This window comes from Acinetobacter sp. RF14B, from assembly GCF_006864105.1.
Lineage (GTDB): Bacteria > Pseudomonadota > Gammaproteobacteria > Pseudomonadales > Moraxellaceae > Acinetobacter > Acinetobacter lwoffii_C.
In genome coordinates this window covers 1-46,557 of the sequence record NZ_SMTB01000009.1, presented here as the reverse complement: position 1 = coordinate 46,557, position 46,557 = coordinate 1, and the positions used below count along the sequence as shown (strand labels likewise).

The window sequence follows — 46,557 nt, the reverse complement described above, 5'->3', positions numbered from 1 at the left end:
CCGTACGGAACAGAACAGAACCTTCTGCATCTTCAACAAAACCTTTAGATTCGCTTTGCTCACTGGCAAATGCGGTTGAGACTAGGGCAGATTGAATTAAAACTGCCAATGCTAATTTTTTTTTCTGAGAAATTACCAAAGCCCCTGAAGCGGCGCCTAAAATTGCCATCGTGCCTTTTAGTCAAGACCAGAGTATTTATCCGATTGTAGAAAATGACCTGAATCGTTCTGGAAAATTTACCAGTGCTTCAAAAAACCTGCCTGCGACAGCGACCCTCAACACCCCTAATGCAGAAGCTTGGGCATCTGCTGGCGTACCTTATGTTGTAACGGGTTCATCTAAAACCAATCCTGATGGTTCGTTTAGCATCCAGTATCAACTCTATGATGTTGAAAAAAGACAATATTTACTCAATGAATTACTGACTGTTCCCGCCTCGCGTACCCGCCAGGCAGCGCATATGATCAGTGATGCAATTTATCAGGCATTAACAGGAATTGCAGGCGACTTTAGCGGCCGTATTGCCTATGTGCTGCGTAACCCGGCCACGCCGGAACAGCGTTATACCCTGCAAATCGCCGATACCGACGGTGAACAGCCAAAGACCATCTTGACCTCACGCGATCCGATTTTGTCACCAGCCTGGACACCGGACGCGAAAAAAATTGCTTATGTGTCTTTTGAGACCAAGCGCCCTGCTATTTATGTACAGGAACTGGCTACAGGTCAACGTGAAAAACTGGCCAGCTTCCGTGGCTTAAACGGCGCGCCAAGCTTCTCGCCAGATGGCAAAACTATGCTGTTTACTGCCTCCATGCACGGTAATCCGGAAATCTATCAGATGAGTCTGGAAACACGCCAGTTACAGCGTATGACCAATGATAGCTCAATTGATACCGAAGCCCGTTATGCACCAGATGGCAAATCCTTTATCTTTACATCAGACCGTGGGGGTTCTCCGCAGATCTACCGTTACGACCTGGTCAACCAGACCACCAAACGCTTAACCTTTCGGGGTGCCTTTAATGCTCGCGCAACTTTAAGTGCAGATGGGAAAAAGCTTGCCTTGGTACATCGCCCAAGCGGCAGTAATTATAAAGTAGCGGTACAGGATATAAATTCTGGTGTAACCAATATTCTGACCCCAACCAGTCTGGATGAATCGCCAAGCTTCTCACCAAATGGCCAGATGGTGGTTTATGCCACACGCGAAGGCGCACGTGGTCTGCTGTCAATCATGACCTTGGATGGCCGCTTTCGCATGAATTTACCAAGTGAAACCGGTGAAGTTCGTGAACCGGCTTGGGCACCCAAATAACAGTTTAATATTTAAAAATGCTTTACCCCATAATCAACCTTCATGGAGATGAAGATGAACAAAGTAAAATTATTTGCGCTTCCTTTACTTGCAGCAGCCGTAGTGATGACGGGTTGTGCAAGCCGCAAGCCTGCCGCTGAAGTACAGACCGGCAACCTGGATACTAGCGGTAGCACGACCGTCAATACTCAAGGCTTGAGTGAAGATGCAGCATTAGGTGCACAAAACATGGCTGGCGCATCATCCAAAGGGGTGACGGCTGAGAATAAGGCTTATCTTGCAAAGCGCGTTGTACACTTTAACTATGACAGTAGCGAACTCAGCAATGACGACATTCGCACGCTTCAGGCCCATGCCCAGTTCCTGATGGCCAATGCTAACTCCCGTGTAGCTTTAACCGGTCACACAGATGAGCGCGGTACACGTGAATACAACATGGCACTGGGTGAACGCCGTGCTAAAGCGGTTGAAAGCTTCCTGATCACCACTGGTGTCAATACCAACCAACTGGAAGCGGTCAGCTATGGTAAAGAAATGCCGGTGAATCCAGGCCATGACGAAAGTGCCTGGAAAGAAAACCGCCGTGTTGAAATCAATTACGAAGCCGTTCCGCCATTGTTGAAATAATCATTACCACACTCTAAGCCCAATAAAAAAGCACTCAATCGAGTGCTTTTTTATTGCATGAAGATTTGAAGATGAGATCATCCCTGCTCTTCCTCAGCAGGTTGCATCGATTCAATCATGTCATGCTTATTGAATTTTTTATATTCAGGCTTAGCCTCATAATCCTTCCAGGCTTCTTTCATCTTGTCTTCGGAAATCTCATCAAGATTAATTGCCTCTCCTGGCGTCGGAGTCGCATCAAACTTTAATACCGTCATCTCTGTGCTCCTATATACAACTTTTTCCTTTGCCTTCAACATAGCACTTTCCAGCAGAGTTGCAAGGGCAAAATCACAACAAATAACCCAGTTTAATTGTTCTTTTCAAGCGTTCTCATCTAAAATGTAGCCGCATATCGTTTTGATCATTTTTTCCTGATTTAAGTCTTGGAGCTTTTCTCTTATGTCATACCGCACCTTATCCCAGTTTTTACAACAACAAAGCGGGAACCTCACACCTGAACTTGCACAAGTAATTGAAACAATTGGGAATACATGTAAGCGTATTGATCAACTTCTGCAAAAAGGTGCTTTAGCAGGTATATTGGGAAGCGCCCAGCTTGAAAACGTTCAAGGCGAAGAGCAAAAGAAACTGGATGTCATTTCCAATGATTATCTGATTGATGCTTTGCAACAGCACCCACATGTCGGCGGTCTGGCCTCGGAAGAACTGGATACCTTTACGCCTGCACAAGAAAATGGTCAATACCTGGTCTTGTTCGATCCACTCGATGGTTCAAGCAATATCGACATCAATATGTGTGTAGGTACTATTTTCTCGGTTCTGCCTGCAAAAAATGCTGTAACTCAGGCGGAAGATTTCATGCAGGCTGGTGTACATCAGGTTGCAGCAGGTTATGTACTCTACGGTCCTTCCACCATGATGGCGCTGACTGTGGGTACCGGTACCGTATTCTTTACTTTTGATCCGGAAAGCCAGGAGTTTTTACTGACTTCTGAAAATATTCAGGTCGCAGCCGATACCCAAGAATATGCAATCAATGCTTCAAATCAGCGTCACTGGGAAAAACCGGTACAACGTTATATTGATGAACTGCTCGCGGGCAAAACTGGCCCACGTGAAAAAGACTTTAATATGCGCTGGGTGGCCTGTATGGTAGGTGATATTCACCGTATTCTGTGCCGCAGCGGGATTTTCATGTACCCATACGACCTGAAAGATCCTAAAAAAGCCGGCCGTCTGCGTTTAATGTACGAAGCCAATCCAATGAGCATGCTGATGGAACAGGCAGGCGGTACATCAACAACGGGCCGTGTACGCATTCTCGAAATCGAACCCACAGATTTGCATCAGCGCGTGCCTGTGATTATCGGTTCAAAAAACGAAGTTGAGCTTGTCACCAGCTACCATCATTAATTTTTAAACGGCAGTTGATGATCCGATCGACTGCCGTGGACTTTTCCCTATGCCAACCATCTTCCTTGAATCCAAAGACAATCCTAAAATTAAACACCTGCGTGGTTTAATTGAGCAGAATTCTTATCGTAAAAAACAAGGGCAAACCGTGCTTGAAGGTACGCACCTGTGTCTTGCATGGTTACATGAAAATAAAAAAATCAACTCCATTTTCACAACTGAACACGCCTTGGAACATCCTGATTTCGATACGATTTTAAAAAAATACTCAGGCGTGGTATTCGTGATTGGTGAATCACTTTATAAAGATTTAAGTACCTTAGGTACTTCTCTGGCCTGTCTGGCGATTGTAGATATTCCAAGCTCAAGTCAGACCTTGGACTACACGGCAGACACCCTGATTCTGGAAAATGTGCAGGACCCGGGCAATGTCGGCACCCTGTTACGTTCTGCTGCCGCGGCCGGAATTGATCAGGTAATTTGCACCAAAGGTTCAGCCTCACTCTGGTCACCCCGTGTACTACGTGCAGGTATGGGCGCGCATTTTTCTTTGCAAACTTTTGAAAATATTGCCCTGGAAGAGGTACTGCAAAACTTCAAGATTCCAGTGTATGTCACCAGCTCACATCGTTCTAGCAACCTGTATAGCAAGGATCTGCGTAAAGCCTGTGTCTGGATTCTAGGCAATGAAGGCCAAGGGGTATCAGATTATGCCCTGCAACATGCAGAAGCCGTGGCTATTCCGCAACCGGGTGGACAGGAATCCTTAAATGTTGCGATTGCCGGGTCAATCTGCTTCTTTGAAATGGTCCGTCAACGTATCTAAATGAGTATTTAGGTTACATTGTTTTAATTCCAACCCGTGTATTTGTAAAATAGATTACACTACAAAAATAATAAGTTTTATTGTCAACCAAATCATTAGTCCCAGCGTTATATATATAAAGTTGGGAATAATGGTGGGTGTCGAATGACAGGGTTTTCCATCTCTATGGATTTAGCACCAAAACCGTTACAGTCACAAGAGGCAAGTATTCTAAAGAGTACCGCTGAGTCTCGCTTAAAGAATTTCATGCAGGATGTGACTGGTCGCGCTTTGGTCATGATGGAAAGTGCAACTCAGGATCAGCATGGCATTGCCATGGATCTGGTTCAGGAAGCCTTTATTGCCTTGCATAAATCCTATGCTGAAAAAAGCACTGAAGAATGGTATCCCCTGTTTTATACGATCCTTAACAACAAGTTGCAGGATTGGCGCCGGAAAGAAGCGCGTCGGCGCCAGCCATTTTCCTTTTTTAAAAAAGTCAGCCTCGATGACGATGAGATTGAATTCGATCATTTGGTAGATGAATCAACACCATCCCCACTCGAGTTTTTGGATCAGGCGGTTACTGCTGAAGAAATTCAGGAGGCCATTGCCAAGTTACCGTTACGTCAACAACAGGCATTTATGCTTAGAGCTTGGGAAGGCTTTGATACTCATACCACGGCACAAATTATGAACTGCAGTGAAGGAAGTGTAAAAACTCATTATCACCGTGCTATTCAAGGACTGCGTGCCTCTTTAGCACATTTAAATCCATATCTGGGAGGGTCATCCGAATGAAAGAAGATGATTTCTTAAAGCAAGTAACTTCCAAACTTGATGGACTGGCACAACACCATAAAGACAAACCGGTGGTGATGCACCATGTTCTTGAAGAAATTCAGGAATCTAAACATTCACGTTTTGCATTTCTAAAAATGTCTGGTTTTGCTCTGGCAGCCGCAATTGCAGGTGTAATCGTTTTACCGAATATTGCTACCCAGCATGAGCCACAAACCCAAACTGTTTCAGTACCCAAACTCTCTCCACAAATGCTGGAAGATTTAGAAATGCTAATGGTTTTAGGTGAGGACAAGGTTCCCCATGGCAGCTAAAAGATTAGCGATTGCGTTCTGCGCATTTAGCTTTTTACAAACCAGTTTTGCAGGGGTTGAACGTTTCTGGATTTTTTCCAAGGACGCGCATACTCAGGTCAATGATACCTGGGAAGATCTGTCTGATTCTGAACAACTGGCCTTGATTAAACGCTATCAGGCCTTGAAGGAAATTCCGGAACAGCAACAAATTAATTTGCAGCAACGTCTAGACTGGTTTACTCAGCTTCCTGAGACTGAAAAACAGAAAATGCGTGAAACCTGGCAAATGATGAGCAGCCAGGAACGTAAAGAGTTAGGTTTACGGATGCAAAAGGCGAAACCTGAAGAACGTCTGGCCATTCGTGAAGAATATATTCAAAAATATCAGCAATTGACTCAGCCCAGCTCTCACTGAAATCTAAAGAATATTAAAAGCCTCTAAATAGAGGCTTTTAAAATATCAGAAGGTTGTGATTATTTCTTCCAGCGGCGATAGCCAACTAAACCAACCAAGCCAAGCAGCCCGAAAATACCGAAAGAGCCGCCACCACTAGAAGTATTATTGGTGTTCTTCAGCGTATTGCGTAGTAAAATCTCTGCATCAGCAGACATCAGCCCATCGGCATCAAATATATTATATATAATCGTATAATCTGCCTGACTTAAACTATTTTTCACTTTAAAAGTCAGTTGGCCGCCATAGCATCTCTCACCTTGATAATCACCTGGGCAAGGACCTTCACGTTCAGCACTGACACTTACTCCTGCCGGCATTTTAATCCGGATAGGAATTTCTAGCCCGTCGTTATTCCGATAAAAAGCCGGTTTGCCATTAATCGCAGGTCCATCCCCATCATCACTGTCATTTTCCAAAGGATTAACAGTTACGCTGAGATACTTATCAGGGCTAATGGCATAGACATCACTCTTGATAATGGGCTGAATATTGGCAAAAGTAACCTTTAAAATTCCCGAGCTACTCGCTCCTGTCTTCTTATCTTTCAAGGTGTATTTACAGAACTCCATATCATTAGCATCTGTTACTTTCCCATCAGTACGATACATGATGATCCGTTGAAGATCCGGCTTCCATTCACACTTTAAATTCGGATCTTCCGGATGACCTGTTACCGTAAGTGAATCCCCCTCACCTGTTAATCCACCTACGCCCAAAGACTTCACTTCAACATCATAGTTTTGTGCATTAAGCGCTTGAATGATAATTTCTTTGGCTTCCAAGTTTTCCTGTGGCATCGCCAGCTTAAAAGGGTCAATATAAATAGCGCGATATTTTTGGTGCTGCTTGGTATATTTGAGCAGCTCTTCAAACTCTCTTAACTCTTCTTTTAAACCTGGAAGCTCTTCTGGCAAAGTATCCTTGTGATTCAGAATAGATTGAAGATCATCAATATTTTTTTGGTAAGAATCCAATAGCTCTGTTAACGATACATTTTTAAGTCCGACTATATCTGCTGCAGTAAAACGCCGCATTTCAATCGAGCCAATGTCACAGGTATTTCTTGCAGCTGGATTGAAAAGTAAAGTGGCATCAACGACACGCTCAATCCCGCGCTGATCGTTTTCAATACAATTTTTGTCTCCAATATCAACCAGGTCTGTATCAGTTTGATTATCAATTGGATAATACATACCTAGATAACGATTATTGATCGAAGGCTCTATAAAAGGCGTCAACAGCTTTTCAAGCGCTGTATTGGATACATCAATATTGGTTGAGACCTTTTCTTTCTCCAGCTCTGGCAATACACACCTTGATTCCCCAGTTTGCTCTATTGCATTGAAATCGCTCGTGAAAGAAATTTTTGGTGCTGGGGGAGGATTTCCTGCATTCAATGCATATTCACAAGATAAACCTTTATTAAATGCCAAAACATTGTGTTTAAGCGTTTTTACTCCCAAGTCATCATAATATAAAACTGATTTTGCTACGTTTTCTACAATTGTATTGTTAGAAGCATTGAGCACTGAGCTACTGGCTAAAGGCCGGCTTAAATGATGGGCCATACGCAGAATATAGCCTTGGGCACTGGCGGTATTTTGGGCAATAGTTGAATTCTGGATATTTACTTTAGCTGCACCACAAAAATCTAGAATACTCGCTGTATGACTGGAACCATTTTCAATCAGACTGCTTCGGATAATATCCACCCCCGTGTGGGTACTGCCTAAATTTCCACTGCAATCCATGGCCAAGATGCTGCCGTACGTATTTGCCACATTGTTGCGAATTAAAGAATCTACTATCTGGATATTTTTTTCATTATTCAAGGCAGTCGCATAAATTGCTCCTCCTTCTGCCTCTGCTTTAGACCCTACAATTTCACTATTAATCACGCCTAAAGGCCCCGCGACATAAAATGTGCCCCCATTGCCCTGATCATAAGAATTTTTCGTCGCATAACCATCCTTTAATATAAGGTTCTGAATGTTTAAGCTCACCTGACTTTCTAAGGTGTTAAATAGTCGGGTCTTACTTTGACCAGAAATGGTGGTTTTCAGCGCTTCACGGGTAGGATATAAAAAAGTGATCGGGCTTTTTGTATTATAGCTATAGGGGGATTTACCATAGATCTTCACTGCTGACTCTACAATCAGTTCACGGTCTAGCTTATATTCACCTGCCTCAAGCTGAATGACATCAGCTGCACTCCCATCCAGTCGGAGTGTACGTCCAACATTACACCCCCCATAAGACTTATCCAGCTTTGCAGTTTTAATCGCTTCACGTAAAGAGCAAGCTTTAGAATTTTCCCCATCTTCATCTAACAGTGTGGTGACATAAATAGTTTTATCTTCAGCTGCCATCAAACTCATGGCAGATAAAATCATGACTGCAAGCAACCCTTTTTTATAATTTTTCATGATTGTTCCTTAATCTTTCAGAGAACGTTGTAATCCTATTAATCCCAACAAAGCAATTAGCCCACCAAAACCCCACGCACCTCCAGAAGTTTTAACTGACTTGTCTTGCATTTCATTTTTAAGCTCTTGCACAATCTGTGTACTCAAAACCAGATAAGGCTTGGATTTATTAAAGCGTGTAGAAGACGTCACGACCTGAATTTCAAAAATATCTGCGCCATGCCAACCAGAGTCCGGGGTATAAGTTACATTCCCTTCAAGATCAATGGTGGTTTTACCTTTTGATTCTGTTTTGGTTTGTACAATTCTCAAACATCCATCTTGCCAGCTTTGTCCTGATGCAGGTGGGCCTACCAAAATGCTGCATTGTTCTTTAGGCAAGAGGTCACTATCGCCAAGATAGGGCTGTATTGAAAATTTGGCCACCTCACCTTTCAGCAAATCCTGGCCGACCAGACTCGTAGAGGTTGGAACAATCACTTCAATGGCACCGCGGTCACAAAACTGGTTATCCATCAAACGGTTATTATTCCGCTGGTCAGCTTCTGCACAGCCAATCAGATTATTATCTACCTTATTCGAAGGCAGGCCTTTATTTACGATAGGCGAGTCTTCTACCACCGCATGACTCAACAAAATACGCGGCCGTATATACCCTAAGAACTGGTCTTTTGGTATGCTATAAGGGCATAAAATTGCTGTTGTATTTTCTCTGAAATTTTGACAAACGCCTTCACTCTGATTCGTTTTTTCTGCAAATAGATGGGTTCCAGTCCAGATCTGGTTTGGATAACGGGCTTCTCCGGCTCCACAACTCCCTACTAGATTATTTTGAACAGTTGTTTTATCTGTAGCGGTAATCTGACAATCCTGTGCACCATTTTTCAAGATAATACTATTGGCTACATAAGCTTTAGCATGCGGCGCTTCCAAACGTAAGGCTGTATCTGCATTATCGACAATGGTCAGGTTATTTAGTCCCATTCCATCCACTACATTAATCAGCACTCCGCTGTTTTTAAGTAGCGTACTGCTGCTCATTTCTGCATTTTTTCGTTCAATAGTTTCAAGATCAGCGACCTGACCGGCTGTATAGATATTGGCACTACTCAGATTTGAGGTTTGATTGTCTCTTAGTACACTTTGCGTGATAAAGAAAAATGGCAACTTTGTATAAAGAATGCCCCCTTGTTGTGCTTTGTTATTCTCAATCAGGCTATTTTTGATAATTACACTGCTCATCAGATTGTCACCAAACTGACCAGCACTATAAATTGCGCCTCCTTTTATAGCCGCGCCTTTAAACAAACGGCTGTGCTCCAGGCTTAATCTACCTTGGTTATAGATCAAGCCCCCTTCCTCAGCACAACTGGCCGCTCCACAGCCTTCTAGGTCTAGCTCTTTTAAAGTAGCAGTAATCCAATTTTCATTGTTAGCAATCCGGAACAGGTTATCTGTACCTTTCATCTGAATACGGGCATTTTCCCTGCCCCGCACCTGCTCGGTAGAGCTCCAGTTTCCATCATTTTCAGCAACAGATCGAATGGTCAGGGATTTTTTAACCGGAATGTGCTTATTCAGGACATAGGTGTTGTTTGCTTTTAATAAAATGGTGGTTGTAGAGTTCTCTCCTCCACATCCCAGGTAGCCTTCTTTGCCTGCCTCTCGGTTAATATATTCAATGGCTTCTCGAAGGGAACATTCCTTGTCGTCTTTTTCAATATCTTCTGTAGTGGTTACAACAATATCTGCACCATATGCCTGCCCTGCTATACATAGCAAAGCCACGCCTATGCCCCTCTTGAGCATAACCTTCTCCTTAGTTTTTTATTTATTTGTTTTTTTTCTAGAGTTGCATAATCCGTGCAACAGCGAATAATTTTGCCTTACTTTGGCATAGACTGAGTAATTACTCAAGATTTTTTATAACTTATCGATATTCGTCAATTAATGCATAAATCTGTCTTAAATTGGCATGACTTACCTTTAACTTTTCTCCTTTTAATAGCTGGATAATCTGCTCCAGGGTCTGCAATAATACCGAGGTTTGATGAGATCCGTAGTTGAGTAAATAATCAAAAATTTGTGGATCGAGATGTATCCCGCGACGATCCAGAACTGAAGAAACCAGCGCATAACGGTCAGCATATAGACTACCATTGGGTACTCGAACACTGACCGCCTGGGTCAGACGAGATTGCAGATCTGGTAGTTCCAGTTTTAATTCAATAGGCGCGAAACGCGATGAAAACACCAGCTGACCGCCCCCTTCATTATTATAATTAATCAAATGAAAAACGGCGCGTTGCCAATGCGGTACGCCACTGATGGCTTCAATATCATCCAGCGCAATCAGATCAAAACGGTCCAGAGAGGTAATGGCTTCAGTGGGTGCATCTAGCAGCTCTAATAAAGAAACTTGAATGGCCGACTTACCGATCTCCAGATAAGAATCACAAATCGCAGACAGTAAATGGCTTTTACCTGTACCTGCCCCACCATATACATAAAAATGGTTAATTAATCCAGCATGTAACTGTCGAATGGCATCAATGACATGCCCCCAGCCCGGACCCGAAAAATCACTGATTCGGGCATCGAGTTGAGGTTCTATATCTAACTGCAATTGACGCATATAATATTAATGGCCTTATGAGTCTTTATTAAAAGAGGCATCCATCTTACTGGATTTTTCATCAGCCTGCAGTGATTTTGCTTCTGGCTTTTTCATTTCAATATCAACGTCTACGTCTGCAGTCTCAACACTGATCGACCCTGTCGAAGCATCTCTGATCACCCGGGTTTTATAACCATAAAAATCCGTATGCTCATAATACTCCCGTATATGTCGCAATAACACTACAATTACAGCAGCAACCGGCAAGGCGATCAGCATCCCTAGAAAACCGGCCAGTTGCGCACCTGCCAATACCGCAAACACCACAGCAACTGGCGATAAACCAATTTTATCCCCGAGCAAGAAAGGCTGTAGCACATACCCCTCTACGGCCTGCCCCACCATAAACACCACACCGACCAAAACCAGCTGCCACCAGTCAATCCCAAACTGCAAGAAGGTCGCGACCACCGCTGCAATGATCCCGACAGCAAAACCCAGATAAGGAATAATACTGGCCAGACCTGCCACCATGCCAATAATCAGGCCCACTTCAAGTCCAATTAGTTGCAAACCGACTGCATAAACAATTCCTAATAAAACCATGACCAGGAACTGTCCTTTGACAAAAGCCCCCAAAACATTATGGCACTCAGATACGATCTTCAAGGTACTTTTTTCATAAGGACGTGGGATCAAGCGGCGCAAGCTTTCCAGCATACGGTCCCAATCCAGCAGGAAATAGAAGGCAATAATAGGAATCAGAACAATCATCCCGCCAATCTGTAAAAAGTTAATCCCGGATTGGGCCAAACGCAGTACAAAGGCCTGGATACTATCTGCACTATAATGGGTCTGTACATAGTCCATGACCACAGTGGAAATCTGGTTCGTATCGACTTCCATTTCAACCATATTAAAGGTATTCGACAACCAGGGTAAAAAGCTTGAATTGATCCATCCAATTATCGCCGGGATGTTGTCACGTGCATACATCAGCTGCTGCCAGATTAATGGAATCAGATACCAAATGGCCAGGGTCACCAGGATACCAATTCCAATAAACACGATACTGATTGAAAGCCAGCGCGGTAGTCCGGCGTCATGAAACTTATCGACCAGCGGACTTAACAGATAGGCTATCAAAAATGCCGCAACAAATGGAATAACAACAGGTTTAAGTAAATACAACATCCACAGCAATAAAGCTATCGCAGCTAGGATAAACACGCGACGCAATGTGCGATCTATCATAAATTTTGACCTTTTCTCTATTAATCATTATAAAAAGTAAAATATTTCCACAAAGATAGCATTTTAAGCCACAAATACCATAAGAGTTTTGCATATTCGGGTTATAATCCCTGCCGCGAATGCGGAGACTTCATTATGAGCAACTCAACTTCTACCCCAAACACTGGTTTAAGCTACAAAGATGCAGGTGTCGATATTGAAGCGGGCGACGCGTTAGTCGACCGAATCAAAACTGTCGCAAAGCGTACTTCCCGTCCTGAAGTGATGGGCGGTCTAGGCGGCTTTGGTGCACTTTGTAAAATCCCTAAAGGTTATGAAGAACCTGTTCTCGTATCTGGCACAGATGGTGTTGGTACAAAATTACGTTTAGCCCTGAACTTGAACCGTCATGACACGATTGGTCAAGATCTGGTGGCCATGTGTGTAAACGATCTTCTGGTATGTGGCGCAGAGCCACTGTTTTTCCTTGATTATTATGCCACTGGCCAGTTGAATGTCGATGTTGCTGCCAATGTCGTCACTGGTATCGGTAAAGGCTGTGAACTTGCCGGCTGTGCATTGGTAGGCGGTGAAACTGCTGAAATGCCAGGCATGTATGAAGGTGAAGATTACGATCTTGCAGGTTTCTGTGTGGGTGTGGTTGAGCAAAGCAAAATTATTGATGGCTCAAAAGTAAAAGCGGGTGATGTATTGATTGGTGTGGCTTCTTCAGGCGCCCATTCAAATGGTTACTCTCTGCTTCGTAAAATTCTTGACGTAAAAAATGTTGATCTGAATCAAATCGTAGATGGCCGTCCACTTGCCGATGTGGCAATGGAACCGACCCGTATCTATGTAAAATCTATTCTTGAACTGTTAAAACACGTTGATGTGCATGCAATGGCACACATTACCGGTGGTGGTTTACCAGGTAACCTGCCACGCGTATTGCCAAATGGTGCACAAGCGGTAGTGAATGAATCGTCATGGGAATGGCCAGAGCTGTTCAAACTGTTACAACGCGAAGGTGGTGTAGAACAGTTTGAAATGTACCGCACATTCAACTGTGGTGTTGGTATGGTACTGGTTGTTGATGCAGCTGCTGCAGATCAAACCATAGAGCTTCTAAATAGCTTCGGCGAAAAAGCATGGGCAATGGGTCATATTGTCGAAAATGCTGAGTCTGTTGCAGACGCTGACGAAAAAATTCGTGTAGTTTTCGCTTAAGCCCTAGATGATTAAAATCGCTGTTCTTGTTTCAGGCAATGGATCAAACCTGCAAGCCCTGATTGATGCAGATCTGTCAGGGAAAATTGTCGGGGTACTTTCCAACAAACCTGAAGCATATGCCTTAACGCGTGCACAACAAGCAAAAATTGCAACTGCGGTGATTGAACACCAGCAGTATCCAAGCCGTGAAGCATTTGATGATGTTATGCATCAGCAGCTTCTGGACTGGGAGGCGGACCTGATCGTACTTGCAGGCTTTATGCGAATTTTAAGTAAAAAATTTGTAAAAGCCTGGGAAGGGAAAATGCTGAACATTCACCCTTCTCTCTTACCGTATTACAAAGGTATGCATACGCATCAACGTGTATTAAATACCGGAGACGTATTGCATGGCTGTACTGTGCATTATGTGACTGCCGAGCTAGATGCCGGTCAGGCACTGGCTCAAGGTGTACTTAAAGTCAGTCATCAGGACACTGCAACAACCTTGGCAGAGCGAGTTCATAAGCTGGAACATCTGATCTACCCACAAGTGGTGGAATGGATCTGTAGCGGAACCCTTCAGCCTGCTGATACTGGGGTCTATTACCAGGGTAAATTGATGCATGAACCGGTTCAATTCTGCAAGTTTTAAAATTTCAAATAAATAAAAAACGCCTTTTCGAAGGCGTTTTTTATTTATTCTGTTAGAAAAACCAGCTGATAAATTATTCCAGCTTATCCCTGGATGAACTGTCTGACTTTCTCTGCGACTTTTAAAGGCTGCTCCAGAGGAAACATATGTCCACCGGCGAATATCTCAAAGGGAATACCGAATTTTTTCTCAATCTGTTGAGGGAATCGACGCTCGAGAAAAGGGCCTTTTTCAGCCACCAGCACTTTCACTGGAACTTGAGGTTTAGACTGAGGCAGCCACCAAAGTGATGGATTGGTCCTGAAGATCTCGACTTCATCCATCTTCGGAATAGTCAGCTCTACACCGCCCCGCACTGGATCAGTGCTAAGACCATGATCAATATATGCCTGAAAACAGTCTGCATCAAAATCTCGATAAAAACCTTTGGGACGAAGTAGCTCAGCCGCCTGTTCACGCGAGTCCCAATGATCACGACGGCGTTTGGATAAACCAGCCGGTGACATTTGATCCAGCGCCTTTAAACGCAGTATTTTTGCAGCATGTAATGCCAATACTTCTTTACCCATCATCAAGGGTGGATCCAGCATAATCACTTGAGAAAACAGTCCCGGACGTGTTAAGGCTGCCTGAAAACTCAATACTGCACCCAAAGAATGGCCTAAACCGATCACTGGCCTGCCATGCGCCTGACGTACAATACTATCAGTCACTTGCTGAGTCAGGCTCCGCCAGTGATTGTCTACCGGATAACGTTTATCTGGACCTAGAGCCTGAACATAAATAATATCAAAGTCCGGTTGCAGTGCATCGAACAGCTTTTGATAGACTTTGGAGGGCACGCCATTGGCGTGCGCAAAATGGATTAAAGGCTTCATTGCAGCGATGTATGATTCTCTGACTGGAGTTTCTGGGCAACCGAAGTGGCAATTCCTTCACCGATTGATGATCCCATACGGCCAAGCACTGACTCAAATGGGCTATATTCGATGGTATAGTTCAAGGCTTTATCTGTTTTCAATTCACGTTTTAATGTGTTCAGACTACCAACACGATCTGCAATACCGAGTTTTACTGCCTGCTCACCTGTCCAGAACAAACCAGAGAATATGGCAGGATCAGTTGATTTCAGTTTGTCGCCCCGGCCCTGTTTTACCGCCTGAATAAAATGACCATGCACATTATCCAGCACACCCTGTACATGTGCTTTTTGCTCAGGATCTACTGGCTGAGTCATGGAGAGCAAGGCTTTATTTTCACCAGAGGTCATGGTGCGGTCTTCAACTCCCATTTTCTGTAACAGGCCATTTAAGCCATAATTTGGCATAATCACCCCAATTGAACCCACCAGACTGGATGGATTCACAATGATTTCATCGGCTGCCGAAGCAATATAATACGCACCAGATGCACCGGTATCTCCAATCACTGCATACAGTTTTTTCTCCGGATGCTGCTTTTTCAGATACTGGATTTCCTGCCAGATTTCATCTGATTGCACCGGTGAACCGCCTGGCGAGTTAATATTCAGCACCACTGCCTTACTCTGTTTATTTTCATAGGCTTTTTTAAGTGATTTAATCGTATTGTTGCTATTTACACTCTGTTTGTCAGCAGCAATCGTGCCCACAATGTCGACCACTGCAAGATGCACACCTGCGCCTGAGCCGGCCTCAGAAGAGGCTACACTACAACTTTTACCGAGTGCTAAAATAATAATCAGCAGATAAGCAAAAGTTAGAAATTTAAAAAAAATTCCCCAGCGACGGGCACGGCGCTGTTCTTCTACAGAAGCTAAAACTGCTTTCTCCAGCAGCTTCCATTCCGGACCAGTGGGTTGCACTGGCTGTGATGACTGTTGTATTTGGTTTTCAGGTTTTGGTGGCCAATCGGACATAAACAACCCAATAAATTGATTTATCTTGAACCCATTATATACACTGAATAAGGTAATTCTGTCTAAACAAAACGTTTTCGCCTATAATAAATTTTATTTTCTTTCATTTTACCTATTAACACTCAATGACTGAACGAAGCTCGCAGAATATTGCTTATAGTGTATTAAAGTTTGTTAGCCGTCAGCCGATTCAATTTTCACGTTGGATTGCGCAGGCTCTGGCTGGTTTGGTCAATATTTTAAAAATTTCAAAAACTTCCAATACTATTCGATTAAATCTGGAAGTCAGCTTGCCTGAGCTTTCCAAGGAGCAACGGGAACAAATTACCCGCGCAGCCATCCGTAATGAACTGATGTCTTATTTTGAGTTCTTTAGTATTTGGGGTTCCAGTAACGAAAAAAACCTGTCCCGCATCCATCAGGTTCATGGTCAAGACATCTTTCAGCAGGCTTTAGCTGAAAATAAGGGACTTGTGTTAATTGTGCCGCATTTTGGGACTTGGGAAATTATGAATGCCTATTTTGCCCAGTATACCCAAATGACCATCATGTATAAGCCAGTTAAAAATCCAGCTGTTGATCGTTTTGTACATCTGGCACGTAGCCGTGAAAAAGCCCATCTGGTTCCGACCAATGACTCCGGTGTCCGTCAAATCTTTAAGGCACTTAGACAAGGAGGGACGACTGTTATTCTGCCGGATCATACCCCAAGTATAGGGGGGGAATATCTGCCTTATTTTGGTATCCCGCTCGCTACCAGCAATTTAAGTGCCAAACTTATTCAAAAAACCAAAGCCGAAGCCTTGTTTTTATACGCTTTACGTAATGACAATGGCGGCTTCGATATGCATATCGAAGCGATAGACGAGCAGATCTATGAAAATGATGCAAATTATGGAACACAGGTCATTTTTAAAACTCTTGAAAACCTGATACGGCGCTATCCTGAGCATTATCACTGGAGTTATAAACGCTTCAAGGCCAATCCAGAATTACGCGGATTGTATACCATGGAGCATCAACAAGCCTTGGCCAAAGTCCAGCAGATCAGAATAGCAGCTCAACAACAAAATAAATTTATTGCACCTATTTAAATCTGGGTTTAATTCCGCTTAAGCCAGAAAAATTTGTCACGGTAGGCGTGTACTAACATATTCTGCTCCTGTTTTGAAAATTCAATTGTGCCTTTTTCAATAGTCGTAATCAGAGGAATCTCCAGGGCGTCCAATCGAGCTTGAGTCATACCACTGGGATGCCCATAACGATTAAAACGCCCCGCAGAAGCAATCGCAAGTTTAGGCTGGTAATGTTTCAGAAATTCATAGGCGGAACTATGCTTGCTTCCATGATGCCCCAATACAAGCACATCCACTTTGAGCGCCGGATAATGCTGCAGCAGATAGAATTCTGTTTGCCATCCCGCATCACCCATGAGCAAGAAATTCTGATACGGTGCCCCACCCTGTATTTCGATATGTAATACGCATGAATTTTCATTTTTATTTATAGCAGCTTGTGAAAGATGCTGAATTGGAGGAGATAGAACAGTAAACTTAACTTGCTGTCTCCATTGCCATTGCATACCTGCATGACAATACTGAAATGGGACAGACTGATCACCCTTAAGGGTCTCGTTGGCATAAATTTCTTTGACTTTAAGCTGATTTTTAATACTGTAATACGCTCCACTATGATCTTGGTCCAGATGGGTCAATATCAGTTGATCAAGCTGAGCTACGCCTTGCACCGATAAAAAAGGCATAATAATTTGCCGACCCACACTAAATTTTTCTTCATCATAATATCCGCCCATATCCACCATCATACTGTGCTGACCATTCCGGATGAAAATCGCCTGCCCTTGCCCCACATCAAGTATCGATAATTGAAAAGGTGCAGCATAAAACTGCGGAATGCAAAGCGGTACACAACTTAAGGCAGCCCAGGATTTGGGTAACACCCCTCTTGGCATAAAGACAATCAGAACGGCCAATATCATCAGGCCGATCATCCAGATATTCATGGCGAATGGAATGAGCTGCGGCTTGAACCAGTAATCCAGTACATTCAAAAAGGCCAGCAGTATTTGCAAGAGAAGATCATTCAGTTGAAATAGCACGCTTGAAAATGGCTCTGCAATAAAAAACATTACCGCAGCCAGAATATCCAGAGGAACAATCAACAGGCCAATCCAGGGAATGGCGACGAGATTACTAAAGGGAGTAATCCAGGCAAGCTGCTTAAAGAACAGCATCATTAAAGGGAATAAGGCCAGAAAAATCTTCCATTGGGACTCCACCAGCACTTTGCCTGCCAGAGACAGGCGCTGCCAGGTACTGGGCTGGAGTTCACGCGGTTGTTGCTGGATCGTCTGGTAAATCCTGAGCAAGACAAAACAGGCGCCATAAGACAGCCAAAACGCGGCCGATAAAATACTGAAAGGGTCAAATAAGAGTAATAAGGCCGCACTTAAAATCAGCAGTTTTAAAGCTTGGACTTGCTGTCTCAAGATCATCGTGATGATTCCAAGTACACAGATCAGCATAGTTCGCATTGCGGGCACTTCAAAGCCCACAAAGGCACAATAAAGTAAAACACAGAGCAGGAAAGGCACACTTAAAAAATACTGACGCGGCCAACGCAAATAAAGCAGAGGGGAATATCTTGACACCATCCACTGCAAAGCTGAACAGCACATCAAGGCAAAAATCAGCACATGCGGGCCAGAGATAGCCAATAGGTGACTCATTCCAAAACGCCGGAACTGCTCTTGTGTGGCGGATTCCAGTAAACTCTCATCGCCCGTTAGCAAGGCCAGTAACAAGCCTTTATTTTGCACAGGCTGTCTAAGGATAAATGCTCTTAATTGCAGTCGCTGCCTTTCCACCCAGAGTAAAAAGCGCGATTGGAATGTTCTTTGTTCCCGAAGATGCCTGCCATAGCCCAGTGCATACACAGCAGCAGGATCGAGTTGCTGAATATTCTGGATCCGAAAACCAGCCATCACATTCTGCTCTAAAGCCCACTTTTCTGCATCAAAAGCTCCCGGTGTTGCATAACTGTGGGTTGGTCGAACTTCTCCCTGCAACAGATAATAACGCCCCAACTCAAGCGTAGAGCCATGAGTGTTCTGAGTATCCACAGCTTTCTGTAGAGAAGATGGCGCTAAAAACCCCATCCATTTTATAGCGTCGCCTTGCGTTATCAGTACTTCTAAAGGCTGCTGAATCGAGCTGTTTCCCAGCTTATTCAGGTTTTTGATATAGACCACAACTTTTTTCTGCTGAACTTTATGCTCAACATTCAGGAGGCGCTGACTAAGCTGCTGATTGGCATAGCCCTGCCCCAACATCATGCCGATGATACTCATCAGGCACACGATAACAAAGCGTCGTAGCGGTGTATTCAAAAGCGGGTTAAATATAGTGCAGCCCAGGTAGCAAAATGCCGCAATCAGCATAATGAGTGAAGTACTCAGCTGAATATTCAGAATATTTCTTCCCATAAAGGCCAGACCTGTAATCCAGCCCACACACAGCCACTGCAACATGAATTATTCTATCTTGTTATTGTTTTCAGGCCATCATAAAGCCCACCGGAGTGGGCTTCAATTAAAGAAGATTTTTCTTGTAATTTAGTTCTCCAGCCACAGACCATCCTGCATATGTAAAATTCGGTCTGCTGCATGTGCCAGCTGTTCATCATGGGTAACGATCAGCATCGCCATATTAAATTCACGACGCAGCTCTGTCAGCAGTTCAAATATTTTTTCCGCTGTTTTACGATCTAGGTTGCCAGTCGGTTCATCGGCCATCAACAGCTTGGGTTTAGTCACCACAGCCCGTGCCAATGCGACACGCTGGCGCTCCCCGCCTGACAGCTCACCAGGCTGATGCGTCAGGCGATGAGACAGTCCGACACGTTCCAGCAGATATTCAGCCTGCTGTTTGGCTTCCTTAAAGCTGGTTCCTTTGCGTAGCATCAAGGGCATGGCCACATTTTCCAGTGCAGTAAACTCTGGAAGAAGATGATGAAACTGGTAAACAAAGCCCAGATGTTCATTTCGCATATAGCCACGCTCTGCCTCGGACAGATTATCAAAGCGGCGACCATTGACCATCACCTGCCCGGCAGTCGGGCGATCAAGCCCGCCCAGTACATGCAATAAGGTGCTTTTACCGGAACCACTGGAGCCAACAATTGACACAAATTCACCAGCTTGGACCTGCAATGAAATTCCCTTAATTACTTCAACAGTCGATTTTCCATCTGTAAAAGACTTCTGAATACTCTGGGCATCTAAAATCAGATTACTCATAACGCAATGCCTCTGCCGGTTGAATTTTCGCTGCTCGCAAAGCCGGATAAATGGTAGCAACAAAGCTTAGCGCCAGTGACAGACCGACAATTACAAGCACATCTTGCCAGCGCAGATAAGAAGGTAAATAGTTAATAAAGTAAGCATCAAACATATTTAAACCGAATGCAGTATTTAACCAGCCAATAAAACTGCTGATACTGGTCGCACTAATAATGCCCAGAATTGCCCCAGCACACGTACCAATAACTCCAATCACGGTACCTTGCACCATAAAGATTTTGGTAATTGTGGCAGGTGAAGCACCTAAGGTCCGCAAAATCGCAATGTCTGATTTCTTGTCAGTCACCACCATGACCAGCGATGACACAATATTAAAAGCTGCCACCAGAACGATCAGAAAGAGAAGCAAACTGACCATGGCTTTTTCCATCTGGATCGCGCTGAATAGATTGCCGTGGGTATAGGTCCAATCAGAGGCATAGAAATTAGCTGGCAAATCACGTGCAATTTCCTGCGATACTTGCGGAGCAACGAAAATATCATCCAGCTTCATGCGTATCCCCTGCGCGCCATCTGGCAAACGCAGTAAGGTCGAGGCATCATTCAGGGCGATATAGCCCATCATCGAGTCTACTTCGGCACCAATACTAAAAAGGCCAACCACCTTGAAACGCTTAAAGCGTGGCACCACTCCTGCCGGCGAAGGTGTGGCTTCAGGTAAAACCAGGGTAATGTTGTCATTCAGGCCAACCCCCATGGCATCGGCCATCTGCTTACCTAAAACAATCCCGAATTCACCCTTTTTCAGCTGATCAATACTGCCCTCAACCATATGGTTTTGAATGATCGAAACCTTCTTTTCATATTCTGGTTCAATCCCGGTCACCATAATTCCGGCGACCTGTCCCTGAGCGGTCAGCATCCCTTGTAACTGGGTAAATGGTGCTACCCCCTGAACATGCTCATGCTGTTCAATTTTGTTTGCAAGTTCAGGCCAATTTGTTAAGATTTGTGTTGAAGAAACAGTTGCTTGAGGTATCATTCCCAAGACACGGTTTTTTAGCTCGCGATCAAAACCATTCATCACAGATAACACTGTAATGAGGACGGCTACACCGAGTGTGAGACCGATCATTGAGACCAGTGCAATAAAAGAAATAAAGTGGTTACTACGCCGTGCGCGAGTATATTTCAACCCTATATACAGCGAGATTGGTTTGAACATACCATCTAGTCCGAGGTAATAAATTATGGAAAATGTCCAGCATCCAAGCGGATTCGCGGAAAGACGCGTCATGTCTCGAATCGATGCTGCCTTACGAATCAATTATCAGATTATTTCCGATGATGTTGCCTTAAATGACCCTTATGACTCTAATTTTGTCTTGCCTCGCTATTTTCTACTACTTGCCGAGTTAGATCAATTTGATCATGCTGTTAACTACGAATTAGAACAATTGTCTGAAAAAGATCAACAAATTTCTCGAATATTATCCTTATTTAATCAAAAATTAAACCTTATTACTGGCTCTTTATACGATGCCATTGTACAAAGCCTGTTGCCTATACCGGAACAGGTCAACTTTTCGGAGACCGGTTTTAGCTTCTTTAGCAACCATCTGATCAATGAAGGCACTTATCTGCATGTGACCTTAAGCCATCCTGAGAACTTTTTCCATATCGCGGCAACCGCACAGGTGGCCTATAGCCGTGAAGAAGAAAATGGCAAATACCGGACGGGAGCTTATTTTATTACCTTACATCCGCAGGATCGCGTCAAGCTGGGTGAGTCGGTCAAAAGCAATTTCAGTCAGTAAAATGTAAATCTCAAAAGTCTTCCGGAAGGCGAGCAGAATAACTTGCCTTAATCGCTTTAGAAAAATAAACCAGTAAACCTAACAGTAAAATAACCACGCCTACCAGCGCCATAAACGACAATTTTTCATCATTCAATATCACCCCGACAAACAGGGCAAACATCGGGGTGACCACTGTCGTTAAAGAGAGTGTGGTTGCCTTAATTTTTTGTACCAGTTTAAAGTAGCAGAACATAGCGACCAGTGAGGCCATAATCACCGTATAACTGAGCCCGATAAGGGATTTGGCCTGAGGGATTTCGGTTGGTGCAAATTGCCAGATAAAAGGCAACATAGCACCAGCCAGTAGTGCCGAAACTGCAATCGAACCGGCCGCCTGCGTCATTGGCTCAAGTGGTGCATTGATCTGCTTCACCCAGAACATGGAAGCACAATAAATAACCACACTGAGCAACATCAGCCCAATACCCACAGGCTGAATATGCTGGTCTTTACCGCCAATACAAATAATACCAAGTCCCAACAGGGCAATCGCCATACCTAACCACTGTGAAGGATAAAGCTTGAGCTGAAACACAAAACGACCAATCAGGCCGGCAATAATCGGAGACAGCCCGAACATCAGCGCGATAATCCCAGAGCTTAAATAGCTCGTCGCCAGATAGGTAAAAATCTGTGAGCCAATAAAGCTGCATGCCCCGGCCAGATAACTATGCAGGGAAATCCGGTCTAAAGAAAATCGGCTTTTAAATATCCACAGCAGTACAAAAGCAAACGGCAAGGCCAAGAAAAAGCGCAAGGCCAACGCCCAAAGTGGATGCAAGTCTGTGACACTCCAGACAATTGCCAGCGGTGTTGTTGCCCAGATAAAAACCAATAAGGCATAGGTCACAATCATATTGGTTTGTATAGGCATGAAATAAAGCTCTTAGAGAACGGAAGTTTTACGTTTCTGCTTTTGAATGGTTTGGTCTAATGAACTGGAAAATTCACGCTTATCCCGTTCAGAAATGGGGGGTGGGCCACCCGTCTGCACCCCTGCGCCACGCAAGGTATCCATAAAATCACGTAAATGCAGACGTGCCCTCACATTGGCTTCGGTATAGATTTCCCCGCGTGGATGAATGGCAATTCCGCCCTTCTCTATCACCTCTGCAGCCAAAGGAATATCCTGGGTAACTACAATATCATGCGCTTTCATACGATCCACAATTTCCTGATCCGCTGCATCTGCTCCGCTCATGACCTGAATCGAGTTAATCCGTACTGAAGGCGTAATTCCTATAGGCTGATTGGCTACAAAAGTCACTTCCAGCTGGTAGCGATCTGAAGCACGGATAATCACATCTTTCAGGATACGAGGCAATGCATCGGCATCGACCCAAAGTTTAAATGGCAACACAAAGCTTTCCATAGAGGGAGAAATCCCGATTAGTGTAGCAAATCATCCGCTCAAGGTTGAAGATTAAAAATATGGTTCTGGCTTTTTCTATGCAGAAAACTAAGACTGTAATCCTTGTACAGCTGGCCTTCAAGAAAAAATAGATTTCATCCGATTTACATTTTAATTTTAAAATTCATTCAATTGACTTGAAAAATCGTAATAACCCTCGATTAACATAAATAAGTCATCCAAGATCAATTGTGTATATGAAAAAACAGAATAGCCCAGAGATCATTACCATTGATGATCAGAATTTCGGTAGTCATGTCGAGCATTGGACCTTGCTGACCGAAAATCCAGGCACAGATGTTCCCCAATGGTTAGGCCAAGCTCTTGACGCGCCTGTTATGCCCATGGGCCTGTGTACGCAAGAAGGAGAAATGGATGAAACGACCTGGCTGATTCAGGGACCTAGCAAAGCTGCAGTGCAGTTGAGTCAGGTAATTGCGGTAGAAAACAACAAGCCTCAGGCCGTAAAAACCGCATTCCCATGTTTTGAAAGCCCGTATCAGATCAAAGCCAGCATTGACCGGATTATTTCCTGTAAATCCAATACCCAAGCTGTGCTTTGCCTGAATCTTGGTGCCAACAGTATTATTTATGCTTTCGATAACCTGTATAGCGTTAATCGGCAGCATTATGAAAAAGACCAGTCTTATATCGTCAACCTGAATGCCTGGGCTTATGAGCTTGAGGCCGTCGGTGATCACGAACATCTGGTGGTAGATGATCCGGCATCCATTAAACATCACCGTGCCTTAAATGATATTCTGGCCGCCAATAACGGTGTGGCTCCTGAGAATTTGCAGGAACAGATTGATGCATGGGAACCAAAAACCGAAGAAGATAAAGAACCCGTCACTGTCGATTTTTCCAAAATGGTGGCCTATCTCTACGGCGAAACCTTGGGGCAGGAAGATGAAGCCTGGTTCCAGGGCAATATTGTCGGCAAAACCACCATGCAATTTATGGCTCAGAACTATACTTTATACGATGTCACCCTGCTTCATGATGAAGGCCAGCCCGCCACCCTCATCCGGATTGCTACTCGCAATACCGAATATAAGGATTTTGAAATCGGCCAATATATTCGAGGCAATCTCTGGATTCAGGCCAGTATCTATAAAAAATCAGCATAACTTGCAAAGAGGAGATATTCACTTATAGCCGAATATCTCCTGATTATTTTTAATTTAATTTTTTCTATTTTCCGATTATTTTTAATGGGTTGATTGAAGCGAAAATAATGAATTTCGGCTTTATTTTACTTTGTTTTATAAAAGCTTTTAAATCCAATGAAGCGTTCTTGTGAATTTGTTTAATTAGGCTTTTGAGATTATAAAAATTATGAAATTAAAAAACTTAGAATAAATCTTTAGATATTTAACCTGGTTATTTAAACAATACGAACTTTAACAAGTTTAGCTCGGAATGTTCTTTATTTAATCAACTTTTTATGATAAAAATACGGTCAACAAATAATGATTTACGATAAATAGATCGGACTATAAATATCTATGAAAATCGTGCAAGAAGAAAATTTACAGCAAGTCGAACATCGACTTGGTTCCCGCTATGATCTCGATATGATGTCATGTGTGTTTTTTGCACTGGGCATGCTGATCTGTGGTTTTATCCTTCATACTTTTATTTTTTAAACTATAGCTGCACAAAAAAACCCGGCCATTGCCGGGTTTCTGCTTTTCAGGCATTAAGCATTGCGTTGAGCGAAGTCATCCATAAAATTCACCAATGCCTGCACCCCTTCCAGAGGAACAGCATTGTAAATGCTGGCGCGCATACCGCCAACTGAACGGTGGCCGGCAAGATTCAACAAGTGATTGGCTTCAGCTTCTTTCAGGAACTGTTTTTCAAGTTCTGGATGAGCCAAGGTAAATGGCACATTCATGATTGAACGGTTTGCCTTAGCAATCGGATTCGCATAAAAATCGCTGGCATCAATATAGCCATAAAGCAAGTTTGCTTTTTCCATATTCCCTTTATGTATAGCCTCTACACCGCCATTTTCTAGCAGCCACTCAAATACCAGACCTGACAGGTACCACGCATAGGTCGATGGAGTATTGACCATAGAGCCATTTTTAGCCTGATCCGCATATCTCAGGATGCTTGGAATCTCAGGTTTTGCCTGATCCAGCAAGTCTTCACGGATAATCACCAACGTTAAACCGGCAGGACCAATATTCTTTTGCGCACCGGCATAAATCAGACCAAATTTAGACACATCCAGTGGCGCAGACAGAATACTTGAAGAGAAGTCACATACCAGTGGCTTATCTGTTTCTGGAATATCCGCAAATTGCAGACCGCCAATGGTTTCATTGTCGGCATAATGCACATAAGCTGCGTCATCAGACAATGTCCATTCGCTTTGTGCGCTAATGGCATATTTACCCTCAATCTGGGTACCAGCTTCAACGACATTAATATCGCCATAGCGCTTTGCTTCTTTCAGGGCTTTTTCAGACCAGATCCCCGTGTGAATATAGTCAGCTTTGTTTTTTTTACCTAGCAAATTCAAAGGGATCGCCGAGAATTGTAAGGATGCTCCACCCTGCAAAAATAATACTTTATAATTTTCAGGAATATTCATGAGCTTACGTAAATCAGCTTCTGCTTTTTCAGCCACCGCAACATAGTCGGCACTACGGTGACTCATTTCCATGATCGAAAGCCCCTTACCGTGCCAGTCCAGCATTTCAGCTTGAGCTTTTTCAAGAACGGCAGTAGGTAATGCAGCAGGACCAGCACAGAAGTTGTACGCGCGCATGATTTTTCCTTTCAGAGTGAAACACAATAAAATGATGGCATTTAACCATATATCAGCCTTCCTTGCACAAAATTATTTCAATCCAGGAAGTGAAATACAGTCAAAAAATCAATCTAGATTCAAAGGATAATTTGAATTTTTTCCATTTTTAGTTTTTAAATTCATGATTTCACTGCATAGAAGTTATATAGATAAAATATGGCCGCACTCAACTCTGAACTTATTTTAGGATCGGGGGAAGTTTGGGAATAGAAATAGTATAATTTTTCAATTTGTGCTTGTTTAGACGCGATCAGGGTAACAATCAAAGTAGACCATTTAAACGGGATCGGTTTCAATTACAACAATACTACAACTTTACTGTCGCCTGTCTTGCAAATACTTGATTTATAATTCAGCCTAGACTGATTTAATGTGACTTTTACATCACTAACTTGATGAACATGAAGAAAAATAAACCATATGTCTGCTGGGGTTTTAGTGTGCTTGCATTCATGATGTATGGCAGTTTTAGCTATGCACAAAACATCAGCTTTCAGGATGCAGAACGACAATTGCTACAGCGCTCTTATTCGGGTCAGGCTTTTCAAAGCCTTGAGCAGGCTTCTAAACTGGAAGCCGAAGCGATTAAAGGAATTGGATTACCACGTATCGACCTTAATGTCCGGGCCTATGCCTTTCGCAATGAATTAGACATTCCTTTAGGGGCGGTTAAAAATAATCTTGAGCAGTCTCTGAGCAGTGGTTTAAATAATAAGATTGATGAGTTTAATTTAGACCAGAGTATCGCTGACCCGCTTAAAGAAAGCCTGAAACAACCTATTCGGGATGGCGTGGGTTTAATTCCAGATTCAACCAATGTAGTGCTTGAAGACCAAGTGGTCCGCCCTAGTGTTTCAGTGATGATGCCACTTTATACCGGTGGACTGACCCGCAGTGCCAAAGAGGTTGCCACGATTCAAGCTGGACGCAGTGAACTGAGCAATCAGCAACAGCAAGATACACAGCGCTTTGAACTGATTCAGGCCTATTTTAGTGTACAACTGCAAAAGTAGTTATTAGAGGCAGCGCGTTTTAACTCAAATGCCATGCAACAACATTATCGCAATGCCCTGAAAATGGAACAGCAGGGATTTATTAGCAAAGGGCAGCGTATGCAGTTTGAAGTGGCGCGTAATAATGCTGATCGAACCCAGCAAAATACTCAGGCTAATCTGAATGCTGCACTGTTCCAGTTGAACAACTTATTGCGGGACAATACTATTACCGAGTTGAGCACACCTTTATTTGTCAATCGGGCTGAACCACAAAATGTAAATATCCTGCTCAGCAGTTTTAGCCAGAATTCACCTTTAATTAAAAAAATGAAACTGGATACCGAACTGGCCAAAACCAATGTCAAAGCCCAGCAGGCAGCTCAAAAGCCAAATGTCTTTGCCTTTGGCGAATACAGTCTGGACGCACAGCAAAACTGGATTGTTGGGGTTGCAGCACGTTATAACTTGTTTTCCGGCATTGATAAAAACAAGAATATTCAAGCTGCCGAACTGAAACGTTATGCTGCCGAACTGATGACAGCACGTACCCAGCAGGAAGTTGAAAACCTGATTTATAAATCGTTTAGTGAAGCAGTCAGTGCCCAGCAAAGCGATGTTTTATTACAACAAAATATGAAAGCAGCTCTGGAAAACTTGCGTATTCAAGAATTGTCTTTTAAGGAAGATGTCGGCACTGCAACTCAGGTGATTGATGCACAAAATATGCTGAGCAGCTTAAAGGCAGAGACAGCATTAAATGCTTATAAGTATGTCATCTCCCTCGCCACATTATTACAAAGTCATGGCTCTATTGCTGAGTTTCCAGACTATATGCAGCATGCCAATACTCACTATATTCGTTAATGGAGCCAAATATGACTGATGAGCAAAAGCCTGATCCTCCGGTTAATGAACCTGCTTCAAAAGTAGCACACAACAATCAAACTGAAGAAAATCCTGCCGAAGCAAAACAGAAAAAGTCTGGCAAGAAATATCTGCTGGGCAGCTTGATTCTGGTCATTCTGGTTTTGATTGGATTTGGCCTCTGGAAGACCTATCAACCTAAAGCGCTCGAACTGCAAGGCCGGGTTGAAGCGGAAACAGTGCAGGTTGCGACCAAAGTTCCAAGCCGGATTGAAAGGATCTATGTACACGAAGGTGATGAAGTAAAGAAAGGTCAGGTACTGGTTAAGTTACATAGTCCTGAAATTGAAGCGAAAAAACAGCAGGCACTCGCCACTTTGCAGTCTGCCCTAGCCCTCCAATCCACCGCAGAACGCGGTTCACAGGACGAAAATATTGCTTCTCTGCATGCCAACTGGCAATCACTGAAAGCGCAAGAACAGCTGGCAAAAACCTCCTATCAGCGGGGGGCAAACCTGTTTAAAGAAGGAGTGATTTCCCGTCAGCGCCGCGATGAACTGTATGCAGCATCACAGTCGGCCACACAAATGACTGAAGCGGCCTATCAGCAATATATCCGCGCCAAACGTGGCAGTACACCGCAGCAAAAAAGTTCAGCCGATGCACAGGTGGACATCGCCCGGGCAGCGGTAGCCGAAGCCAATGCCCTTGAGGCAGAAACTGAATTACTGGCACCGATCGATGCCACGGTATCCAAAACCTATGGCAATGTTTCGGAGCTGGTCGCAACTGCTGTACCTCTGGTCAGCCTGATTTCGGCAGAACGCTGGGTCAGTCTGAATATCCGTGAAGATCAATATGCTTCTTTACACGAAAAAAAGCAGCTCGAAGGTTATATCCCGGCCCTTAATAAAACCGCGAACTTTAATGTAAAAAGTATCAGTGCTGAAGGTGAGTTTGCCACGATCAAGACTACCCGCCAAACTGGCGGTTATGATGTGCGCAGTTTTAAAGTTCATCTCGTGCCTGCCGCCAAAATTCCAGAACTGAAAGTCGGCATGAGTGTATTGTTTAAACTGCAAGAGCCGAAATAAATGGCAACTGGATTCTGGGCCGGCATTCAGCGTGAATTAGCCTATTTATATAGAGAAAAATGGGATCTGGCACTGGTCTTGCTGGCCCCTGCCTGCATTTTAATTTTATTCGGCAGCATGTTTGCCAAAGGCAAACCTGATCATTTACCGATTGCTATTATTGACCAAGATCAAAGCAGCCTGAGTACTCAGATTTATGATCATTTATCTCTGAATTCTACTCTGCGAGTGTATAGCGTTTCTGATCAGAGCGTTGAGGTTGAAAAACTGCTCAACCAGAATAAAATCTGGGGCTACATCCATATTCCTACAGGTGCTGAACAGCGACTGGTCCAGGCACAAAATGCCGAAATCAGTATTGCCTTTAATCAGAGCTATTTCAGTATCGGCAATACCATTTCTTCAGCCATGTTACTCAGTACACTACAGGCAATGGCTGAGTTTACCGGAAAACAGTATCTGGGCAATACTCTGCCTGATCTGGATGCACCAACACCGAATATTAAAATTTCTCCACTTTATAACCCGCAGCTGAATTATGAGTTTTATCTGGAACCGTATATGGTTCCGGCGATTCTGCATTTGCTCTTGTGTTGCTGTGTGGCTTTTTCAGTAGGTCAGGAGCTCAAGCGGCATACTTTTCATCATTGGATTAATAAACAGAATCTCTGGTCAGCCCTTCTCTCTAAGAATCTGGTCTATGTGGCGATCTTCTGTCTCTGGACCTGGGCCTGGATGTTGTGGATGGTTGAGTTCCGCGGCTGGTTTATTGCCGGCTCATTCTGGCTGATTGTATTGGCTCAAATCTTATTCTATAGCGCCTATGCCTTTATCAGTAGCGCGGTCGTACTCGCTACGCAGGACCTGACCAAATCTTTTGGCCTACTCGCGGTCTATGGTGGTTCATCGCTCAGTTTTGCCGGTGTGACTTTACCCTTAAATAATGCCCCGCTGTTTACCCAGTTCTGGGCCCATATTATTCCTTATACACCTTATGCCAAATTACAAACCGAGCAATGGGTGATTGGCAGTCCTCTAGCTATTTCACTGCAACCGATGTTAATACTGATAGTCTATGTACTGCTTTACGCCGGACTGGCCTATATTTTTTTAAAGAAGACCGCTAAAGGAGTGTCGACATGAAAGCACTCTGGAGGGCTTACTGCAAAACCTTTAAAGATATTGTCAGCAATAGCAGTATTTTTACCACGCTGATTCTCTCGGTACTATTTTACAGCTTTTTCTATCCAACCGCCTACAAAGCTGAACAGGCCAAAGCCTTGCCGATTATTATTGTCGATGAAGAGCAAAGTGCCCTAACCAGCAGCATTATCAGTCACGTCAGTCAAAGCCCGAATGTACAGACCATAGCCGTCACCGGGAATTTTGCTGAAGCCAGGCAATGGGTAGAATCTCAAAAAGCTGACGGGATCTTGTTATTACCGGATAATCTTTCACAATCCATTCGACATGGGGAAAATGGGGGGATCGGGCTATACCTGAGTGCAGCCAATTTCCTGATTACTAAACAGATTGGCTTAGGTCTAGTGGCTTCCGTTGAAAATACTCTAAGTGAATATACTGAACGTTTTAGCGAAATTTCACATTTCTCACCTGCCCTGTCTATTCACCAGATTCCGCTTTTCAATCCCCTATCCGGCTATGGCAGTTATGTATTTCCAGCTGTTGCACCACTGATTATTCATCAGACAATTTTTTTGGGACTTAGCATGCTGATTGCCCTGTACCGGGAAAATAAACAGATGCTTAATCTAATCACCTTGAGCGGGATTGGTCTGGCTATTTTGACGATTGGCTGTCTGGGTTGTTATTACCTGTTTGGCTTTACCTTCTGGTTGTTTGACTATCCACGTGGGGGCAATTTCTGGGGCATGCTACTCGCTGTACCAGTATTTGTGTTCTGTATGATTGGCATCACGATCCTGTTCGCCAGTTTTCTAGATATGCCGGAACGTGCCGGACATATAATTGTCTTCACTTCCATTCCATTTTTTATGCTGTCTGGAGTTGCCTGGCCACACGCTGCAATGCCCGTCTGGATGCAATTCATTGGACAGGCTTTACCTTCAACACAGATCGTTCAAATGTTTATCCAGCTGAATCAGATGGGCGTACCCACTTACCTGATTCTAGGAAAGCTTGCTTATCTGTTTGTGGTCGGCATGATCTGCATGGGCTTAGGCTATTATCGACTACGCCCACGCAGTTAAATTGAGCCGTGTTTCATTAAGACCCCTCCAACACAACGTTATTCACCAAAAACCTGAATATTAAAGTTACGAATTTTGCTGCTACCATGAGGCTGGTCAAAACTGACATCATATTGCACCAGATTTTTGGGATAGGCAATTTCATAACTGATCTTATATTGAGTCACTCCTTTTTCCTCTTCAATGCGTTTGCTCATTAAAGTTTTGGACTTATAAGCTTCTTGAGGAATCGTGCGAGAAAAGCGCTTCATTAGTTTCTGGTTATCTTTAAATTCTGCCTGTAGCTGAGGTTCAAGATAGGTCAAAAATTTATCATATTTACCCTCGCGCAAATCATTATAAGCAGCTTCCGCAGCCTGTTCCTGTGCCGGACTAGGATTCGGAATCTCCTCTTGAGTACAGCCATGTAATCCGATCAGGGTAGCCAGTAGCATTAATCTGGTTTTCATCATTCACCTTTTTTTAGTCGATGTATGAAAAAGGACGCCGCAGCGTCCTCTTGTTCAGTGAAGAATTTACTCTTTTACTGTAGCGTTATCATCTGCCTGTTCAGCATCTTGCTCACCAGCCACAAGATCCGCAGTTGACTCTGTATTTTCAGTATCAGCCAATACATCCAATTCTTCATCTTCAACCGCTTCAATGGCTTCTACACCAACCAGTGTTTCATCTTCACCAAGACGGATCAGACGAACCCCTTGAGCATTACGGCCAGTTTGTGCAACTTCGGATGCACGAGTCCGTACCAATGTTCCGCCATCTGAAATCAGCATCAACTCTTTAGAAGCATCAATCGCAACTGCACCTACAAGTTCACCATTACGCTCGGACGTCTTGATTGCAATTACGCCTTTACCGCCGCGTTTCTTGGTCGGGAATTCATCTACTGTGGTACGTTTACCATAACCATTGGCAGAAGCACACAGCACTTCACCTGTTTCTGGAACGACCACCAGTGATACGATACGGCTAATAAAGCTGGTTTCAGTCGCCTCGTCATCATCAGACTCGACATCTGCATCTTCTGCATCTTCGACCTGAGCAGCGCCGATGGTTACACGCATACCGCGTACACCTTTGGCTGAACGCCCCATAGCACGAACATCAGTTTCCGCAAAACGGATTGCTTTGCCTTCATTCGAGAACAGCATGATCTGCTGTTCGCCATCGGTAATGGCCACGCCAATCAGGGTATCATCGCCATTCAGCTCAATCGCACGCAGACCATTTGAGCGGACATTGGAGAACTGTTCCAGTTCTACACGTTTAATCGTACCGTACTCGGTAGCCATAAACACATAGAAGTTTTTACGCAGGTTTTCTGCCAGCTCTGCAAATTCAGCAACAACTTCATCATCCAGATCAGTCGCAGAAAGCTCAACGCCCAATTCCTTCAGCTGAACACGCAAGGCATCAGACAGATCATCTCCATCTTTAAGCTCTGCAAATGCTGCTTCCAGACCCGCATAATGCTTGGCGATAATGTCATTCTTCTGCAGCTGTTCCATATTTGCTTTTACAAAGCTACGGAAGCCTGCCAGACGCTCTTTGAATTTCTTCGGGGCTTCCATGACTGGCAGAATCGCAGTAATGGTTTCATGCTCTTCCAGTGGTAACAGGTTGACCATTGGACGGCCTTTGGAACCACGTGAGGCTTGCGGCACTTCAAACACACGCAGACGATAAACTTTACCAACATTGGTAAAACAAAGCACCGTAGCATGGCTCGAGGTCACAATCAGATGTTGGATATAATCATCTTCTTTCATCGAAGTAGCAGACTTGCCGCGGCCACCACGACGTTGTGCGGCATAATCAGACAATGGCTGAGTTTTTGCATAACCTGACTGGGAAACAGTCAATACCATCTGCTCTTCTGGAATCAGATCTTCACGCGAGAAGTCGATACGAGACTCAACAATATTTGTCTTACGTGCATCGCCATATTGTTGCAGCACCAGCGCAAGCTCTTCTTTAATCACGTTCATCAACAGACTAAAGTCATTCAGAATTGCGGTATATTCGGCGATCTGCGCCAGAATTTCCGAATATTCCGCTTGTAACTTGTCTTGCTCAAGACCGGTCAAACGGTGTAAACGCAATTCCATAATCGCGTTGACTTGAGTCGGAGATAAACGATACACATCACCATCAATACCAAATGGACGGTTTGGATCTTCGCCTTCAATTTCATCAGGACGTACAGAAACAGCGCCCGCCTTTTCAAGCAATGCTGCCACACCACCTGCTGCCCACTCACCCGCTTGCAAACGCTCACGCGCTTCAGCAGGGTTAGCAGAAGTTTTGATGGTTTCAATGATGGCATCAATATTTGCCAGCGCAACTGTCAGGCCTTCTAATATATGACCACGTTCACGCGCCTTGCGTAATTCGAACATGGTCCGGCGCGTCACAACTTCCTGACGGTGACGGATAAACGCTGCAACAATATCTTTCAGGTTCATCAATTTTGGCTGGCCATTGTCCAGGCAAACCATATTAATGCTGAACGAGTTTTCCAGCTGGGTATTCAGAAACAGGTTGTTGACGATGACTTCAGCATTTTCACCACGCTTCAGGTCAATCGCAATACGCATCCCATCTTTATCTGATTCGTCACGAAGTTCTGAAATTCCTTCGAGTTTTTTCTCTTTAACCAGCTCGGCAATACGCTCAATGGTTTTAGCTTTATTGACCTGATAAGGAATTTCAGTAAATACAATGGTGGTACGGCCAGACTTCTGATCTTCCTCAAAATGGTATTTACCACGGATATGCAAACGGCCTTTACCGGTGCGGTAAGCATCAACAATCCCTGATTTACCATAGATAATACCGCCTGTAGGGAAATCTGGACCGGAAATATGCTCCATTAATCCTTCAATGCTGATATTCGGGTTATCTGCATAGGCCAGACACGCATTCACCACTTCTGTCATGTTGTGCGGCGCCATATTGGTCGCCATACCAACTGCAATCCCCGCAGCACCATTGACCAGCAGGTTTGGAATACGGGTCGGCATCACTTGTGGAATACGTTCTGAGCCGTCGTAGTTGTCTTCCCAGTCAACGGTATCTTTTTCAAGATCCGCCAGTAATTCATGGGTCAGCTTACGCATGCGGACTTCGGTATAACGCATCGCAGCAGCACTATCGCCATCGATCGAACCAAAGTTCCCTTGTCCATCTACCAGTTGGTAACGTAAACTGAAGTCCTGTGCCATGCGTACAATTGTTTCATAAACGGCTGAATCCCCATGCGGGTGATATTTACCGATGACGTCACCTACAACACGGGCAGACTTTTTGTAAGCTTTGTTGTAGTCATTGCCCAATTCGTGCATTGCGAAAAGCACACGACGATGAACAGGTTTTAGACCATCTCGTACATCCGGCAAGGCACGTGAAACGATCACGCTCATTGCATAGTCTAAATACGAGTGCTTGAGTTCATCCTCAATGGCAATCGGTCTAATTTCCGATACGCTCATGCATACTCCTTATTCTATAAGCCAGCTTTGGCTTATATTTATATGTCGTAAATCCAGCAAAATTATTAACTCAAACGACAGAGCTAAAAACTAAAATACAGCCCTAAATTATAGCATAAACCTGGCTAATTTTGTGCTTTAGCTTCAATCTTAATCTTGTTAATTTACTTAAATTTAGTGATTATTTTTTACACAAACCGCCAAACAAAAATAGAAATATAGCCATATATCATCTTATGCTAGAAATTGGCTAAATCGCTCACATTTCAAATCAAGCGGGCTTAAAAACCTTTCATACGCAGCAGTTATATTTATTCGGATTTATCTTGCTTCATCAAATGAAAGCTGATCAAAAATAACCCTAGGATTAAGGGGAATTCATAGAGCTCTTCCATCAAATCTTTATACTGAATGTCGCGTAGAAATAATGTATCAATGGCACGCTCATGCTCAATCGCATCTGAAATAATTAAGCCCGAACAAGCCAATACTAACGCCCATACTGGCAGCATAAAATGCTTAAGCTTTCGAATAATTTCTTTTCTTAAATGCTCAGAAAACAGCATAAATATCACAGGGGAAATCAACATGATCGAAATTGCACGAAAATAAGGCTTAGGAACCTCAGGAAAATAATCTCGCCCCCAACTGGTGCTGCGCCCAAACAGCAACAACCACCACAGGACTGCCCACAACCAAAACTGCTTTTTTCCGTCTTGCAAATCTAAGGGCCGAATATAGAAATAGCTAAATATGGCACACATTAGCAATAACAAGGCTTGTAAATTTTCCACAAAACGAACTATTTCACCATCGTGTAATGGTACTTGCAGATCAGCAGAAAATGGAAATAAAAAACACAGGATGGCAATGGCTATAATCGGCCACGTAAGCCGGGTATCGACCAACAAAAGACTACTCCTACCCAAACGACAAAGTAGGGTAAAGCTTAAAAAAAGATGGCGAATAATATCATAAATGCTTTATACGAATAATAGCCCTGTGTGTTTTAATCATACATTGCAAAGACACAATACGAGCATAGTCCTACTCTGCCCTCAACTTAGAACTGCTCCTATTGGAAATGTAACATACAAAAATCACTGATTGCTCGGACTTTAACACCGGCCATAAAAAACGCCCTTGAGTAAAACAGTAAAGTATTACTTTAACTGCTTACACAAGAGCGTCCTTTTTAAACCTGATTCAGGAATTAGATTTTAGAAACCAATTCAGGAATAACAGTATTCAAATCACCTACTAACCAGTAGTCAGCAACTGCATTAATTGGTGCTTCTTCATCTTTGTTGATCGCAACGATCACTTTAGATTCTTTCATACCTGCCAAATGCTGAATCGCACCAGAGATACCGACAGCGATATAAAGTTCAGGTGCAACAATTTTACCTGTTTGACCCACTTGCATGTCATTAGGAACAAAACCAGCATCTACCGCAGCACGTGAAGCACCTTGAGCAGCACCCAGCTTGTCAGCCAGTGGATCAAGAATTGCGTGATAGTTTTCACCCGACCCCACACCACGACCACCTGAAACCACAATACGCGCAGCTGTCAGTTCTGGACGCTCAGATTTCACAATTTCTTCTGATACAAACTTAGAAATACCGGCATCACCTTGGGACGCAGCAGCTTCAACCGCAGCTGAACCACCTTCTGCTGCCACAGCATCAAATGCCGTACCACGAACCGTGCCCAGTACGATGTCTTCGCCTGATTCTACAGTTGCAATCGCGTTACCTGCATAGATTGGGCGCTTGAAGGTTTTAGGACCGTCAACCGCAATGATGTCAGTGATCATGCTGACATCTAATAAAGCAGCTGCGCGTGGCAGAATATTTTTACCAGTTGTCGTAGAAGCAGCCAGAATATGGCTATAGCCTTTGCCTAGTTCTGCAACCAGTTTCGCTACGTTTTCAGCCAGCTGGTTTGCATAAGCAGCGTCATCAGCAAGTAATACTTTACTTACACCAGCCACTTTCGCAGCCTGATCAGCAACTGCCTGCGCGCCAGAACCCGCTACCAATACAGTGATATCACCACCGATTTTTTGCGCCGCAGCAACAACGTTTAAAGTAGCAGCGTTTAATGCTTTGTTGTCGTGCTCAGCGATAACTAAAATACTCATGATTTTTATCCTTCTGTATTAGATCACTTTCGCTTCGTTTTTCAATTTTTCTACAAGCTCATCTACAGACTTCACTTGTACGCCAGCTTTACGCTCTGCAGGAGACTCAACTTTCACTGTTTTCAGTTTAGTTGTAGTGGTTACACCGAAATCTGCAGGAGACTTGGTATCCAGCGGTTTTTTACGCGCTTTCATAATATTTGGCAGAGCTGCATAACGTGGCTCGTTCAAACGCAAGTCAGTGGTAATGATCGCTGGAAGTGATAATTCAACAGTTTGTAGACCACCGTCGATTTCACGCGTCACTTGTACTTTATCGCCTTCAACTTTAACTTCCGAAGCGAATGTACCTTGACCTGCACCCATAAGCGCACCCAGCATCTGACCAACCTGGTTAGAGTCGTCATCAATTGCCTGTTTACCCAGAAGGATCAGTTGCGGTTGTTCAGCGTCAACCACACCTTTTAGAATTTTGGCAATTTCCAGTGCACCCAGCTGACTATCATCAGCTTCCACCAGAATACCGCGGTCAGCGCCAAGCGCCATCGCAGAACGGATTTGTTCTTGCGCTTCTTTAGGACCAATAGACACAACAACGATTTCTGAAACAGTTCCTTTTTCTTTTAAACGAACCGCTTCTTCCACTGCGATTTCACAGAATGGGTTAATTGACATTTTAACGTTTGTTAAGTCAACACCACTGTTGTCCGGCTTAACGCGAACCTTAACGTTGGCATCAACCACACGTTTTACAGCAACAAGAGCCTTCATGTAATCCTCGGCTGTTTTAGCAAATGTAAATGTTGAGAAAAGTTATTGTAACTCTTCACTTAAATTTTTTTAGGTGCCCTATCTTGCAATGCGTACGGCATTTCGGTCAAGTCACAATTCAGGAAAGAGCTGTAAAAATATATAAATTTCCTTGAACGATGCGTTCACAATTAATAAGTATCTTTTTATTACAAGGGATTGCATCCAGTTTTATATAAAAATTAACCTTTGATTTTTAGTATTTTTTTATTTGATTAATCCCATCAGTAGTTTTGATGTAGTGCTGCTAAAATATCCAGCCCACCTCTTTTGGCCCACAAAATAATCAATTCTCTGGCCTTAATATTTTTGTCATTTTAGACATAGCTTTCTCTGACTGACCATTCATCTTCGATGAAGTATTATTCTGATGTCTATTTCTCCTCCATTCAGGTTAAATTTTCTTGTACTTTCTCCCTTCTTTCATCCCCAAAGCATGCCGAATTCAGGGGGTTTGATTTTAAAGTCTGAGGGTTCAGAATTATCGACTACTTACAAACTGCAGATGGGGTTAAATGAGCAAATATACTTCTCTTTCCTTTGTAAAAAACCTCCGGAATATTTTATGCCTATTGAAATTGAGACCACACGGTTATTACTGCGGCAATGGCATCCGTCGGACTATCCGGTTTTTGCCAAGATGAATGCAGACCCGGAAGTGATGCGCCATTTCCCACAATGCCTGAATAACAGGCAAAGCAATGCCTTGGCAGATAAATTCTACCAACTGATTGAAAGACAGAGTTGGGGATTTTGGGCACTAGAATTAAAACGCAGCCGACAATTTATTGGTTTTACCGGCTTACATTATCGACCGCAACAATTCAGTTTTTCTCCCTGTACTGAAGTGGGCTGGCGTCTGGCTCAGGCGTATTGGGGAAAAGGCTATGCAACTGAGGCGGCACTTGCCTGTCTCGTCTTTGCATTTCAACATTTAAATCTTGCCGAAGTTGTGTCATTTACCGCAGTGAATAATATAAAGTCACAAGCCGTAATGCAGCGTTTAAATATGAATATTGTGGGATATTTTGATCATCCTGCCTTGGACAGACACCACGCTCTAGCCCCACATATTTTATATAGCCTTAAGCAGGCTGACTTTCCAGGAAATCACGATGTACATGGCTTAAGTCAATCAATTCATATTGCGCAAGTTTAAAAACCTCCCAAACTGCCATAAAGTCTTCTTTCAAATCAATATGAGCCGAGGGCTGTGCTGTTTCTTGCCACTGCAGGTCTGAAATCCACAGATAATATTGTTGTGTAACCGGATTTACCGCCTGAACTTTACCGGCAGCATTGACTCCTTGAACCACGGTATTTTCCGGAAGTACAGGTTCAATCTTGGCTAAACTGATTTCTACAAAGTGTTTGACCTGACGCAAGCCATAGCCTGCAAAAATTTCTTTTTGTGCAGCAGTTAATTGATCATATTTCTCTAAAATATCTAAAATCATTACTTTGCCTATATTTTTCTTTCCAATATTTACATGACGAGTGGGGGCAGTTAATAATTTCCTTCCCTTCGATTATTCATGCCACCCACTTTATACTGATAGGAGGCTGTTATACCTTATAAATTGACTTTTTATTATGCGACAATAGTTCAAATGCCATCTAGATAGACTCCCTATTGTTTCACCCCCTGATTTAAATTAGATGACAAGGAGGTCGCCAGAATTAACAAACCATAAACCGGCAAAGCCTGCTTGCTCTCTTAATTTTTAAAAACTGTCCGATTTTTTAAGTTGGGCGCGAGGATGGGCTTGATCATAAATCTGTGCCAGACGGTCAAAATCAAGATGGGTATAAATTTGCGTGGTGCTTAAGTTGCTATGCCCCAGCATCTCCTGAACGGCACGTAGATCTCCGCTATTTGATAGCATATGACTGGCAAAACAATGTCTTAATAAATGCGGATGCAGATCGACATTTACACCGGCGCGCTGTGCCTGAAACTTGACCCGGTTTTCAATTTGACGGGCGCCCAGTGGCTGGCCTTTTTGGGTAATAAAGACATTCGCATCTGCGACAAAGTCACCATTCCATAACGGATAAATTTTCAGCCATTCCATTAAGCTGTCTTTGGCTTTTGAACCAAATGGTACCACTCGAGTTTTGTTCCCCTTACCGGTAATTCTTAATAATTGACGATTGAAATCAATGTCCTTGATTCTTAGACCTTGAATTTCCGCTAGCCGCAAGCCGCTGGAATATAACAACTCCAAAATTGCTTTGTCTCTCAGCCACATCTGCTGCTGTGCTTGAGTTTCGGGCGCGGACTGATCTAGAATTTGGTTGACCGTTTCAATATCAATCATTCCCGGCAAAGGACGTGACTGACGCTTCAGCTGAAAATCATCGGCCGGATTAAAGGCTAGATACTGAGACTGCTGCGCCCATTTCATGAACTGGCGGATAGAGGACAGCATGCGTTGCAAACTGCTTGAACTCAAGCCTTGCTGTTCTACCTTTTCAGCCAGAAACTGACGCAAATCTGTGGCTTCGACATCATTTAAAGCCAGTTTTTGCTGTGCACAGAATTTCAGAAAATCAGTCACATCACGCGTATAAGCCTGTAAAGTATGTTTGGACTGGTTTTGAATTTCCCGTTCTTTTAACCAGATCCCGAGCAACTCTTTAGCAGTTCCCTCCATATACCCCATTAAATACGCTCCAGATAGGTATCAATCAGCGCAGCCACCTGTGCAGGCTGACTGGCAGCAAAAAAGTGATCCCCGCCTTGGAGGGTATGTAGTGTTGCACTTCGAAAGGTCTGTTCCAGATATTGTCCTAGCTGAACAGTACTTAAAGAATCCTGATCTCCCCAGATCAGCAAGATGGGAACCTCAAGGCTGGCAAGTTGCTCCGGACTAAATTCGGTTTGGTCTTCTAAAAAACAGTCAGGGACTGCCTTAAACTGCTCGCGATAACCTGTTCGCCAGTCTGCACAGCCGAACTGCTGCACGTTTAGGCCGCCAGATGTAGCCAGTAAAACCAGTCCTTTGACTTTTTCGGAGTGATTAAGCGCAAGCCCAAGCGCCAGCACACCACCCATAGACTGTGCAACCAGGATAGAATCTGCTTCAATCTGCTGATTCAGATAGGCTTGCAGATCATGCAGGTTGTGAATGGCCGAATTTGGCGCGATGCCATCGAATCCTGGATAAGCCAAAATCTGATAAGCCTGTCCTGGTGCTAAATAAGTAGTCAAAGGCTGCCAGAAACCTTGACTGCCTGATGCTCCTGGTAAAAATACAAGCTGATTCATGGCGTTGTTGTTCTATGCATTTAATATAATTTTATCCTAACATAAAAAAAGCGCCGTTCTGAGCACAGCGCTTTTTTAGATCGCCCGAGGTTCTGCATTAACTCTGGAAATAACGTAGATCCAGACGTCCTTCATAGACATTTGCCGTTGGCCCGGTCATCCAGACCACATCGCCCTCGACCCATTCAATCTGCAATTTGCCACCAGCAAGTTCCATCTCGACCTTACTGGACAGCAAGCCACGGCGCATACCCGAAACTGCTGCCGCACAGGCCCCTGTGCCACAGGCCAGAGTTTCCCCGACCCCACGCTCATAGACTCGCAAACGTGCATGCATTTCATCCACAATCTGCATAAAACCGGCATTGACCCGGGCAGGAAAACGCTGATGCGATTCTACCTGCGGACCAATTTTTGCGACATCTGCGGTGAGCACATTCGGAACAATAGTCACCGCATGTGGATTGCCCATATTCACCACATCAATGGTCAGCTTTTTATCACCTTCCAAATCAATGTCATATAAATTATCCGGCTCATCCGCCAGGAATGGAATCTCCTGCGGCAGGAATTTCGGATAGCCCATATTGACCCGCACCCAGCCATTGGCCCCCAGCTCCGGCTCAATAATGCCAGCTTTGGTCTGCACCTTGATTTTGGTCTTGCTGGTCAGTTGACGCTCATGCACAAAACGCGCAAAACAACGCACGCCATTACCACACTGTTCAACCTCAGAACCATCGGCGTTAAAAATACGATATTTAAAATCTGCAGTTGGAATATCAGGCGGTTCAACAATCAGCAGTTGATCAAAACCCACACCAAAATTACGGTGAGCCAAACGTTGAATGGTCAGCGTATCCAGATAAGCGCGTTGGCTGATCAGATCCACCACCATAAAGTCATTGCCCAAGCCATGCATCTTGGTAAATTCTAATAACACTTTGATTTACTCCTTTTAAGGCAATAAACGCTCGCGTTCCCAAAGTGATTCAATCGTTTCACGTTCACGAATCAGATGTGCCTGATCACCATTGACCATCACTTCAGCGGCTCGGCCACGGCTGTTATAGTTCGAGCTCATCACAAAACCATATGCGCCTGCACCGAGTACAGCCAGCACATCATTTTCCTGAATAGCAAGCTGACGCTCTTTACCCAGAAAGTCACCCGTCTCACAGATCGCACCGACCACATCCCACTCTTTACTCGCTGTATCTGTACGTGGCGTTACCGGCTGAATATCCATCCAGGCCTCATACAACGCCGGGCGGATCAAGTCATTCATCGCGGCATCGATGATGGCAAAGTTGCGGTGAACCGTTGGTTTCAGTAAATCCACTTTAGTCAGCAATACGCCGGCATTGGCTGAAATGCTACGGCCCGGTTCCATATAAACTTTTAAACCCAGTTTTTTCAGGGCCGGACGTAGTGCATTGGCATACTCTTCGACAGATGGCGGAGTTTCATCTTTATAGGTCACTCCCAAACCACCTCCAATGTCGATATGTTTCAACTGAATCCCCATCTCTTTCAGCTTATCAATCATCACAATGACACGATCCAGTGCATCGACAAAAGGCTGGGTTTCAGTCAATTGCGAACCGATATGACAGTCAATTCCCACTATTTCCAGATTCGGCAAAGATGCGGCGTATTGGTAAGTTTCAAATACGCTCTCCGATGGAATACCAAACTTGTTTTCTTTTAAACCCGTCGAAATATAAGGATGGGTTTTGGCATCAACGTCTGGATTGACGCGTAAAGAAATCGGGGCTTTTTTACCCATCTTAGCCGCTACTTTCTGGATACGATCCAGCTCGGCATGTGACTCAACGTTAAAGCAGGCAATCCCCACTTCCAATGCTTTTTGAATATCCGCTTCAGATTTACCCAAACCCGAGAACACGATTTTTGCAGCTTCACCACCGGCTTTGAGTACACGAGCAAGTTCACCACCGGTCACAATATCAAAACCGGCACCTTGCTTGGCCAATACATTCAATACCGCAATATTAGAGTTTGACTTTACCGCAAAGCAGATTTGATGATCGATAAAGCTAAAAGCACGGTCCATCTCCAGATAATGCTTTTCAAAAGTGGCTTTGGAATAAACATACAGTGGTGTGCCAAACTGCTCGGCAAGCTGTTGCAGTGAACATTGCTCGGCGTGCAATACCCCATTAATACGGGTGAAACTCATGAACGTATCCTTTCTTTGAACGTTTTAAGGAGATGATGTTGAATCGGATTCTACGGGTGCTTCAAACTGCTGCCTAACTGGTGCATCCTGTTTTTCACCAGACGCAGGTGTCGCAGGCTCGGTGTTTTTGTAAAGCAGATATTTGGCACGCTTATCGTGATTTGGGTCAGCAGGAAGATGTAAGGCTCCCGATTGTCCACAACCTGCCAGCACAAAGCCGGCTGTAATTAAACTGATGTAGCAAATGACCTGATGCATCTGACCACCTAATCTGAGTATTTTCATAAAGTATAACGCGATGATAGAAATAGACCAAAGCGCTCAACCTTAGAGAGTATCTTGAGACATTAAAAAACGCCAGCAGATCGCTGACGTTTTTATTGATATGGATTATTTATGTTTCTGTTTATAGAAGCCCAAATAACCAATAATCAGTAAAACAAACCAGATCGGACTGACCATCAGGGCACGACGCGTATCTTCTTCCAGCGCCAAGACACCAATCATGGCAACAAAGAAAATAATCACGATCCAGCAGGTCACCAGTCCACCAGGTAATTTAAACACCGATTTGGCATGCAACTCGGGACGGGTTTTATAGTAAATCATATAACTCCAGATAATCATGAGCCATACACAGATAAATAAAATCGTCGACAGGGTCGTTGCCAGAGTAAATGCTTCTACGGTGTTCGGCACGAAGTACTGTAAAGCTGCGCCTAATAACAGACATACTGCAGAAAAATACAGGGCATTGGCAGGTACAGCGCGACTGTTTAAACGTCCAAAGGATTTCGGTGCCTGCTGTTCACGTGACAAACCAAACAACATCCGGCTGGTCGAAAACACTCCACTATTCATGGAAGACATGACCGAGGACAATACGACCAAGTTCATGATAATGGCAGCCGCAGCAATGCCCGCCTGACTGAACAGATCAACGAATGGCGAAATATTCGGGTCAATCTGGTTCCATGGCGTAACCGACATCACGATAAGCAAGGCAAGCACATAGAAAATAATGATACGAATCGGAATCGAATTGACCGCTTTAGGCAGGTTTCTTTCCGGGTCTTTGGTTTCAGCAGCTGTGGTACCGACCAGCTCTACCCCAACAAAGGCGAAGATGGCAATCTGGAAACCCGCCAGGAAACCCATGGCGCCCGTTGGGAATAAACCGCCATGCTCCCAGAGATAGCTAAAGGAAGCCTGTGTACCCGCATCGGAGGTAAATCCGGTAAAGATCATCCATAAACCCACCGCAATCAATACGATAATGGCAATAATCTTGATCAGGGCAAACCAGAACTCCATTTCACCAAACAGTTTTACCGTGACCAGGTTCAGTCCCATGATAAAGACAATAGCAGCAATACTGATCAGCACCCCTTCACCCGCGGTGAAAGGCAGGCCGTTATTGAAGAACTGCAGGTAATAAATAATTGCAGAAAGATCTGCAATACCAATGGTGATCCAGCACAGCCAATAGGTCCAGCCGATAAAATATCCTGCCCATGGTCCGATCAGGTCAGTAGCAAAATCAATAAACGATTTATAGTGCAAATTAGACAGCAATAATTCGCCTAATGCACGCATGACCAGAAACACCATGAAGCCGATGATCATATAGATCACCAGAATAGACGGTCCTGCCAAACTGATGGTTTTTCCCGAGCCCATAAACAGGCCGGTTCCGATTGCCCCACCAATCGCAATTAGCTGCAGATGCCGGTTAGACAAGCTACGCTGTAATTCACCCTCTTGCGATGATGAGTGGCTATATTTTTCTGACATTATTCATTTCAACTTTGTTTTTAATGGCGACAAGTTAACTTAAAAATATAAAAATACAAAAAAGAAAATCGCTTTTCATTTATATTTTCCCATTCACTCGAGTCGCGGCTAAGAAATTGACTTGAAACCAAGAGAACCAGAGCCATCCATTCAGTGAGTACACCAAACTGACCCCTCTGGTTTCCAGGAAAGCTATAGTAGCGAATTATTCTGCATTCTTGAGGATTTCTCTAAAATTTGAGTCAATCGGTGTCGATATTTTTCAGACAACTTCCTTCCTGCCTGAAAAATCAAGCTACTTAGCCAAATCTTGTTGAAATTATTTTTTATTAGGCTTGAGGATAACTCGTGTATTCCAATAACAGCCTTTCTTCTATGAGCAGATGACTGGTCTCCTTCAATTCCCATCCCCCCCACAGGCCTGTACGTCATGCTTGATATTTAGCGCTCTCTTTTGTCCTGCCGAGTTTCTCTATCTTCGTGAATTGAACAAGTATTTTCTTGTCAAAACTTTTAAATTGTGCAAAAAATAGAAGACAAATCCGCCATTATTTGTGTTCAGGATGAACTCACTTGGCATCGTAATTACTTTTTAATCAAGACCTCAAATAAAACTGACATGGATCAATAAGAAGAATTTTATGCAAAATTTACAAAGTCTGATGGAAACTTTGAGCGGCTGGATCTGGGGCCCTTATATGTTGGTACTGCTGGTTGGCACCGGTGTATTCCTCACTTTCCGCCTAGTATTCTGGCAATTCCGTATGCTGCCTTTTGCAATCAAACAAGTGTTTGGCAAGCATCCTGCTCATGAAAAACATGGAGATATTTCCCATTTTGCCTCTCTCATGACTGCCCTGTCTGCCACCATTGGTACCGGTAATATTGCCGGGGTGGCCACGGCCTGTGTATTGGGCGGTCCGGGTGCAATCTTCTGGATGTGGATGACGGCGCTGTTTGGCATGGCCACCAAGTATGGTGAAGGCGTACTGGCAGTGAAATACCGCATTAAAAATGAAAAAGGTGAAATGTCCGGTGGCCCGATGTATTACATTGAACGCGGACTTAAATGGAAGTGGCTGGCCCTGATCTTCGCCCTGTTCGGCACCTTGGCCTCTTTCGGAATCGGCAGTTCGGTTCAATCCAATACCGTTGCGCTGGCTGTAGAAAACAGTCTGGGAGTTGAAACCTGGATCACTGGTGTGGTGATTACCCTACTTTCTGCCCTGGTGATTCTGGGCGGGATTAAATCCATTTCCAAAGCGGCTTCCCTGATTGTTCCGATCATGGCACTGGGCTATGTGGCCGGAGGCTTAATTATTATTTTCACTCACCTTGAACTGGTGATGCCTGCCCTAAAAATGATTTTCACTTATGCCTTTACTGGTGAGGCTGCCATGGGTGGTGCCGTCGGTGCTGCCATTCGCTATGGTGTGGCGCGCGGAGTATTTTCCAATGAAGCTGGTATGGGTTCTGCCCCAATCG

The 46,557-nt window shown here is 43.9% G+C and carries 42 protein-coding genes and 3 pseudogenes; 19 read left to right on the top strand and 26 right to left on the bottom strand.

Features of this window, described 5'->3' with window-relative positions:
- Window positions 1–133, bottom strand: a pseudogene (locus E2K52_RS15675) (outer membrane porin, OprD family); the annotation flags it as partial.
- On the opposite strand from E2K52_RS15675, the pseudogene tolB reads away from it, so the two are divergent.
- Both tolB and pal read left to right on the top strand, forming a co-directional pair.
- Window positions 129–1,319, top strand: a pseudogene (tolB, locus tag E2K52_RS02900) (Tol-Pal system beta propeller repeat protein TolB); the annotation flags it as partial. The pseudogenes E2K52_RS15675 and tolB sit on opposite strands and share 5 nt — an antisense overlap.
- Before the next feature lie 54 nt (window positions 1,320–1,373).
- Window positions 1,374–1,946 (top strand): peptidoglycan-associated lipoprotein Pal, encoded by a 573-nt coding sequence (gene pal, locus E2K52_RS02895; RefSeq protein WP_151203543.1) that lies wholly within the window; start codon window positions 1,374–1,376, stop codon window positions 1,944–1,946.
- 77 nt (window positions 1,947–2,023) lie between these two features.
- Here pal and E2K52_RS02890 read toward each other — a convergent pair whose 3' ends face one another.
- Window positions 2,024–2,203, bottom strand: a complete 180-nt coding sequence (locus E2K52_RS02890; protein WP_151203547.1) for an NF038105 family protein — start codon at window positions 2,201–2,203, stop codon at window positions 2,024–2,026.
- A 184-nt stretch (window positions 2,204–2,387) separates the two neighbouring features.
- Between E2K52_RS02890 and E2K52_RS02885 the strand changes: the two genes are divergently transcribed.
- The 5 genes from E2K52_RS02885 to E2K52_RS02865 all read left to right on the top strand — a co-directional run bounded on the left by E2K52_RS02885 (window position 2,388) and on the right by E2K52_RS02865 (window position 5,679).
- Window positions 2,388–3,362: a class 1 fructose-bisphosphatase gene (locus E2K52_RS02885; protein ID WP_151203541.1), complete on the top strand. Its 975-nt coding sequence runs from the start codon at window positions 2,388–2,390 to the stop codon at window positions 3,360–3,362.
- A 49-nt stretch (window positions 3,363–3,411) separates the two neighbouring features.
- Window positions 3,412–4,188 (top strand): TrmH family RNA methyltransferase, encoded by a 777-nt coding sequence (locus E2K52_RS02880; protein WP_151203539.1) that lies wholly within the window; start codon window positions 3,412–3,414, stop codon window positions 4,186–4,188.
- Between the two features lie 165 nt (window positions 4,189–4,353).
- Window positions 4,354–4,968: an RNA polymerase sigma factor gene (locus E2K52_RS02875; RefSeq protein WP_151203537.1), complete on the top strand. Its 615-nt coding sequence runs from the start codon at window positions 4,354–4,356 to the stop codon at window positions 4,966–4,968.
- Complete coding sequence (locus E2K52_RS02870) at window positions 4,965–5,282, top strand: hypothetical protein (protein WP_151203535.1); 318 nt, start codon at window positions 4,965–4,967, stop codon at window positions 5,280–5,282. The genes E2K52_RS02875 and E2K52_RS02870 overlap by 4 nt, the downstream gene beginning before the upstream one ends.
- A complete protein-coding gene (locus tag E2K52_RS02865) occupies window positions 5,272–5,679 on the top strand; it encodes a DUF3106 domain-containing protein (RefSeq protein WP_151203533.1) in 408 nt (135 codons plus the stop codon). The genes E2K52_RS02870 and E2K52_RS02865 overlap by 11 nt, the downstream gene beginning before the upstream one ends.
- 59 nt (window positions 5,680–5,738) lie before the next feature.
- Here E2K52_RS02865 and E2K52_RS02860 read toward each other — a convergent pair whose 3' ends face one another.
- The 4 genes from E2K52_RS02860 to cxpE form a co-directional block, all read right to left on the bottom strand.
- Window positions 5,739–8,147 (bottom strand): CSLREA domain-containing protein, encoded by a 2,409-nt coding sequence (locus E2K52_RS02860; RefSeq protein WP_151203531.1) that lies wholly within the window; start codon window positions 8,145–8,147, stop codon window positions 5,739–5,741.
- A 9-nt stretch (window positions 8,148–8,156) separates the two neighbouring features.
- Window positions 8,157–9,956 (bottom strand): rhombotarget A, encoded by a 1,800-nt coding sequence (gene rbtA, locus E2K52_RS02855; RefSeq protein ID WP_151203529.1) that lies wholly within the window; start codon window positions 9,954–9,956, stop codon window positions 8,157–8,159.
- A gap of 121 nt (window positions 9,957–10,077) precedes the next feature.
- Window positions 10,078–10,782, bottom strand: coding sequence for a DnaA regulatory inactivator Hda (gene hda, locus E2K52_RS02850; protein WP_151203527.1), 705 nt, complete (start codon window positions 10,780–10,782; stop codon window positions 10,078–10,080).
- Window positions 10,783–10,797: 15 nt separating this feature from the next.
- A complete protein-coding gene (cxpE, locus tag E2K52_RS02845; protein WP_151203525.1) occupies window positions 10,798–12,018 on the bottom strand; it encodes a chloramphenicol efflux transporter CxpE in 1,221 nt (406 codons plus the stop codon).
- Window positions 12,019–12,153: 135 nt separating this feature from the next.
- Here cxpE and purM point away from each other — a divergent pair, with 135 nt between their 5' ends.
- The gene (gene purM / locus E2K52_RS02840; protein WP_151203523.1) at window positions 12,154–13,224 is read left to right on the top strand and encodes a phosphoribosylformylglycinamidine cyclo-ligase; all 1,071 of its coding nucleotides are present in this window, start codon (window positions 12,154–12,156) and stop codon (window positions 13,222–13,224) included.
- Window positions 13,225–13,231: 7 nt separating this feature from the next.
- The gene (gene purN, locus E2K52_RS02835) at window positions 13,232–13,861 is read left to right on the top strand and encodes a phosphoribosylglycinamide formyltransferase (protein WP_151203521.1); all 630 of its coding nucleotides are present in this window, start codon (window positions 13,232–13,234) and stop codon (window positions 13,859–13,861) included.
- Between the two features lie 83 nt (window positions 13,862–13,944).
- Here purN and E2K52_RS02830 read toward each other — a convergent pair whose 3' ends face one another.
- Window positions 13,945–14,739, bottom strand: coding sequence for an alpha/beta fold hydrolase (locus E2K52_RS02830; RefSeq protein WP_151203519.1), 795 nt, complete (start codon window positions 14,737–14,739; stop codon window positions 13,945–13,947).
- Window positions 14,736–15,758 carry a signal peptide peptidase SppA gene (sppA, locus tag E2K52_RS02825; protein ID WP_151203517.1) on the bottom strand — a complete coding sequence of 341 codons (1,023 nt, stop codon included), beginning with the start codon at window positions 15,756–15,758 and terminating at the stop codon, window positions 14,736–14,738. The genes E2K52_RS02830 and sppA overlap by 4 nt, the downstream gene beginning before the upstream one ends.
- Window positions 15,759–15,883: 125 nt before the next feature.
- Between sppA and E2K52_RS02820 the strand changes: the two genes are divergently transcribed.
- Window positions 15,884–16,852 carry a lysophospholipid acyltransferase family protein gene (locus tag E2K52_RS02820; RefSeq protein WP_151203515.1) on the top strand — a complete coding sequence of 323 codons (969 nt, stop codon included), beginning with the start codon at window positions 15,884–15,886 and terminating at the stop codon, window positions 16,850–16,852.
- Window positions 16,853–16,860: 8 nt separating this feature from the next.
- Here E2K52_RS02820 and E2K52_RS02815 read toward each other — a convergent pair whose 3' ends face one another.
- The 3 genes from E2K52_RS02815 to E2K52_RS02805 form a co-directional block, all read right to left on the bottom strand.
- Window positions 16,861–19,308: a DNA internalization-related competence protein ComEC/Rec2 gene (locus tag E2K52_RS02815; RefSeq protein WP_151203513.1), complete on the bottom strand. Its 2,448-nt coding sequence runs from the start codon at window positions 19,306–19,308 to the stop codon at window positions 16,861–16,863.
- 84 nt (window positions 19,309–19,392) lie between these two features.
- Window positions 19,393–20,076 (bottom strand): lipoprotein-releasing ABC transporter ATP-binding protein LolD, encoded by a 684-nt coding sequence (lolD, locus tag E2K52_RS02810; protein WP_151203511.1) that lies wholly within the window; start codon window positions 20,074–20,076, stop codon window positions 19,393–19,395.
- Complete coding sequence (locus tag E2K52_RS02805; RefSeq protein WP_151203509.1) at window positions 20,069–21,304, bottom strand: lipoprotein-releasing ABC transporter permease subunit; 1,236 nt, start codon at window positions 21,302–21,304, stop codon at window positions 20,069–20,071. Before E2K52_RS02805 ends, lolD begins: the two co-directional genes overlap by 8 nt.
- Window positions 21,305–21,329: 25 nt before the next feature.
- Between E2K52_RS02805 and E2K52_RS02800 the strand changes: the two genes are divergently transcribed.
- Window positions 21,330–21,896, top strand: a complete 567-nt coding sequence (locus E2K52_RS02800) for a PilZ domain-containing protein (RefSeq protein ID WP_151203507.1) — start codon at window positions 21,330–21,332, stop codon at window positions 21,894–21,896.
- 10 nt (window positions 21,897–21,906) lie between these two features.
- Here the strand turns inward: E2K52_RS02800 and E2K52_RS02795 are convergent, their stop codons facing one another.
- Complete coding sequence (locus tag E2K52_RS02795) at window positions 21,907–22,812, bottom strand: DMT family transporter (RefSeq protein ID WP_151203505.1); 906 nt, start codon at window positions 22,810–22,812, stop codon at window positions 21,907–21,909.
- 12 nt (window positions 22,813–22,824) lie between these two features.
- Window positions 22,825–23,310, bottom strand: a complete 486-nt coding sequence (locus E2K52_RS02790; RefSeq protein WP_161981116.1) for a YaiI/YqxD family protein — start codon at window positions 23,308–23,310, stop codon at window positions 22,825–22,827.
- Window positions 23,311–23,546: 236 nt separating this feature from the next.
- On the opposite strand from E2K52_RS02790, the gene E2K52_RS02785 reads away from it, so the two are divergent.
- Together E2K52_RS02785 and E2K52_RS15185 are read left to right on the top strand one after the other, a co-directional pair.
- On the top strand, window positions 23,547–24,479 hold the full coding sequence (locus E2K52_RS02785) for a hypothetical protein (protein WP_151203501.1): 933 nt from the start codon (window positions 23,547–23,549) through the stop codon (window positions 24,477–24,479).
- Window positions 24,480–24,857: 378 nt separating this feature from the next.
- The gene (locus E2K52_RS15185; protein WP_162850556.1) at window positions 24,858–24,998 is read left to right on the top strand and encodes a hypothetical protein; all 141 of its coding nucleotides are present in this window, start codon (window positions 24,858–24,860) and stop codon (window positions 24,996–24,998) included.
- A gap of 53 nt (window positions 24,999–25,051) precedes the next feature.
- On the opposite strand, the gene serC is transcribed toward E2K52_RS15185, so the two are convergent.
- On the bottom strand, window positions 25,052–26,131 hold the full coding sequence (serC, locus tag E2K52_RS02780) for a 3-phosphoserine/phosphohydroxythreonine transaminase (RefSeq protein ID WP_151203499.1): 1,080 nt from the start codon (window positions 26,129–26,131) through the stop codon (window positions 25,052–25,054).
- Between the two features lie 437 nt (window positions 26,132–26,568).
- Here serC and E2K52_RS02775 point away from each other — a divergent pair.
- The 4 genes and pseudogenes from E2K52_RS02775 to E2K52_RS02760 all read left to right on the top strand — a co-directional run bounded on the left by E2K52_RS02775 (window position 26,569) and on the right by E2K52_RS02760 (window position 31,357).
- Window positions 26,569–28,032: pseudogene (locus E2K52_RS02775) on the top strand (TolC family protein).
- An 11-nt stretch (window positions 28,033–28,043) separates the two neighbouring features.
- The gene (locus E2K52_RS02770) at window positions 28,044–29,126 is read left to right on the top strand and encodes an HlyD family secretion protein (protein WP_151203497.1); all 1,083 of its coding nucleotides are present in this window, start codon (window positions 28,044–28,046) and stop codon (window positions 29,124–29,126) included.
- Window positions 29,127–30,269, top strand: coding sequence for an ABC transporter permease (locus E2K52_RS02765; RefSeq protein ID WP_151203495.1), 1,143 nt, complete (start codon window positions 29,127–29,129; stop codon window positions 30,267–30,269).
- Entirely contained in the window at window positions 30,266–31,357 is a 1,092-nt protein-coding gene (locus E2K52_RS02760) for an ABC transporter permease (protein WP_151203493.1), read from the top strand. Before E2K52_RS02765 ends, E2K52_RS02760 begins: the two co-directional genes overlap by 4 nt.
- 38 nt (window positions 31,358–31,395) lie before the next feature.
- On the opposite strand, the gene E2K52_RS02755 is transcribed toward E2K52_RS02760, so the two are convergent.
- The 5 genes from E2K52_RS02755 to E2K52_RS02735 form a co-directional block, all read right to left on the bottom strand.
- Window positions 31,396–31,806: a DUF4878 domain-containing protein gene (locus tag E2K52_RS02755; RefSeq protein ID WP_151203491.1), complete on the bottom strand. Its 411-nt coding sequence runs from the start codon at window positions 31,804–31,806 to the stop codon at window positions 31,396–31,398.
- A 66-nt stretch (window positions 31,807–31,872) separates the two neighbouring features.
- The gene (gene gyrA, locus E2K52_RS02750; protein ID WP_151203489.1) at window positions 31,873–34,848 is read right to left on the bottom strand and encodes a DNA gyrase subunit A; all 2,976 of its coding nucleotides are present in this window, start codon (window positions 34,846–34,848) and stop codon (window positions 31,873–31,875) included.
- Between the two features lie 311 nt (window positions 34,849–35,159).
- Window positions 35,160–35,759 carry a hypothetical protein gene (locus E2K52_RS02745; protein WP_151203487.1) on the bottom strand — a complete coding sequence of 200 codons (600 nt, stop codon included), beginning with the start codon at window positions 35,757–35,759 and terminating at the stop codon, window positions 35,160–35,162.
- A 302-nt stretch (window positions 35,760–36,061) separates the two neighbouring features.
- Window positions 36,062–36,994 carry an FAD-binding protein gene (locus E2K52_RS02740; protein WP_151203485.1) on the bottom strand — a complete coding sequence of 311 codons (933 nt, stop codon included), beginning with the start codon at window positions 36,992–36,994 and terminating at the stop codon, window positions 36,062–36,064.
- 18 nt (window positions 36,995–37,012) lie between these two features.
- Window positions 37,013–37,765 (bottom strand): electron transfer flavoprotein subunit beta/FixA family protein, encoded by a 753-nt coding sequence (locus E2K52_RS02735; protein ID WP_151203483.1) that lies wholly within the window; start codon window positions 37,763–37,765, stop codon window positions 37,013–37,015.
- Window positions 37,766–38,369: 604 nt separating this feature from the next.
- On the opposite strand from E2K52_RS02735, the gene E2K52_RS02730 reads away from it, so the two are divergent.
- On the top strand, window positions 38,370–38,963 hold the full coding sequence (locus E2K52_RS02730) for a GNAT family N-acetyltransferase (RefSeq protein WP_151203481.1): 594 nt from the start codon (window positions 38,370–38,372) through the stop codon (window positions 38,961–38,963).
- On the opposite strand, the gene E2K52_RS02725 is transcribed toward E2K52_RS02730, so the two are convergent.
- From E2K52_RS02725 to E2K52_RS02695, 7 genes are all read right to left on the bottom strand, one after another.
- Complete coding sequence (locus E2K52_RS02725; RefSeq protein ID WP_151203479.1) at window positions 38,890–39,261, bottom strand: hypothetical protein; 372 nt, start codon at window positions 39,259–39,261, stop codon at window positions 38,890–38,892. The genes E2K52_RS02730 and E2K52_RS02725 overlap by 74 nt on opposite strands.
- A gap of 267 nt (window positions 39,262–39,528) precedes the next feature.
- The gene (xerA, locus tag E2K52_RS02720) at window positions 39,529–40,470 is read right to left on the bottom strand and encodes a site-specific tyrosine recombinase/integron integrase (protein ID WP_151203477.1); all 942 of its coding nucleotides are present in this window, start codon (window positions 40,468–40,470) and stop codon (window positions 39,529–39,531) included.
- On the bottom strand, window positions 40,470–41,075 hold the full coding sequence (locus tag E2K52_RS02715) for an alpha/beta fold hydrolase (protein ID WP_151203475.1): 606 nt from the start codon (window positions 41,073–41,075) through the stop codon (window positions 40,470–40,472). The genes xerA and E2K52_RS02715 overlap by 1 nt, the downstream gene beginning before the upstream one ends.
- A gap of 97 nt (window positions 41,076–41,172) precedes the next feature.
- A complete protein-coding gene (dapF, locus tag E2K52_RS02710; RefSeq protein ID WP_151203473.1) occupies window positions 41,173–42,018 on the bottom strand; it encodes a diaminopimelate epimerase in 846 nt (281 codons plus the stop codon).
- A 15-nt stretch (window positions 42,019–42,033) separates the two neighbouring features.
- Window positions 42,034–43,278, bottom strand: a complete 1,245-nt coding sequence (gene lysA, locus E2K52_RS02705) for a diaminopimelate decarboxylase (RefSeq protein ID WP_151203471.1) — start codon at window positions 43,276–43,278, stop codon at window positions 42,034–42,036.
- 24 nt (window positions 43,279–43,302) lie between these two features.
- Window positions 43,303–43,536, bottom strand: coding sequence for an LPS translocon maturation chaperone LptM (gene lptM, locus E2K52_RS02700; RefSeq protein WP_151203469.1), 234 nt, complete (start codon window positions 43,534–43,536; stop codon window positions 43,303–43,305).
- 132 nt (window positions 43,537–43,668) lie between these two features.
- The gene (locus E2K52_RS02695) at window positions 43,669–45,072 is read right to left on the bottom strand and encodes an amino acid permease (RefSeq protein WP_151203467.1); all 1,404 of its coding nucleotides are present in this window, start codon (window positions 45,070–45,072) and stop codon (window positions 43,669–43,671) included.
- A gap of 641 nt (window positions 45,073–45,713) precedes the next feature.
- On the opposite strand from E2K52_RS02695, the gene E2K52_RS02690 reads away from it, so the two are divergent.
- A partial coding sequence (locus E2K52_RS02690; protein WP_151203465.1) for an alanine/glycine:cation symporter family protein occupies window positions 45,714–46,557 on the top strand: 844 nt, incomplete at its 3' end.

Bases quoted from the DNA above. Each gene is read 5' to 3' on its own strand.
- lolD (WP_151203511.1), bottom strand. From the start codon at position 20,076: ATGAGTAATCTGATTTTAGATGCCCAGAGTATTCAGAAGTCTTTTACA.
- E2K52_RS02725 (WP_151203479.1), bottom strand. From the start codon at position 39,261: ATGATTTTAGATATTTTAGAGAAATATGATCAATTAACTGCTGCACAA.
- purM (WP_151203523.1), top strand. From the start codon at position 12,154: ATGAGCAACTCAACTTCTACCCCAAACACTGGTTTAAGCTACAAAGAT.
- E2K52_RS15185 (WP_162850556.1), top strand. From the start codon at position 24,858: ATGAAAATCGTGCAAGAAGAAAATTTACAGCAAGTCGAACATCGACTT.
- gyrA (WP_151203489.1), bottom strand. From the start codon at position 34,848: ATGAGCGTATCGGAAATTAGACCGATTGCCATTGAGGATGAACTCAAG.
- E2K52_RS02885 (WP_151203541.1), top strand. From the start codon at position 2,388: ATGTCATACCGCACCTTATCCCAGTTTTTACAACAACAAAGCGGGAAC.
- E2K52_RS02695 (WP_151203467.1), bottom strand. From the start codon at position 45,072: ATGTCAGAAAAATATAGCCACTCATCATCGCAAGAGGGTGAATTACAG.
- E2K52_RS02795 (WP_151203505.1), bottom strand. From the start codon at position 22,812: ATGCCTATACAAACCAATATGATTGTGACCTATGCCTTATTGGTTTTT.
- E2K52_RS02715 (WP_151203475.1), bottom strand. From the start codon at position 41,075: ATGAATCAGCTTGTATTTTTACCAGGAGCATCAGGCAGTCAAGGTTTC.
- xerA (WP_151203477.1), bottom strand. From the start codon at position 40,470: ATGGGGTATATGGAGGGAACTGCTAAAGAGTTGCTCGGGATCTGGTTA.
- E2K52_RS02790 (WP_161981116.1), bottom strand. From the start codon at position 23,310: ATGGAAAGCTTTGTGTTGCCATTTAAACTTTGGGTCGATGCCGATGCA.
- E2K52_RS02860 (WP_151203531.1), bottom strand. From the start codon at position 8,147: ATGAAAAATTATAAAAAAGGGTTGCTTGCAGTCATGATTTTATCTGCC.
- E2K52_RS02765 (WP_151203495.1), top strand. From the start codon at position 29,127: ATGGCAACTGGATTCTGGGCCGGCATTCAGCGTGAATTAGCCTATTTA.
- E2K52_RS02820 (WP_151203515.1), top strand. From the start codon at position 15,884: ATGACTGAACGAAGCTCGCAGAATATTGCTTATAGTGTATTAAAGTTT.
- E2K52_RS02760 (WP_151203493.1), top strand. From the start codon at position 30,266: ATGAAAGCACTCTGGAGGGCTTACTGCAAAACCTTTAAAGATATTGTC.
- lysA (WP_151203471.1), bottom strand. From the start codon at position 43,278: ATGAGTTTCACCCGTATTAATGGGGTATTGCACGCCGAGCAATGTTCA.
- E2K52_RS02740 (WP_151203485.1), bottom strand. From the start codon at position 36,994: ATGAGTATTTTAGTTATCGCTGAGCACGACAACAAAGCATTAAACGCT.
- pal (WP_151203543.1), top strand. From the start codon at position 1,374: ATGAACAAAGTAAAATTATTTGCGCTTCCTTTACTTGCAGCAGCCGTA.
- E2K52_RS02800 (WP_151203507.1), top strand. From the start codon at position 21,330: ATGGAAAATGTCCAGCATCCAAGCGGATTCGCGGAAAGACGCGTCATG.
- E2K52_RS02755 (WP_151203491.1), bottom strand. From the start codon at position 31,806: ATGAAAACCAGATTAATGCTACTGGCTACCCTGATCGGATTACATGGC.
- E2K52_RS02785 (WP_151203501.1), top strand. From the start codon at position 23,547: ATGAAAAAACAGAATAGCCCAGAGATCATTACCATTGATGATCAGAAT.
- lptM (WP_151203469.1), bottom strand. From the start codon at position 43,536: ATGCATCAGGTCATTTGCTACATCAGTTTAATTACAGCCGGCTTTGTG.
- purN (WP_151203521.1), top strand. From the start codon at position 13,232: ATGATTAAAATCGCTGTTCTTGTTTCAGGCAATGGATCAAACCTGCAA.
- E2K52_RS02815 (WP_151203513.1), bottom strand. From the start codon at position 19,308: ATGTTGCAGTGGCTGTGTGTGGGCTGGATTACAGGTCTGGCCTTTATG.
- E2K52_RS02770 (WP_151203497.1), top strand. From the start codon at position 28,044: ATGACTGATGAGCAAAAGCCTGATCCTCCGGTTAATGAACCTGCTTCA.
- E2K52_RS02870 (WP_151203535.1), top strand. From the start codon at position 4,965: ATGAAAGAAGATGATTTCTTAAAGCAAGTAACTTCCAAACTTGATGGA.
- E2K52_RS02890 (WP_151203547.1), bottom strand. From the start codon at position 2,203: ATGACGGTATTAAAGTTTGATGCGACTCCGACGCCAGGAGAGGCAATT.
- sppA (WP_151203517.1), bottom strand. From the start codon at position 15,758: ATGTCCGATTGGCCACCAAAACCTGAAAACCAAATACAACAGTCATCA.
- rbtA (WP_151203529.1), bottom strand. From the start codon at position 9,956: ATGCTCAAGAGGGGCATAGGCGTGGCTTTGCTATGTATAGCAGGGCAG.
- E2K52_RS02880 (WP_151203539.1), top strand. From the start codon at position 3,412: ATGCCAACCATCTTCCTTGAATCCAAAGACAATCCTAAAATTAAACAC.
- E2K52_RS02830 (WP_151203519.1), bottom strand. From the start codon at position 14,739: ATGAAGCCTTTAATCCATTTTGCGCACGCCAATGGCGTGCCCTCCAAA.
- E2K52_RS02805 (WP_151203509.1), bottom strand. From the start codon at position 21,304: ATGTTCAAACCAATCTCGCTGTATATAGGGTTGAAATATACTCGCGCA.
- E2K52_RS02875 (WP_151203537.1), top strand. From the start codon at position 4,354: ATGGATTTAGCACCAAAACCGTTACAGTCACAAGAGGCAAGTATTCTA.
- serC (WP_151203499.1), bottom strand. From the start codon at position 26,131: ATGCGCGCGTACAACTTCTGTGCTGGTCCTGCTGCATTACCTACTGCC.
- E2K52_RS02865 (WP_151203533.1), top strand. From the start codon at position 5,272: ATGGCAGCTAAAAGATTAGCGATTGCGTTCTGCGCATTTAGCTTTTTA.
- E2K52_RS02735 (WP_151203483.1), bottom strand. From the start codon at position 37,765: ATGAAGGCTCTTGTTGCTGTAAAACGTGTGGTTGATGCCAACGTTAAG.
- E2K52_RS02730 (WP_151203481.1), top strand. From the start codon at position 38,370: ATGCCTATTGAAATTGAGACCACACGGTTATTACTGCGGCAATGGCAT.
- cxpE (WP_151203525.1), bottom strand. From the start codon at position 12,018: ATGATAGATCGCACATTGCGTCGCGTGTTTATCCTAGCTGCGATAGCT.
- hda (WP_151203527.1), bottom strand. From the start codon at position 10,782: ATGCGTCAATTGCAGTTAGATATAGAACCTCAACTCGATGCCCGAATC.